This window comes from Hymenobacter cavernae (assembly GCF_014641455.1).
GTDB classification, from domain to species: domain Bacteria; phylum Bacteroidota; class Bacteroidia; order Cytophagales; family Hymenobacteraceae; genus Hymenobacter; species Hymenobacter cavernae.
Window position 1 is genome coordinate 185028 of record NZ_BMHT01000005.1, and the last position, 57671, is coordinate 242698.

Annotated in this window: 49 protein-coding genes (2 of these 49 cut by a window edge); 20 read left to right on the forward strand and 29 right to left on the reverse strand. The window is 55.0% G+C overall.

Annotation, left to right across the window (positions count from 1 at the left end; genetic code table 11):
• The 3 genes from IEX74_RS14400 to nfi all read right to left on the reverse strand — a co-directional run.
• Positions 1–3046, reverse strand: the 5' portion of a protein-coding gene (locus IEX74_RS14400; RefSeq protein WP_188814712.1) for a T9SS type A sorting domain-containing protein. The gene continues 2 nt to the left of window position 1, outside the view; the window shows 3046 of its 3048 coding nt (coding positions 1–3046); the start codon lies at positions 3044–3046; its stop codon straddles the left edge of the window (only 1 of its three bases is visible, at position 1).
• A 399-nt stretch (positions 3047–3445) separates the two neighbouring features.
• Positions 3446–3652, reverse strand: a complete 207-nt coding sequence (locus tag IEX74_RS14405) for a PID-CTERM protein-sorting domain-containing protein (RefSeq protein ID WP_188814713.1) — start codon at positions 3650–3652, stop codon at positions 3446–3448.
• Between the two features lie 330 nt (positions 3653–3982).
• A complete protein-coding gene (nfi, locus tag IEX74_RS14410) occupies positions 3983–4666 on the reverse strand; it encodes a deoxyribonuclease V (RefSeq protein ID WP_188814714.1) in 684 nt (227 codons plus the stop codon).
• 155 nt (positions 4667–4821) lie between these two features.
• On the opposite strand from nfi, the gene IEX74_RS14415 reads away from it, so the two are divergent.
• Together IEX74_RS14415 and IEX74_RS14420 are read left to right on the forward strand one after the other, a co-directional pair.
• Positions 4822–5367, forward strand: coding sequence for a DUF1990 family protein (locus IEX74_RS14415; protein ID WP_188814715.1), 546 nt, complete (start codon positions 4822–4824; stop codon positions 5365–5367).
• The gene (locus IEX74_RS14420; protein WP_188814716.1) at positions 5354–6034 is read left to right on the forward strand and encodes a DUF1990 domain-containing protein; all 681 of its coding nucleotides are present in this window, start codon (positions 5354–5356) and stop codon (positions 6032–6034) included. The genes IEX74_RS14415 and IEX74_RS14420 overlap by 14 nt, the downstream gene beginning before the upstream one ends.
• Positions 6035–6300: 266 nt before the next feature.
• Here the strand turns inward: IEX74_RS14420 and IEX74_RS14425 are convergent, their stop codons facing one another.
• Complete coding sequence (locus IEX74_RS14425; protein ID WP_188814717.1) at positions 6301–7398, reverse strand: glycoside hydrolase 5 family protein; 1098 nt, start codon at positions 7396–7398, stop codon at positions 6301–6303.
• A gap of 117 nt (positions 7399–7515) precedes the next feature.
• Positions 7516–8565 carry a glycoside hydrolase family 43 protein gene (locus tag IEX74_RS14430; RefSeq protein ID WP_188814718.1) on the reverse strand — a complete coding sequence of 350 codons (1050 nt, stop codon included), beginning with the start codon at positions 8563–8565 and terminating at the stop codon, positions 7516–7518.
• Between the two features lie 281 nt (positions 8566–8846).
• Between IEX74_RS14430 and IEX74_RS14435 the strand changes: the two genes are divergently transcribed.
• Positions 8847–9956 (forward strand): glycoside hydrolase family 43 protein, encoded by a 1110-nt coding sequence (locus IEX74_RS14435; RefSeq protein WP_229755305.1) that lies wholly within the window; start codon positions 8847–8849, stop codon positions 9954–9956.
• A gap of 140 nt (positions 9957–10096) precedes the next feature.
• Here IEX74_RS14435 and prmA read toward each other — a convergent pair whose 3' ends face one another.
• The 8 genes from prmA to IEX74_RS14475 form a co-directional block, all read right to left on the reverse strand.
• Positions 10097–10927 carry a 50S ribosomal protein L11 methyltransferase gene (gene prmA, locus IEX74_RS14440; RefSeq protein WP_188814719.1) on the reverse strand — a complete coding sequence of 277 codons (831 nt, stop codon included), beginning with the start codon at positions 10925–10927 and terminating at the stop codon, positions 10097–10099.
• 201 nt (positions 10928–11128) lie between these two features.
• Positions 11129–11518, reverse strand: a complete 390-nt coding sequence (locus IEX74_RS14445) for a 7(1) septoil knot domain-containing protein (RefSeq protein WP_188814720.1) — start codon at positions 11516–11518, stop codon at positions 11129–11131.
• Positions 11519–11629: 111 nt separating this feature from the next.
• Positions 11630–12394 carry a triose-phosphate isomerase gene (gene tpiA / locus IEX74_RS14450; protein ID WP_188814721.1) on the reverse strand — a complete coding sequence of 255 codons (765 nt, stop codon included), beginning with the start codon at positions 12392–12394 and terminating at the stop codon, positions 11630–11632.
• A 49-nt stretch (positions 12395–12443) separates the two neighbouring features.
• The gene (locus IEX74_RS14455) at positions 12444–13250 is read right to left on the reverse strand and encodes a TspO-related membrane protein (RefSeq protein WP_188814722.1); all 807 of its coding nucleotides are present in this window, start codon (positions 13248–13250) and stop codon (positions 12444–12446) included.
• Positions 13251–13313: 63 nt separating this feature from the next.
• The gene (locus IEX74_RS14460) at positions 13314–13733 is read right to left on the reverse strand and encodes a DUF2251 domain-containing protein (protein WP_188814723.1); all 420 of its coding nucleotides are present in this window, start codon (positions 13731–13733) and stop codon (positions 13314–13316) included.
• 67 nt (positions 13734–13800) lie between these two features.
• Positions 13801–16635 (reverse strand): excinuclease ABC subunit UvrA, encoded by a 2835-nt coding sequence (gene uvrA / locus IEX74_RS14465; RefSeq protein ID WP_188814724.1) that lies wholly within the window; start codon positions 16633–16635, stop codon positions 13801–13803.
• A 432-nt stretch (positions 16636–17067) separates the two neighbouring features.
• Positions 17068–18132, reverse strand: coding sequence for an acyltransferase family protein (locus tag IEX74_RS14470; protein ID WP_188814725.1), 1065 nt, complete (start codon positions 18130–18132; stop codon positions 17068–17070).
• Positions 18133–18294: 162 nt separating this feature from the next.
• Complete coding sequence (locus IEX74_RS14475) at positions 18295–19251, reverse strand: amidohydrolase family protein (protein ID WP_188814726.1); 957 nt, start codon at positions 19249–19251, stop codon at positions 18295–18297.
• Between the two features lie 297 nt (positions 19252–19548).
• Between IEX74_RS14475 and IEX74_RS14480 the strand changes: the two genes are divergently transcribed.
• The 4 genes from IEX74_RS14480 to IEX74_RS14495 all read left to right on the forward strand — a co-directional run bounded on the left by IEX74_RS14480 (position 19549) and on the right by IEX74_RS14495 (position 25068).
• The gene (locus IEX74_RS14480; protein WP_188814727.1) at positions 19549–20634 is read left to right on the forward strand and encodes a PKD domain-containing protein; all 1086 of its coding nucleotides are present in this window, start codon (positions 19549–19551) and stop codon (positions 20632–20634) included.
• Between the two features lie 351 nt (positions 20635–20985).
• Complete coding sequence (locus IEX74_RS14485; RefSeq protein WP_229755306.1) at positions 20986–21684, forward strand: hypothetical protein; 699 nt, start codon at positions 20986–20988, stop codon at positions 21682–21684.
• 249 nt (positions 21685–21933) lie between these two features.
• A complete protein-coding gene (locus IEX74_RS14490; RefSeq protein ID WP_188814728.1) occupies positions 21934–23367 on the forward strand; it encodes an alpha/beta hydrolase family protein in 1434 nt (477 codons plus the stop codon).
• A gap of 216 nt (positions 23368–23583) precedes the next feature.
• Positions 23584–25068 carry an alpha/beta hydrolase family protein gene (locus tag IEX74_RS14495; protein WP_188814729.1) on the forward strand — a complete coding sequence of 495 codons (1485 nt, stop codon included), beginning with the start codon at positions 23584–23586 and terminating at the stop codon, positions 25066–25068.
• A gap of 40 nt (positions 25069–25108) precedes the next feature.
• On the opposite strand, the gene IEX74_RS14500 is transcribed toward IEX74_RS14495, so the two are convergent.
• The gene (locus IEX74_RS14500) at positions 25109–26398 is read right to left on the reverse strand and encodes an MFS transporter (RefSeq protein WP_188814730.1); all 1290 of its coding nucleotides are present in this window, start codon (positions 26396–26398) and stop codon (positions 25109–25111) included.
• A 544-nt stretch (positions 26399–26942) separates the two neighbouring features.
• Between IEX74_RS14500 and IEX74_RS14505 the strand changes: the two genes are divergently transcribed.
• Positions 26943–27578, forward strand: coding sequence for an RNA polymerase sigma factor (locus IEX74_RS14505; protein WP_188814731.1), 636 nt, complete (start codon positions 26943–26945; stop codon positions 27576–27578).
• A gap of 262 nt (positions 27579–27840) precedes the next feature.
• A complete protein-coding gene (gene nth / locus IEX74_RS14510; RefSeq protein WP_188814732.1) occupies positions 27841–28533 on the forward strand; it encodes an endonuclease III in 693 nt (230 codons plus the stop codon).
• Positions 28534–28586: 53 nt separating this feature from the next.
• Here nth and IEX74_RS14515 read toward each other — a convergent pair whose 3' ends face one another.
• Together IEX74_RS14515 and gldB are read right to left on the reverse strand one after the other, a co-directional pair.
• Positions 28587–29807 (reverse strand): glycosyltransferase family 4 protein, encoded by a 1221-nt coding sequence (locus IEX74_RS14515; RefSeq protein WP_188814733.1) that lies wholly within the window; start codon positions 29805–29807, stop codon positions 28587–28589.
• A 90-nt stretch (positions 29808–29897) separates the two neighbouring features.
• Positions 29898–30899 (reverse strand): gliding motility lipoprotein GldB, encoded by a 1002-nt coding sequence (gene gldB, locus IEX74_RS14520; RefSeq protein ID WP_188814734.1) that lies wholly within the window; start codon positions 30897–30899, stop codon positions 29898–29900.
• 119 nt (positions 30900–31018) lie between these two features.
• Here gldB and IEX74_RS14525 point away from each other — a divergent pair, with 119 nt between their 5' ends.
• Positions 31019–31708 (forward strand): porin family protein, encoded by a 690-nt coding sequence (locus IEX74_RS14525; RefSeq protein ID WP_188814735.1) that lies wholly within the window; start codon positions 31019–31021, stop codon positions 31706–31708.
• Positions 31709–31816: 108 nt separating this feature from the next.
• Here the strand turns inward: IEX74_RS14525 and IEX74_RS14530 are convergent, their stop codons facing one another.
• The 3 genes from IEX74_RS14530 to IEX74_RS14540 all read right to left on the reverse strand — a co-directional run bounded on the left by IEX74_RS14530 (position 31817) and on the right by IEX74_RS14540 (position 35153).
• Positions 31817–33424 (reverse strand): Rne/Rng family ribonuclease, encoded by a 1608-nt coding sequence (locus IEX74_RS14530; RefSeq protein WP_188814736.1) that lies wholly within the window; start codon positions 33422–33424, stop codon positions 31817–31819.
• A gap of 437 nt (positions 33425–33861) precedes the next feature.
• Positions 33862–34770, reverse strand: a complete 909-nt coding sequence (locus IEX74_RS14535) for a tetratricopeptide repeat protein (RefSeq protein ID WP_188814737.1) — start codon at positions 34768–34770, stop codon at positions 33862–33864.
• Between the two features lie 77 nt (positions 34771–34847).
• The gene (locus tag IEX74_RS14540; RefSeq protein ID WP_188814738.1) at positions 34848–35153 is read right to left on the reverse strand and encodes an HU family DNA-binding protein; all 306 of its coding nucleotides are present in this window, start codon (positions 35151–35153) and stop codon (positions 34848–34850) included.
• 244 nt (positions 35154–35397) lie between these two features.
• Here IEX74_RS14540 and mutY point away from each other — a divergent pair, with 244 nt between their 5' ends.
• The 5 genes from mutY to IEX74_RS14565 all read left to right on the forward strand — a co-directional run bounded on the left by mutY (position 35398) and on the right by IEX74_RS14565 (position 42043).
• Complete coding sequence (gene mutY, locus IEX74_RS14545; RefSeq protein ID WP_229755307.1) at positions 35398–36441, forward strand: A/G-specific adenine glycosylase; 1044 nt, start codon at positions 35398–35400, stop codon at positions 36439–36441.
• Between the two features lie 92 nt (positions 36442–36533).
• A complete protein-coding gene (locus tag IEX74_RS14550; protein WP_188814740.1) occupies positions 36534–36968 on the forward strand; it encodes a single-stranded DNA-binding protein in 435 nt (144 codons plus the stop codon).
• A gap of 129 nt (positions 36969–37097) precedes the next feature.
• Entirely contained in the window at positions 37098–37694 is a 597-nt protein-coding gene (gldD, locus tag IEX74_RS14555; protein ID WP_188814741.1) for a gliding motility lipoprotein GldD, read from the forward strand.
• A 126-nt stretch (positions 37695–37820) separates the two neighbouring features.
• Positions 37821–39914, forward strand: coding sequence for an ATP-dependent DNA helicase RecG (gene recG, locus IEX74_RS14560; protein WP_188814742.1), 2094 nt, complete (start codon positions 37821–37823; stop codon positions 39912–39914).
• Positions 39915–40645: 731 nt separating this feature from the next.
• The gene (locus IEX74_RS14565) at positions 40646–42043 is read left to right on the forward strand and encodes a TolB-like translocation protein (RefSeq protein ID WP_229755308.1); all 1398 of its coding nucleotides are present in this window, start codon (positions 40646–40648) and stop codon (positions 42041–42043) included.
• A gap of 198 nt (positions 42044–42241) precedes the next feature.
• Here IEX74_RS14565 and IEX74_RS14570 read toward each other — a convergent pair whose 3' ends face one another.
• The 5 genes from IEX74_RS14570 to IEX74_RS14590 form a co-directional block, all read right to left on the reverse strand.
• Positions 42242–44029 (reverse strand): acyl-CoA dehydrogenase FadE, encoded by a 1788-nt coding sequence (locus IEX74_RS14570; RefSeq protein WP_188814744.1) that lies wholly within the window; start codon positions 44027–44029, stop codon positions 42242–42244.
• 158 nt (positions 44030–44187) lie between these two features.
• Entirely contained in the window at positions 44188–45366 is a 1179-nt protein-coding gene (locus tag IEX74_RS14575) for an acetyl-CoA C-acyltransferase (protein WP_188814745.1), read from the reverse strand.
• A 171-nt stretch (positions 45367–45537) separates the two neighbouring features.
• Positions 45538–47946, reverse strand: coding sequence for a 3-hydroxyacyl-CoA dehydrogenase/enoyl-CoA hydratase family protein (locus tag IEX74_RS14580; RefSeq protein WP_188814746.1), 2409 nt, complete (start codon positions 47944–47946; stop codon positions 45538–45540).
• A gap of 61 nt (positions 47947–48007) precedes the next feature.
• On the reverse strand, positions 48008–48487 hold the full coding sequence (locus IEX74_RS14585) for a MarR family winged helix-turn-helix transcriptional regulator (protein WP_188814747.1): 480 nt from the start codon (positions 48485–48487) through the stop codon (positions 48008–48010).
• Between the two features lie 210 nt (positions 48488–48697).
• Positions 48698–50476: an AMP-dependent synthetase/ligase gene (locus IEX74_RS14590; protein WP_188814748.1), complete on the reverse strand. Its 1779-nt coding sequence runs from the start codon at positions 50474–50476 to the stop codon at positions 48698–48700.
• 152 nt (positions 50477–50628) lie between these two features.
• Between IEX74_RS14590 and IEX74_RS14595 the strand changes: the two genes are divergently transcribed.
• The 4 genes from IEX74_RS14595 to IEX74_RS14610 all read left to right on the forward strand — a co-directional run bounded on the left by IEX74_RS14595 (position 50629) and on the right by IEX74_RS14610 (position 53686).
• Positions 50629–51777 carry a formimidoylglutamase gene (locus IEX74_RS14595; protein ID WP_188814749.1) on the forward strand — a complete coding sequence of 383 codons (1149 nt, stop codon included), beginning with the start codon at positions 50629–50631 and terminating at the stop codon, positions 51775–51777.
• Between the two features lie 135 nt (positions 51778–51912).
• Positions 51913–52179: a cytochrome b5 domain-containing protein gene (locus IEX74_RS14600; RefSeq protein ID WP_188814750.1), complete on the forward strand. Its 267-nt coding sequence runs from the start codon at positions 51913–51915 to the stop codon at positions 52177–52179.
• Positions 52180–52230: 51 nt separating this feature from the next.
• Entirely contained in the window at positions 52231–53037 is an 807-nt protein-coding gene (murQ, locus tag IEX74_RS14605; RefSeq protein WP_188814751.1) for an N-acetylmuramic acid 6-phosphate etherase, read from the forward strand.
• An 82-nt stretch (positions 53038–53119) separates the two neighbouring features.
• Positions 53120–53686, forward strand: coding sequence for a hypothetical protein (locus IEX74_RS14610; RefSeq protein WP_188814752.1), 567 nt, complete (start codon positions 53120–53122; stop codon positions 53684–53686).
• A gap of 139 nt (positions 53687–53825) precedes the next feature.
• Here IEX74_RS14610 and IEX74_RS14615 read toward each other — a convergent pair whose 3' ends face one another.
• From IEX74_RS14615 to IEX74_RS14635, 5 genes are all read right to left on the reverse strand, one after another.
• Entirely contained in the window at positions 53826–54122 is a 297-nt protein-coding gene (locus IEX74_RS14615) for a hypothetical protein (protein ID WP_229755309.1), read from the reverse strand.
• A 139-nt stretch (positions 54123–54261) separates the two neighbouring features.
• Positions 54262–55584 carry a ribosome biogenesis GTPase Der gene (der, locus tag IEX74_RS14620; RefSeq protein ID WP_188814754.1) on the reverse strand — a complete coding sequence of 441 codons (1323 nt, stop codon included), beginning with the start codon at positions 55582–55584 and terminating at the stop codon, positions 54262–54264.
• A 186-nt stretch (positions 55585–55770) separates the two neighbouring features.
• Positions 55771–56664 carry a GTPase Era gene (era, locus tag IEX74_RS14625; protein ID WP_188814755.1) on the reverse strand — a complete coding sequence of 298 codons (894 nt, stop codon included), beginning with the start codon at positions 56662–56664 and terminating at the stop codon, positions 55771–55773.
• 162 nt (positions 56665–56826) lie between these two features.
• Positions 56827–57018: a helix-turn-helix domain-containing protein gene (locus tag IEX74_RS14630; protein WP_262892041.1), complete on the reverse strand. Its 192-nt coding sequence runs from the start codon at positions 57016–57018 to the stop codon at positions 56827–56829.
• 95 nt (positions 57019–57113) lie between these two features.
• The gene (locus IEX74_RS14635; protein WP_229755310.1) at positions 57114–57338 is read right to left on the reverse strand and encodes a hypothetical protein; all 225 of its coding nucleotides are present in this window, start codon (positions 57336–57338) and stop codon (positions 57114–57116) included.
• Between the two features lie 161 nt (positions 57339–57499).
• On the opposite strand from IEX74_RS14635, the gene hemH reads away from it, so the two are divergent.
• Positions 57500–57671, forward strand: partial view of a ferrochelatase gene (gene hemH / locus IEX74_RS14640; protein ID WP_188814758.1) — the start only. 872 nt of this gene lie beyond the right edge of the window; only the first 172 of its 1044 coding nucleotides appear in the window; its start codon is at positions 57500–57502; the stop codon falls past the right edge of the window.

The following is a 57671-nucleotide window of genomic DNA, read 5'->3' on the forward strand; positions in this document are numbered from 1 at the left end:
ACTGTTTGCTAAAGCGGTAGACCTGGGAGTACCCGGCATCAAACTGCACCCGCAGCAGGTAGACCCCTGATGCCAGGGTTTGCACATTCAGGCTTGCGGTTGTGCCGGCAATGTAGGTCGTTTGCAGCCGCTGACCGCTAGTCGAGTAGATGGTGCAATGCGCGCCCCGGATCGGCAACTGAAGCGCAAGCACCGTCGAGGTGGGGTTAGGCGCTAGTTGTACTTGGGCGGCTGCTGGCGCAAATTCCAGGGTGCGTGTCGGCGTATACTGGGTTGTCCCATCTCCATCCACCTGGCGGAGACGGTAGTATATTACCCTTTGCGGTTGCTGCCCTACACCTAGGTCCGTAAACTGGTACGTGTAGCCGCTCGTGGTATTGCCCTTGCCTGCTACTTTTCCTAGGCTGTAGAAGGTCGTGCCATCGACGCTGCGCTCCACCACAAAGTAGGCATTATTCACTTCCGTGGCGGTTGTCCACGTCAGGGCTGCATCGCTCCCAGTCGCCACGACTACAAAGCGGACCAGCGTAACGGGCAGCGGGCCGACTACGGGCACGCTAAAGGTCGCCACCGAACTCTCTAGTCCTTGGTTATCGGTGGCCGTATACGTGAAGGACGTCGCGCCAATGGTGCTGGGACGATACGTCAGCAAGTTCGCCTGATTAGCCAGGATCTGAGTGCCCGCCGCTGCCAGCGCCCCATTGAAATACAGCGTGCCCGTGCTGGGCAACGTCTTGACGGTGAAGCCTGCCACTGTGCCATCTGGGTCCGTGCCACTCATAGCTGAGATAGACGTACTCCCCGCATTCACCGGCACCGAAGCAGTGGTTTTCGAATCAGCCACCGGGGCCTTGTTCGTGCCACTGATTACCCCTGTCCCCACGGGAATCGTATAGGTTGCTGCGGCACTAACCCCGCTTTGATCATCAGTTGCCGTATACTGGAAGCTAGCTTGTCCATTATAGCCGGCCGCTGGATCGAACAATAATTGTCCGGCCCGCGCAAAAGTGATAGTCGTAGAACCTGCCACGACGGCTACCGTGCTGGTCCCGTTGTTGTAGTACAGCACGCCGGCGGCGGTGGCCGGTAGCGCCGTAACGGTGAAGGAGACGAGGACCCCATCCGAATCGGTGCCACTCAAAGGGCTGAGTGCCGTTTGCGCATTCGTATTCGGAATGCCGCCGCCGCTCATGTTGAGCGTGTTGGCAACCTGGTTCGCTACGGGCGGGGCATTGACCGGAATGGTCAGCGTGGCGTTACCGTCACTGACTTTGCCGGCATTATCCGTGGCCGTGTAACCTAGGATGGCTTGCCCGGAAAAGCCAGCAGCGGGGTCAAAGGATAAGTTGCTTCGGCTGGCATACGGAATGCGCAGCCCTACTTGTACCGGAATTACGTTGGTGCCATTGTCGAAGTAGAGTGCCCCAGCAGCGACGGCCGGCAACGCGACAATCGTAAATGTGGTAATGGTGCCGTTCAGCGTGGTTGTGGTGGCGGCCAGAGAAACGCTCAGGTTCGTGCGGCCGGCCGTATTCTGCAACACGGTATTCGTTAGGTCCGTTGCCACGGGCGGGTTGGTTGGAGCAACGGTTATCAGATTAGAAGCTTCAGACGTGCCTTTCGCGCTCAGCCAGGCAGTCCCGGCGAGCAAGTTGCCGGCCGCCAGATTGCTCACAGTAAGCGAACCGGAGAAGCTGCCCGTGGCACCCACGGTCAGGGAACCTAGGTAGTTTTGCAACTCACCATGCGGCACGCTTTGCCCATCTCCGCTAATCACCGCCCCGTTGTTATTGCCGTCGTTGATTGCTTCAAACAGCTCGACCGTAGCCCCGGCGAAGGTGGCCTGATTGGCGGCGGTTCCAACGTAACCAGCAACCCGCAGCGTGTTGCCGTCCAATTGGGCCGTGGTGAAAATAGGATAATCAATGCCCCCGTTCGGCGAGCTGGCCGTGACAGAGGTGTTGTTGTTTCGGTTAGCCGTTACCCCATCCCCATTGCCATACATCGTCGCTCCGCTACCGGGAATAGCGGTGCTGTTATCCGTTAAATCCAGGCTGAGTAGACCATTGCTGAAAATCTGGTTTTGCGTAATACGCACGGCTTTCTGCCCATAGCCAACCACAATGCCCGAAGCTTCCGAATTCTGAATAACGTTCTTGCGGATTATGTCGGGGTTGCTCCCAACTCGGGTACCGTTGCGCTGCAAATAGCAAATGGCGGAGCCTTCCAGCGAGCTGATGTTCGTGCCGCCACCTAGGCCGCAGGAGAGCAGGGTGTTGTTTTCAATGGTAGTAATGCCCGTCGCGCCGATTTCCAGCTGCACCCCGCTGGAGTTGGGCGCCGTAATCAGGTTGCCGCTGATGGTGACGGGACCAGAAGTAACAGCCGTAGAGCTGCCCAGGGTAATTGCATCGCCGCCGCTGACATTGTACCCGTTCTGGTTGAATTGACAACCGGACACCGTAATCGGCGTGGTTCCCCCATTGATGATATACAGCCCCGAGCTACCATTGAAGCCAATCAGCGAGTTGGCGATGGTTCCCCCGCCGGCACCGTTGGCAATACTAATGGCGTACGTACCACACTGCGTTCCGTCATTAGGATAGCTATAGGAGAGGGCCGTGCTGCCAATGATACACTCCCTAATGGAAAAGCCCGTCGCCCCACTGTTAATTAGAATACCGGCACTGCTGCCCCCGTGAATAGCTAGGTTCTTCACGGTACAGCCGCTTGCCTGCAAAGTGAGCAGCGTGGTAAGCCCGGTGGTATTGCCCAGGCTAAGCTCCACTTCGGGTCTGGCTACTGGCACAATGGCCAGGCCATCTACTCCCACGGACGTTGTGGTACCTAGGGTACCGGTGTTGGTGTCGCCTACGTTGGTGGTCTGCGTGGCGCCATCTATAGTAACGTTAGCGGCTGTAATGGCCGGCAGATTGGAGGCTAAAACGATCAACGCGCGGTTGCTGGCAAATGAACCACTCAGGGAACCACTGGCAATGTTAAAAGCAATGGTATGAGGGCCGGCACCGGCAGCATTCGCGTCCAAGATGGCTTGCCGTAAAGACCCCGCGCCAGTATCACTGGTGGTAGTTACGGTGAAGGTAGCTGCGTGTGTACTGGAAGTAAAAATGAGAAATAAGCTAACAAGAAGTAATAGCTTCTGCATAAAACAAACTGGCCTGATGTAGAAAATCCAGCTAGTTTATGCAAAGATGATTCCCACAATAGGTTGATTTTCTAGATTATGGAATGCAAATAGTGTACTCTGGCAAGGAAATACGACGGCTGGGAAAGCCAAGTACCTAAAAATCGGCAAACTACTACCACCGCGGATGTGCTGCTGGCCATGCAAGTGAATCACTTGAGCAAGCAGCACGAGCACGTCCATAAAGCACGTAGGGGCCGATGCTGATGCATCGGCCCCTACGTGGATAGCGTGTGCCGCTTAGGCGCGGCGACGGCGCAGTTTGCGCAGGCCGTAGGCGGCACCACTGGCTAGCAGCAACGAGGCGCCGCCATCTAGGGGCACAGCCGTGGGCTCGGCCGGAGCACCGGGGGTGGGACCACCCGAGCCCGGACCCTGCGCCGGCTGGCTCGTAAGCGCGAGCACCAGCAGGGCACTCGCCAGGGAGTAGGAGAAGAACTGTTTCATAGGGTACCTGTCGTTTTCGATGGAGTACCAGCACCAACTCAAGTGCAGCTGGGGCCGCAGGTGCGCATGTTTGAGGCCGTGCAGCAGGTATGGCGCCTTGCACACGCTGCTAGTTGATCGACCACCATACAAGCGCATCAGCACGCTTCGGCACAAGCAAAAACGGCCTGCCTAGCCTGAACCTGCTCGTAACCACGCTGGCTGCCCGCAGCACCTGCGCCATGGTTCTCGGCACAAGCATAGATCCTTTTACTCCCCTCTTTTCTTGCTATGCAACTCCATTTACAACGCATAAGTGAACACAGGAGCACACTAAACACAGCCAGCGAGCTATTTCCTCAGCTCCTTCTTGAACTCTTCCGCCCAATAGTCAGCCAGGCGGGTGGGCTCGGGGAGCTTGTAGCCGCGCAGGCAGGCCAGGGTGAGGCGCGTGGCCGTAGCCTGGTCGCACAGGTGGCCGGGGCTGACGAACAGCGGATTGACTTTGTCTTTGCTGCGCAGCACTTCCCCTAGCAGCTCGCCGCTGCGGTCGGTGAGGGGCGTGAGGCTGCCGCGCGTGATAGCCGGCTCGGTGTAGTTGCCGGTGAGCTTTTGCTTGGCAACGCCGAAGGTCGGGCGGTCGAGCAGCACACCTAGGTGCGCGGCAATGCCCATGCGGCGCGGGTGCGCGATGCCGTGCCCATCCACCATAATGATGTCGGGCTTCTGGGTGAGCTTTTCGTAGGTCTGGAGCAGGTTGGGGGCTTCGCGAAAAGCCAGAAAACCCGGCACATACGGCACCGTGACGGGCGCCGCGTTCCACACTTTCTCGACCAGCTCCAACGAGGGAAACCGCAGCAGCACAAACACCGACAGGATGGTATCGGGCGTCGGGAACGATGAATCGCAGCCGGCAATAAAGCTAGGTTCCTGGGGCAAAGGCAACAGGCGCACGCGCGTACGCATGGCTTCCTGCTCCTGGGTGAGCTCGCGCACAACCACCGGATCGGCAGGCGGATGATAGGGACGGTACATGTGGTGAGTGGTGAGTGGTGAGGTGGTGAGTATGCCTAGTAGACGTATACCTATCCTTTCATGCAAAATGTTCGTTCTCTCTTTGCCTGGACCACCTCACCACTCACCACTCACCACCTCACCACTCACCACTCACCACCTCACCACCTCACCTTATGAACGAACCCGAACAGCCCGCCGATACCGGCGCCGGCCCCTTATTTGAGCGGCGCTACGCCATTGATATTGCCCGTCCTCGGCAGTCGGCTAAGCAACTGATGGAAGCCATCCGGTGCAACATCGAGCAGTTTTCCCCCGACCTACTGGCCGAGTTTGAAAAGGTGAAAGGCCACCCGCACCAGCTGGAAGTAGGCGACGAATTCAAGATCAAAATTCTGGGCCCCTGGAACGGCGGCGTGCGCGTAACCGAGGTCGGCGAAACGTTCTTTGAGTTTATCACGCTTGAAGGCCACCCCGAGGCCGGGCGCATCCGGTTTTCGGCTGGGTCGCACCCCGATAAGCCGGGCGTGCTGCACTTCGAAATTCACTCCTGGGCCAGCTCCCGCGACGGACTCGTGGCGTTCCTCTACGACACCGTGGGGGCAGGGCAGCGCGTGCAGGAACAGACGTGGCGCACGTTCTGTGAGCGGGTCGCCGAAGCCAGCGGCGGCCAGGCCTTGGGTCCGGTCAGCATTGAAACCGCGAAGCATGAACAGCCCTAAGAACCCCTCCCCGACCGCTGTACCCAGCCCGCCCGCGCTGTGGCAACAGCAGCAGGCGCGCCTGGCCACCTACGCCAAGGCCAACTACAACTTCGACCTCGACCATATCAGCGAGTATAACGCTGCTAACGGCTGGCGCATTGATGATTATGAAACCACACTGCCCACCGAAGCGCCTGGTCCGCCCGCGCCGCATGGCTCGTGGCAGGCGGCCCAACAGGTGCTGCGCAACTACACGTTTCCGCCGCCCGGCCTTATCACCGGCATCTTCGCCCCCGACGCGCCCCTGGAAAACCGCACGATGATCCTGCGGGGTCAGTTCCTGGTTTTTACGTTCTGGTTTGGGGTGCGCATCGGCAAGGTCACGGATGAAACCCGCGACACGCCCGCCGGCCCCGAGCAGGTGTGGGGCTACAGCTACAGCACGCTGGAAGGGCACTTCGAGCGCGGCCGCATCGAATTCACTATTCACAAGCAGCTCACGACGGGGCAGGTCACGTTTCGCATTCATGCCGTGTCGCAGGTCGGGCGCATCCGCAACCCGTTCTACTGGCTGGGCTTCAAGTTATTTGGCCGCATGCTACAGCGACGTTTCGCCCGCGAGTCGCTGCGGCGGATGCAGGACCAGGTAGCGGCGGCGCTACGGGAACCAGCGGCCGCAGGTTAGCTTTTGGTTGGTTGCAAACCTAGGTTGTAGCCCAAGAACGTCATGCTTCATCTGGCGGCCACTTGTCGAAGCATCTCGCGTGCAGTGGTAGTACGATGTAGAGACGCAACATTTTGCGTCTCCTCGTTGCTGACGTTGTTGACCTAGGCTGTTCCAGGGAAGTCGTTCAACGAGAAGACGCAAAATGTTGCGTCTCTACATCGTGCTGACACTGCACGCCAGATGCTTTGCCGCTGCTCGGAATGACGTTCTGATAAAGCTAGCTTCTACGGCCTAGGTGCGTCGTTTAGCCGTTTAATCAAATCCGTTTCATCGCGCCGATAAGGCGTGCCATCCTGGCGGAACACTTCGTGAAACCACTCAATTGGCTCGCTGCCGTCGGGCAGGGGCGTTTCCCAAGCATACTTGGTGTTGGTTTTGCCTTCCACTAGGCCCCAATTAATAGCCCCCACGTTTTCCCGCTTCAACATAGGCAGAATGGTGGCAAAGCGGCTATTACGCGGGCGGGCCATGTACTCGGTGCAGATTAGCGGGCGTCCCGATACTTTCAGCAGCTGAATGACGCGCTGGTGCCAGGCCGGCTCGTCGTAGTTGTGGTAGGTGATAATGTCGGAGTTAACGACTTGCAGGGCGTTGAGCTTTTCAAAATCCCAGGCCCATAAGCCGATGCTCACCGGCTGGTCGATAGTCACGGCCCGCGCCCACCGAAACACGTTGCGCACCAGCGGAATCGACGACTCACGCTTCTCGTTGTTGCCGGGCTCATTGTATAAATCCCACAGCAGCACGCGCTTATCGTGGCCGAATTGGGTGAGCACATCCTTCACGTAGGTTTCGAGAATGGGAAACTGCGTGGAATCGCGCGAGGCGGGGTCGCCGGGGTCCTGCACCCAGCCCGAGTTGTGGATGCCGAGCTTGGGCGCGGGCTGCTCCCCTACTTTCGGCGACTTATTCCAGCAGTCATCGAAGAACACAAAGATGGTCTGGATGTGGTGCTTATCGGCAATGCGCAGGTACTGCTCCAGGCGCTGCTTGAAGCCCTGCTGATCCTGCTGCCAGGCCAGGTGGTGCAGAAAAACGCGCATGGTATTAAAGCCAATTCCTTCGGCCCAACCTAGCTCCTTGTCAATGGTTTGCGGGTCGAAGGTGCTGGCTTGCCACATTTCCAACTGGTTGATGGCCGTGCTGGGGATAAAGTTGGCGCCCGTCATCCACTTGTGCTGCTTATACCAGTCATTGGCCTTTTGCAACGACCAAACGGCGGCCGGCGCGGCTTTTGGCTTTGCTTTGCGGCTTTGTGCCTCGCTGATCGTAGGTGCCAGCAACAGCAGCCACGCAAAAAGGAATAGTTGTTTTAGACGCATGGGCGGGAGGTGGTGAGATGGTGAGATGGTGAGGTGGTGAGGTGGTGAGGTGGTGAGGGGTGACATGATGAAGGGTGGACAAGACAACACTATATATTTCCTCACCATCTCACCATCTCACCTTTCCCCCGAAGGGCGCGGCAGGCGCGTTTGGGTTGAAACGGGCTTGCCGAAGTTGGGGGTACCGTCGGGGTTCCAGGTGAAGGGTTGGGCGCGTGGCGAGCGAAGCGAGCCGCAGCCCTGGTCGCGTTGGCTGTTGGCGTGGTACAAAATCCAGTCTTCCTTGCCGTCCGGCGATTTAAAGAAGGAATTATGACCGGGCGCAAAGACTTCATTCTCCGGCGACTGCCTAAACACTGGCTCCGGCGACTTCCGCCAGGAGCTAGGTTTCAGCAAGTTGCTGTTCGCGTTGGCCGTGAGCATACCTAAGGCGTAAGAATCAGTCCAGCAAGCACTTGCCGAGTAAATCAGAAACAGCTTGTTGCCGTGCCCCAGCACCTCCGGGCCTTCGTTCACATCGACGTGCGGCGGATCGTTCTTGGGGTCCAGGTCGCCGTCCCGCTCCCAAGGGTAGGTTGGTGTCGAGAGTCGCACACGGGGTCCTTTGATGGTCCACGGGTTTTTCAGCCGGGCAATGTAGATATCCTGCTTCCCGTTTAAGTCGCCTTCCCACCCCGACCATACAAGGTAAAGCTTGTTTTTGTGCTTGAATACCGAGCCATCAATAGCCCATTTATCCTCCACGCCGCTCAGCTTGCCCTTCATCTCCCAGGTTCCTTGCAGCGGGTCGGGCGACGGATTTTCCAGCACCCACAGGCGGTGGTTGCTATTGTTACCGTCGTCGGCCGCGAAGTAGAGGTACCACTTGCCACCCAGAAAGTGCAGCTCCGGCGCCCACACATCATGCGAGTTAGGCCCGGCGGCCGGGGCCGTCCAGACGACGCGGGAAGGCGCGTTTTTCAGCTGATCGATGCTGGTCGTTTTCCACAGCGTGATGTTTTTGCCGGTGGTGTGGGTGTAGTAATAATACCCGTCTTTGTAGATGCTCCACGGATCGGCCCCAACCGGCAGCAGCGGATTGGTAAAGGTGTCAACTTGCTGACCGTAGCCGGGCAAGCTCAGCAGCAACGCGCTTAGCAGAAGAAGCCGAAAGAACGGTTCGCGCATAGGAATCAGGAGTAAAAGCAAAGCCTGGCTCTTTACTACAATCAAAGCACCTAGCTTCGCCCAGAACAACAAAGACTTAGCTCATCTTGGAAAGCACCTAGCTTTTGGGAAGAGGTGCAAGCTAAAAGCTAGCTTTCGCTCCCGCAAACGATTGCATAATATAGCAGAACAAGGCCGTTGTTCTTCGCGGAAGTTTGCAGTTTAACAAACGAAACCTAGGTATTTCCGCGACTAAAATCCATTCTACAAAGTATACATCCTCACCACCCTAGCCTACTCCGATGTCCGATCTTGCTTCCTCCACTCCTTCGCCATCGCGCCGAACGTTCGTCAAACAAGCCGCGGCCAGCCTGGGTCTGCTGCCTTTTCTGCCCCAAATAACCACTGGTATGCTGCCGCTTGGTCGTGCTACGTACACGAATCCAGTCTACGCGGGTCTTTTCCCCGATCCGTTTGTACTTCAGCATCAAGGCGTTTACTACGCGTTTGGCACTACGGGGAATTTACGTGCTAAGGATGGCCGCATCTTCACGCTGCTCACGTCCAAAGACCTTGTGCACTGGAAGCCAATTGGTGGCGCGCTCACGCCGCCCAAGGGCGCGGAAGATGCGGAATTCTGGGCGCCGGAAGTGGTGCACCACAAGGGCACGTTCTACATGTACTATTCGCGGGGCGGCGGGGCCATTGGGGCGAGCGTGGGGCACCGCCTGCACGTAGCAACCAGCCAGAAACCAGAAGGGCCCTACCAAGAGCAAGGGCTGCTGGACGTGCCGGAAAGCAAGTTTACCATCGATGCACACCCGTTTCAGGATACTGATGGCCAATGGTATCTGTTCTACGCCCGCGACTTCATCGACTCCGATAATGGCTACTTTCCCGGCACCGGCCTGGCCGTCGATCGGCTCATAAATATGACGAAGCTGGCCGGCGAAAGCCGCACCGTGATGCGAGCCAAACATGCCTGGACGATCTTTGAGGCCAACCGCACTATGCCGCTTTATGGTAATAAGACCTTCGCGCAGTGGCACACGCTGGAAGGCCCGTTTGTGCGCAAGCACGCCGGCAAGTATTACTGCTTCTACAGCGGCGCCAACTTCCTGACGCCGCGCTACGGCGTCGATTACTGCGTCGCCGATTCCATCCTAGGTCCGTACTCCGATATTGGCGCTGAAAACGGAGCGCGGGTACTGTACGCGGTACCCGACCACGTGCGCGGCCCAGGGCACCACTCTCATGTGATGGCGCCGGATGGCAAAACCGAATACCTCGTGTATCACGCCTGGAATGCCGGCATGAAGGAGCGCCAGCTTTGCATCGACAAGCTAGCCTGGACGGCTCAAGGCCCGCGTTGCGAAGGCCCGACGTACACGCCGCAGCCGATGCCTAGCTAGGCTTAGAAGCAATCAACCCTCAGAAGAACGTCATTCCGACGAGAGGAAGAATCTCGCGTGCTGATGTTGTGGTGCTAATACCAGCCGATTGGATCACCATTGCACGCGAGATTCCTCCTCTCGTCGGAATGACGTTCTTGCTACTGCTTAATAAAAATAGCTGACACCCAGTTGTTTTTCGTGCGCTGCGACTGGAACACCAGGCCGTGCTTCTGCGCCTCAGCGTCGATTTTGGCTAGGTCTTCCTGGTAGAAGCCGCTGAACAAAATGGGGTGACCAACGGGCAGCAGCGCGGCGTAGGCGTGCATGTCTTCCAGCAACACGTTGCGGTTGATATTCGCTAGAATAATATCGAAAGGCGGCTCGCCGGCTAACACTTCTACACCACCCAAGCGGCATTCGATGTTGGTGCAGCCATTTTCGGCGGCGTTGTCGGCGGCGTTTTCAACGGTCCAGGGCTCCACATCCACGGCCAGCACCTCGCGGGCACCAAGCTGAGCGGCCATGATGGCCAGGATGCCCGTGCCGCAACCCATGTCGAGTACGCGCTTGTCTTGGTGGTCGATAGTGAGCTGATTTTCAATCATCAGCGCGGTCGTTTCGTGGTGACCGGTGCCGAACGACATGCGCGGCATAATCACGATGTCGTACTCGATTGGCTCGGGCTTGGGGTGAAACGGCGCCCGCACCGACACCCGGTCGGCAATGACGAGCGGCTGGAAGTTTTTCTCCCACTCTGCGTTCCAGTTCTGGCGCGTGATAACGCGGTGCTCATACTCAATCTCGCCGATACCTTCGTAGCGGGCCACAATTTCGGCCACGTTATCAAGGTTAAAATCGCCTTCGCCGATGTAGGCGCAAAAACCTGTGTCGTTGTCCTCGAACGTATCGTAGCCGACTTCGGCCAGCTCAGCTACCAGTATATCAGCCAGTTCGCGCGGCGCCTGCACCCGCACTTCTACAAAATCCATGTTAAATTCTTTATCAATGATTCGGAGCAACAAAGGTAGTCTGAACCACGGATTCGGTCGGACTATTCGGATTTTGTGAACGGCACGAATGCAAAGAGGCATCCTAGGTTAGGATGCCTCTTTCATTGTATTATGGTCTAAACAAAGACGCTAGCGTACGTTCACAAAATCCGAATAATCCGACCGAATCCGTGGTTCAGACTACTGCCTTTGCACGCCGGCGTAGGAGCGCACCTTTGTGTAGTGAATCGAGAAATCAGCCTGGCCCCGGTCTTTGGTCACGAACAGCACGTAGTCGGCGAAGTCGCGGGTGGGTGTGAAGTACCAGACGCCGGATTTATCGGCGAAAAGCTTGCTTTCCTCCTTGAACACCAGCACATCGGCAAAAGCCTGCTCGGGCTCCTCATAGATGGTCGCAAAACAGTAGCTTCTGCGGTGCGGATCGGTTTCCAGGTAAATGGAGCCAAAGATTTTGCTCGCATCAACCGAACCAAAGGGCGCCGCTACCGCCAACTTCGGGCTGATGGGTGCCGGTGCCGCAGGCGCCGTAGCCACGCCCAACAAACTCACGAGGATAAACGAGTAAAACATGCGCAGTAGATAAAGGCTTCCGCTTCCGGACAATTTTGCACCTAGGTTTGGTTCAGAAATCAAACCTAGGTAGCCGTAGCGCGGAAATCCGTTCCGCGCTACAGTTTTTTGTTAAAACGACTTGATGATCTCGGTAAAGTCGCGCGACTTGAGCGAAGCGCCGCCGATCAGGCCACCATCCACGTCGGGTTGCGAGAACAACTCTTTGGCATTCTTCGCGTTGGCCGAGCCGCCGTACAGAATGGTCGTGTTTTCGGCGGTAGCGGCGTCGTAGGTTTTGGCAATTTGCTCGCGGATGAAGGCGTGCACTTCCTGGGCCTGCTCGCTGGTAGCGGTTTTGCCGGTACCAATGGCCCAGATGGGTTCGTAGGCAATAACCACCTTGGCGAAATCTTCCTTCGACAGGTGAAACACCCCATCCTGAAGCTGCTTGCCGATAAAGTTGAAAGTTTCGTCGGCTTCGCGGGTTTCGAGGCTTTCGCCCACGCAGAAAATCGGCTTCAGGCCAACCGCCAAAGCAGCATTTAGCTTCTGGCTGAGCCACTGGTCATCTTCGCGGAAATGCTCGCGGCGTTCCGAGTGACCTAAGATTACATACTCCACGCCCACCGATTTCAGCATCTGCGCCGATACTTCGCCGGTGTAGGCACCGCTTTCTTTGTGATGATAATTCTGGGCACCTAGGTGGAACCGGCCGCCTTCCGGCAACAACTTCCCAACCGAAGTCAGGAATGGGAAAGGCGGGCAGATGACAACCTGAACGTTGGAATCAGTAACCTCGTCGGCTACCATGTTGGTGATTTCGGAAACCAAAGCCTGTGCATCCTGGAGGTTGGTGTTCATTTTCCAGTTGCCGGCAACGATGTGTTGGCGCATAACGAAAGAAGTGTGTGGGCGAAATGTCAGTGCAAAGTAAGCACACTAATTAGACTCCGGCCGTCACTCGCGCTTGCCGGCGCCAAGCTAACCCGATACCGCCCACAAAAGCTACCGCTGCCCCCACTAATGCAGCATCGGCTAGCTCGGGGTAGGCGCCGCGCCGCGCCACCCATACCGCCACCAGTGCCCACGTAATTACGAAGGCGACCGTGGCATCACTAAACGCCCGACTTATCCATAAGCCCAGCGCCGTAACGACTGCCAGCAAACCCAGGGTTAGCACAACCGTCACATTGGTAGGCGTTTCCCAACCTAGCGCCCGAAGGCCAATGGTCACGTTTACGGTTGAGGCCACCGAAATCCAGCCGAGATAAAGCGCGAAGGGCAGGCTTGTCCACCTAGGTGCTGCACCGGCAGCTATCAGGCGCCGTGCCCGGCCGTAGGTAAGAATAAGCGCCCCCAGAATGATGAGCATGATGACGGCACACCAAGCAATGTACTCGTAGGCAAATACTACCACCCAAGCAGCGGTAGCTATGTTGGCAAGGATCAGCGGCTTAGCTACGGCGTCGGGCAGCGGGTTGGTGCGTTGGGCCGGCAGCAGCTGCCACACGGCATAAATACCTAAGGCTAGGAATATTATCCCCCAAATGCTGAACGCGTAGCCGGCGGGCGTGAGCAGCGACGGGTACTTGCCCGATACGTATCCCATACTTTGCCCATTAAAAGGCTGAATACGTGACCAATAGGTGAGGACAATGTTGCCGAACACGGCCGCAGCCGCTACCCAGCGGCGCTGGCGAAATACAGTCGTGCCAACCTCAGATGATGCAGTAGTAAAGAGGGTTGTCATAGGTTCGTGAGAGTTGAGGCCAATTTTGTGCCGGCGCTCCTGCCCCACCAAAAAGCTAGGTCATTACGCGGCGAAGTACTGCTGCACGAGCTCATCCGTGAGTTCTCGCGGCTCGGCTTGCCCGTTTTGTGCCGGCGGAAAAGCATTTCGGCAGAAACCAGCCCGGCGCTGAAAGTCATACAAGGCATGGCACTGACCGTTGAGAATGAGCGCCACCGCGTTTTCCTCTTCATTCCAGAAAATTTGCGCGGTGACGGGCAGCACTTTGTCGGCTACATCGGCCACATCGTACACGTGCAGCGCGTCCAGCATTTCCAGGTCCTCGCCACCCTGATCGACGGCGTAGAAGTAGCCCGTCGTGCCATCGTCTTCAAACACGGCACCTAGCCCTTTGTTAGCGGGCGGAAAGCTGCCAATCACGGTCTCTGTTTCGTTGGCGGGCGGCTGGCCCACTAAGAATTGTTCTTCGGCACCTAGCTTCATGGTACTAGTATAAAGAAAGAACCGCAACAGTGCGGTTCTTTCTTCTACGACAAACGTTTCTGCGCAGCTACAGCTTCTCGGCCAGGAAGCGCGCCGTGTGGTTCGTGTCTTTGAGCTTCACCATGTCTTCAGGCGTGCCCTCAAACAGCAAGTGTCCACCGTTGATACCACCTTCCGGACCTAGGTCAATGAGCCAGTCGGCGCACTTGATGATGTCCATGTTGTGTTCGATGATGAGCACCGAGTTGCCTTGCTCAATCAGGGCATTAAGCGCCGTCATGAGCTTGTTAATATCGTGGAAGTGCAGACCCGTGCTTGGCTCGTCGAAGATGAACAGGATCTTATCGTTCTGAAGTGTAGCACCTTTGGTCAGGAAAGAAGCTAGCTTCACGCGCTGTGCTTCCCCACCCGAAAGCGTGCTAGCCGACTGCCCCAGACGGATGTAACCTAGCCCTACATCATCCAGTGGCTTCAAGCGCTCCACGATTTTCGGCTGCTCCTGGAAGAACTCCAGGCTATCGGCAATGGTCATGTCCAGCACCTCGTCGATGCCTTTGTCCTTGTACTTCACCTCCAGAATGTCCTGCTTGAACTTGCGCCCACCGCAGGCCTCACAGGTCAGGAAGATGTCGGCCATGAACTGCATTTCGATCTTCACCTGGCCTTCGCCCTGGCACACTTCGCAGCGGCCCCCGTCGATGTTGAAGGAGAAATGCGAAGGCTTCAAGCCGCGGGCTTTAGCTAGCTGTTGGTCAGCGAACAAGGAGCGAATGGCATCGTAAGCCTTCACGTAGGTCACCGGGTTGGAGCGCGACGACTTGCCAATCGGGTTCTGGTCCACGAACTCGACGTGCGACACTTGGCCTTGCACACCCATCAGGCGGTCGAACTTACCCGTAGCTTCCCCGGCTCCGCCACCGAGCTGCTTGGCCACGGCCGGCGCCAGAATGCGCTTCACCAGCGTCGACTTGCCCGAGCCGGAAACGCCCGTCACCACCGTCATGACGCCTAGCGGGAACTTCACACTTACGTTCTTCAGGTTGTTTTCGCGGGCGCCGGTTACTTCCAGTGCATTGCGCCAGGGCCGCCGTGTCGTGGGCACTTTCACCTCCGTTTTACCACTCAGGTACTGGCCAGTGTAGGTCGTTTCGTCTTTCAGAATCTCCTCATACGTGCCCTGAAACATAAGGCGTCCGCCGCCCGAGCCAGCTTCCGGCCCGATATCAATAATCTGGTCGGCCTCTTCCATCATCTTCTCCTCGTGCTCCACCACAATCACGGTGTTACCTAGCTTCTGCAAGGAGCGCAACACCCCAATCAATTGCTCGGCATCCTTGGGGTGCAGCCCAATGCTAGGTTCGTCCAGAATGTACATGGAGCCCACCAGCGCCGAACCCAACGACGTAGCCAGGGAAATCCGCTGCGACTCCCCACCCGAGAGCGTGCTGCTCAGGCGGTTCAGCGTCAGATAACCTAGGCCCACGCGGTTCAGATATTCCAGACGGTTCGTGACCTCCGTCACGAGGCGCTCAGCCACTTTCGCATCGTGCTCATCGAGGCTCATGTTCTGGAAAAATTCCAGCCCTTTGCTCACCGGTAGCAACACGAGGTCGGTAATGCTGTGGCCGTCAATCTTGACGTACTGCGCATCCTTCCGCAGACGCGAGCCGCGGCAATCGGGGCAGGTGGTGCGGCCCCGGTAGCGGCTTTGCAGCACGCGGTACTGAATTTTGTGCGTCTGCTCGGCCACCCACTTGAAGTAGTCGTCGAGGCCCTGGAAGTACTTGTTGCCCTTCCACAGCAGCTGGCGCTCGGCTTCGCTCAGCTCGTTGTAAGGCCGGTGAATCGGGAAGTCGAAACGGATGCCGTTTTTTAGCAGCGGCTTCAGCCACTCGCTCTGCTTCTCGGTGCGCCACGGGGCAATGGCCCCTTCATACACCGTCAGGCTTTTGTCGGGAATGACCAGATCTTCGTCAATACCTAGCACCGAGCCAAACCCTTCGCAAGTCTGACAAGCGCCGTACGGGTTATTGAAGGAGAAGAAGTTAACGTTTGGTTCTTCGAAGACGATACCATCCAGCTCGAAGCGGTCGGAGAAGGTGCGCGTTTCCTCGTCAAGCTTCACCAAGCAAGTGCCGTGGCCTTCAAAGAAGGCAGTCTGCACGGAGTCGGAAAGGCGGAACATCAAGTCTTCGTCGCCGGGGCGAATCACGGCCCGGTCGATCATAATGTAAAACTCACCTTTCGGCTCCGGCTTGCCTTCCCCAATCAGGTCTTCGATGAACGAGGTTTCGCCATCAACCACCACGCGGGAGTAGCCTTTCTGCAACAGCAGATCTAGCTCCTTGCTCATGGGCCGACCATCTTCGCTCGGCAGCAGCGGTGCCAAGATCATGGCGCGGGTGCCATCGGGCAGGCGGAAGAGATAATCGACTACATCGGCCACGTTATCCTTGCGCACCTGCTCCCCGCTAATGGGCGAAAATGTACGGCCCACACGGGCGTAAAGCAGCTTCAGGTAGTCGTAAATCTCGGTGCTGGTACCGACCGTGGAGCGGTTGTTCTTAATGCTAACCTTCTGCTCGATGGCAATGGCCGGCGAAATGCCACGGATGTAGTCAACATCAGGCTTGTCCATGCGGCCCAGAAACTGGCGCGCGTAGCTGCTTAAGCTCTCCACGTACATGCGCTGCCCTTCGGCATACAGCGTATCGAACGCCAGGCTCGACTTGCCCGAGCCCGACAGACCCGTGACAACGATAAACTTGTTGCGCGGCAGCGCCACGCTGAGATTCTTGAGGTTATGAACCCGCGCGTTTTTGATAAGGATAAAGTCGCGTGGGTCTAGCTGGTCAATCGGATCTGCCGCGGGGGCAGCCACTTGTAAAGATTCTTCGGCCATAGAGCAGTAAACAGCCTTTCCCTAGGGTTTGGTTTCCGACAGTGGGAAAGGAGTTTACGAAGGTACGATAGAAGGTGTAGAGATATGAACCTGAGCAGTATTAAGCTAATTGTGTCTTACCGTGAAGCTGCTTGCTACGCACAGGCTACTTGCCAGACAGGAGCAGATTGCTGAGGTTACCGACTTTCACACAGCTAAACAACCTAGCTATTGAGCATATGCTTCTTTACTTCAAACGCTTCTGGCATGAAACCACTTTGTGAATGGCAATCACAAACCTCCAACTCCTTAATCGGATTGCAGACCAGACCGAACTGAAGGTAGTTGAAGGTCATAAACTTTCAACATCTTATAATACTGCACTACTTCAATTAAATACAAAGGCGTCAGACACAATGTGTTTGACGCCTTTGTATTTTAAAAGTTAAGCAATTACAACTTCAATCTTCTTGCAAGTTGCAGAAAAGGCTTTTCAACCATACTGTAATAAATATAAGCTCCCACACAAGACATAAGGACACAAACAACTATTCCTATTATATTTTGTAATTCTGTCGCTGGAACAAACACTCTCGATAGTACAAACTCAATTGTAGAGCCAACTAAGAAATGGGTTAAATATATTGAGTACGATATTTTACCCAAGAACTTGAATATGGAGTGCTCACCTCTTATAAAAGCAATAGTTAATGACGTAAACAAACCAAATACTGCTGCTACCAGGCTTATACCAAACCAAGCCAAGCCAAATAAAATAGCCATTGTTGAAAAATATTTCAACGTATCAATTTGCTTTTTTTGAAAAAGCAACGTTAATCCACCCATAGCAAACAGCGAGCTGAAAGAGAAGAAATTCTCTCCGCCAAGTCCTGGAATATAATGAATAAGGCCCAACAAAAGATTTACACCAACAAATACAGCTATCCTTGATTTGGTGAACATTACATTAAATAAAATACCTAAAACAATATAATACTGAAACTCTATAGCAAGCGTCCAAAATACACCATTAAACCATTTGTAATGAGTAGCTGGCACTATGAGCAGTATGTTACTTACTACCTGCCCAAGAGAAACCGTATCTAATCGCTCGCTATTATGATGCAGGAAGTAATCAACAACAAACCATTGAATTAGCACCAGTAAAATACTAATATAGGCCGGCGGACAAATTCGCACGATACGCTTCCATAGGTAGCTTCCAAAATCCCGGATCTGATAATTGGTATTCCACAGGCTATATGGAATAATAAACCCTGAAATCACGAAGAACACTTCGACTCCCAGGTACCCCCAGGAGAACGAATCACGCATCCTAGGTGAGAAGAATTTTACGAGCGCTCCACCAGTAGTAGCATCTCCGGTAAAGTGAAACAAGACAACACTGAGGGCGGCAAACCCACGTAAAAAGTCCAGAATATCTAGATGAACCTTCTTTTGGGTGCTGGTGCTGGTAGGTGAGGAAGAGGTGGGTTGTACAAGTAGTTGTTGGACCATTAACACGAATGATTAAAAAGAATGTACTCTTGGGCACATCGATCAGCTAAATGAGTGCCATGTTGTACAAACAATAATATAAATTAAGTTTCCTATCCTTAATAAATAGACCTATATACTCTGCTTCCTAAGAGCAGCAGAGCTAGGGCTAAGGCCAGGACTTTACCTCAACCCTAGCACTCGCCCTGTATTCTTATAACAAACCTTTTCCCGCACCGCCTCGCTAAGCGGCGCCTGCTCAATCCAGTTGCCGGCTTCTTTCGATTCTTCGAACGGGTAATCGACGGAGAACAGCACGTTGTCTTCACCTAGGGCTGCTAGCGCGCATTGTAGTGATTCATCGGCGCACACGCCGGTGGTAGTTATCACGATATTATCCTTGATGTACTGCGAAGGCAGCTTGGTCAGGCCATTGGGCAAGCCGGCGAGGCGCGAGCGGCTATCGAGGCGCCAGAGCACGTAGGGCAAGGTTTCGCCCATATGCCCTAGGATCAGCTTCACGTTGGGGAAGCGCTCGAACGTGCCGCCGAACACCAGCCGCAAGGCGTGCGTCGCCGTCTCGACGGTCCAACTCCAGGTGGCACCCAGCAGCTCGTCGTGGCCTTCCAACAGCTGAAGCTTCTGGTAGGAATTGGCGGGATGCAGGTACACTGGCACCCCTAGGTCTTGCACCCGCTCCCAAAAGGGAAAGTACTGTTCCTCATCGAGATAGTGGCCATTGGTGTGGCTGTTGATCATGGCGCCGCGAAAGCTGAGCTGGCGCACGCAACGCTCCAGTTCATCGGCGGCAGCTTGCGGGTCTTGCAAAGCTAAGTGAGCTAAGCCGCCATAGCGGGTAGGTTGCTTCTGAATTTCGGCGGCCAAGAAGTCGTTGGTTTCCTGGGCTAGCTTCACGGCGCGAGCGGCATCAGGCTCGATCTGCACGCCGGGGCTGGTGAGCGACAGGAACGCCATATCGATGCCGGCCGCGTCCATGGCAGCCAGGCGCTGCTCGCCAAAATCCTGCAAGCGCGTCAGGATGTTCTGCATGGCCTCGTCGGGGAGGCTGCGCATGCCTTTCTTGAATTCTTCGACAAAAGCCGGGGTCAGGAAATGTTCTTCCAGAGCAATCTTTTTCATAGCGGAGGGGACGCACTTGAAGGTCGTTCCCTTCTGCCTATGGCATTTATAGGCAACAAGTTACACCCGAGCAGTTGGACTAGGGTAAAAGCCTGAATTTTGTTCTAATAGCTTTGCTGCTGGTGCGGGGCTCTGCCCCGTGCCTACTATGCATCCGGCTTCCAGCCGGGTTGGCGGGTACAGCCAGACAATGTCTTCAACCACAAACACCCACAACGTGGCATAGAAGCCCACCGCTTAGTAAGCACGGGGCAGAGCCCCGCGCCAACAAGGGGTTTGTTTGCTACCTTAACGCGCATGCTCCGTCGATGCCTCTCTCCTCTTTTTCTTCTGCTTAGCCTGCTGAACCTAGGTCGCCCGACCTTGGCGCAGGAAACCCGCAGCTACAAGGTTTTTCAGTTTCCCGCCAACATGATTCCGCGGGTCGATGGCGACGCCGACGACTGGAAAATGGTGCCCGACAGCTACACCGTCGGTATGGACCAGCTCGTGAACGACAAGAACCTCAGCGCCAAGCCGGACCCCAAAAACATGGATGTGAAGGTGAAAGTGGGCTGGGTGAAAGGCTTGAACCGCCTGTACTTTCTCTACGAAGCCTACGACAACTACTGGGATTTCACGCACCCCGATCTGCACAACGACATCTTCGAGGTGGTAGTCGACGGCGACCGTTCGGGTGGGCCGCTCATTGCCGAGCAGCACCCGAACAAGGACCTGAGCTGGTCGGAGGCATACTTTTCCTTCCACGGCGTGCACGCCCAGAACTACCATATTTTCACACCAGCCGAGGGCAAAGATTGGGCGCTGGCCTGGGGTAGTCAGCCGTGGATCAAGGATTTACCGTATGCCAACGCCGCGTATCACTACAACTTCCGCCCCGGCAAAGCGGGCAAGCTCACGCTCGAATTCTGGATTACGCCCTTCGACTACGCCGGCCCGGAAGGCCCTGCCCGTGCCGTAGAAACGAAGCTGGAGGAGAACAAGAAAATCGGGCTGTGCTGGGCCGTGCTCGACTACGACGACGTGAACGACGTAAAGAAGCAGGACTTCTGGAATCTGTCGCGCGAGCACAAGATGTACGGCAACGCGTCGTTCCTGCTGCCCTTCACGCTCATGCCGCTGGAACCTAGCTTTCGGAGGCCACTTGCCGCGCAGTGGTCGTTTCAGATGGTCGATCCGAAGCGGCGTCTCGTGGCATTCACAGATAAATCGGAAGGCAAAATAACCGCGTGGCAGTGGGATTTTGGTGACGGCACCACCTCCACCGAGCAGCACCCGATGCACACCTACAAAGAAGCCGGCAAGTACGTGGTGGTGCTGTGGGTGGAAGGCCCGGCGGGCAAAGCTAGAATGGCAAAGGTGTGGGATGTGGCTGTGCCGTGAGGCGTAGCGCAGACGCTGTAATTTTAGTTACAGAGTAAGAGGGGGCACCCCTAGCGGGCAGCATGGCGGTAGTTGTGACATCATAAAAACGACCTAGCCCCAGCGGGGCGGCACCACGCTTCAACGATGGATGCCGCGCCGCTGGGGCTAGGTCGTTCTACGACGTTGCTTTCTGCCGCCATGCTGCCTCACATGTATATGTGATGCATCGAATGCAATAAATGTGTAAGCCGGGCTTCGCGGCTAAATTCAATCACATGATCATGTCGGCGCAAAATGCTGCTAATGAGGAAGGAGCGAAATAATTTTGCTTCATCAAACAACCACTACTTCCTCTAACCAACCCATACGATGAACCACTTCCGCTTCGCTCGCCGCCAACCCTCAACCCCTAACCTGCTCAAGCGTCTCGGCTTTCTGCTGGTGCTGCTGCTCGGCACCAACCTAGCTTTTGCGCAAGGCTTCGAGAGTGCCAAGCAGATCTTCGAAAGCCCCAAGCTGAAAACCGCCATCAACGCGCACCACACGGTTGCCATTCTGCCCTTCGACGCCAAAATCACCTATCGCAAGCAGCCCAAAGGCTTCAACGCCGAAGCCAACCGCGACCAGGAAGAAACCATGTCGAAGTCGATTCAGGCCAGCTTGTACACCTTCCTGCTGCGCAAAGCCGACAACTACAGCGTTAGCTTTCAAGATGTTGACAAGACCAACATTCTGCTCAAGAAGGCCGGCCTCTACGGCAAGCTCGACCAAGCCACGCGCGACGAAGTAGCCAAGGCCCTCGGCGTGGATGCCGTGCTGGGTGGCCGCTTCGAAACCGAGCAAACCAAAACGGAAGGCGCGGCTATTGCCTCGGCGGTTTTGCTAGGTGGCTGGGGTGGCAAAACCGGCACCGGCTCCCTGTTTCTGACCCTGAACAACGGCAACGATGGCGAGCTGCTGTGGCGCTTCTTCAAAACCATGGACGACGGCATCACCTCCTCCACCGATGACCTGGTGGAGCGCATGATGCGCAAAGTGTCGCGCAATTTTCCTTATGCAAAGAACTAAGCACCCGCAAACCTAGGTTTCCGGCATAAGCTAATCCAATCAGTCAGCAGAAAGCCGGCCGAATCAGAAATAAACCTTCTGATTCGGCCGGCTTTCTGCTGACTGATTGGATTAGCTTATGACCAGACATTACTTTTCCTTAACGAATGTACGGTAGCGCCTACTTACGTCGTTATACCATGTGATATAGTACTTTGCTAATGGCAGAGGTTTTGCGTCTGGGCTAGCTCCGCCTTCTCTTTTTTTATTATGCGTCTTTCATTTTCGGGTCTGTCTTCCCTGTTTCTTGCCTTTCTTACCAGCACCTCCCTGCTTGGCGCGCCCCTGGCCGGCCCTAATGTAGGCGGACGCTGGGCTGGTACGCTCCGCCTGCCGAGCGGCAACAACCTGACGTTTATTATTAACATAAAGGACAACGGCGGGCGCCGGACGGCCACGCTGGATGTGCCGAGCCAAGGCGCTCAGAGTGTGCCCATCGATCAGGTGGAACTACGGGCCGATAGCTTGCTGATGACGTCCACCCAAATCAAGGCCTCGTATGCCGGCCGCCTGACCGGCGATGGGCAGCAGATTGACGGCCGGTGGCAGCAGAACGGCAAGAAGCTGCCGCTGGTACTTCAGCGGGCCACCTCCACCACGACTTCAGGGCCCAAGCGCCCCCAGGAGCCTGCGCCCCCGTTTCCGTATCGCGAAGAGCAGGTGCGCTTCACTAGCAAAGACCCCGGCGTGCAGCTAGCCGGAACGCTTACTGTGCCGGCCGGCACGGGGCCTTTTCCGGCCGTGGTGCTGCTCTCCGGCTCGGGCGCGCAGGACCGGGATGAAAGCGTTTTCGGCCATCATCCGTTCCGCGTTATTGCCGATTACCTGACGCGCCGCGGCATTGCCGTCCTGCGCTTCGACGACCGGGGCGTGGGGCAATCCGGTGGCAACTCCACCACCGCCACCGCCGCCGATTACGCCAAGGATGCCCAAGGCGCCCTGGCCTTTCTGCGCAGCCGCCCCGGTCTCAACCCCAGGCAGCTAGGTCTGATGGGCCATAGCGAAGGCGGCACGGCGGCTATTACGGCCGCTAGTCAGGCGCAAGGCGGCCCGGCGTTTCTGGTGTTGCTCGCTACGCCCGGCGTGCCCGGTATCGACGTGCTTTCGCGCCAAGCCATGGACTTGGCCCGCCTCAAAACCCAGGACCCCAAGGTACTGGCTTCTACTGAGCAACGCCAGCGCAACATGCTTACGATTGTGCAGCAAACCCAGGACAATGTGCGGGCACAACAGCAGATCATTAAGGTATTAACGCCTGCGGTAGCGCTGCCACCCGACATGGCCGAGCAGATTCACAAAGCCGCCGAAGCGCAGGCCGTGATGGTCACGTCTCCCGCTTTCCGGCACATGCTGGCCGATAATCCGCAGAAAACCCTGCCCACTGTGAAGTGCCCCGTACTGGCCCTGAACGGCTCCAAGGATTTGCAGGTAGCCGCCTCCGTCAACCTGCCCGCCATCGAGAAAGCACTGAAAGGCGCCGGCAACCGCGACGTGACCACCCAGGAGCTACCCGGCCTCAACCACTTGTTCCAAACTGCCAAAACCGGCGCCCAGTCGGAATACAGCCAGATTGAGGAAACCTTCTCCCCAATTGCGCTCCAAAGCATCGGCGATTGGCTAGTGCAGCGCACAACGAAGCGGTAACCTAGGTTTTCTGTTACACTAAGGGATTTTGAGCCCACCATGCTGCTACGGCAGCCTGGTGGGCTCGTCGTTTTTAGACCAGTTAGTTGCCAACTTTTCAGCCAGCATCGCCTGTCAGAAGAAACACTAGTAAATTCTAATTTAACTATATATCTGGTACTTTTTTTGGATGCTTTTACTTTTTCAAAGTCGCGCACGTAGTTCTGCTTCCATTTCATGAAGAGTATCCCACCCCTATTTGTCAATCTGTTACTCATTATCTACTTAGTCTGTAGCCTGCCAGTGCAAGCCGGTGATTCGCCAACGCTGAGTGGCCAGTGGAAAGGCCCGCTAAAGGTGCCCGGCGGAACATTAGACCTGATTATCACTCTCGTACCGCTCAGCAACGGCACATACTACGCAGCCCTCGACGTGCCCCAGCAACGCATCAGCCGCATGCCCGTGGAAGCCGAAACGAAAGGCGATGAGATTACCTTAAAGATTGAGCAGGCTGGTAGTAGCTTCGCGGGTAAAATATCGGACGGCGGCGCCCGCTTCACCGGCACCTGGAAACAGCCTGGCCTCACGGCTCCGCTTGTGATGCAGCGCGCTACTTCTTCGGCCGCCACGGCCAGCAAAATTCGCCTGACGCCCCCGTACCGGGAGGAAGACGTGTCGTTTACAAACGCGAAGAACAAGTTCCGGCTAGGTGGTACGCTCACCGTGCCAGCCGGCCCTGGTCCCTTTCCGGCCGTGGTGCTGGTATCGGATACCGGACCGCAGGACCGCGACGTAACGGTGCAGGAATACCGCATGTTCGGCATCCTGGCCGATTACCTGACCCGCCGCGGCATTGCCGTATTGCGCTTCGATGACCGGGGCGTGGGCAAGTCGGCCGGCAATTACCCCAGTGCCACCACCGCCGACCTGATGACGGACGCCCAGGCCGGGCTAGCCTTTTTGCGCAGCCGCCCGCTCATCGACCCGCAACACATCGGCTACATTGGTCACGGGGAAGGCGCTAATGTGGCGTTGCTGGCCGCTGCTCAGGCCCAGGCGCCAGCCTTCGTAGTGACGCTGGCGGGCTACGGCTTGCCGGGGCGCGAGGTGCTGCTCCGCCAACAAGGTGAGATTATGCGCCTGATTGGGGCCGACGCAGCGCAGGTGAAAGCCGCCCTCGCCCTGAACGAACACATGGTGGACATCATCCGTCAAACGCCGAACGATGCCCAGGCTCGTGGCAAGGTAGCCGCATTTATTCGTCAGAATAACAGCAACATCGACCCCACAATGGCGCGGGCGCGGGCGGCGCACCTCACCTCGCCGTGGTCGCGCTACTACCTCGATTTCGACCCCAAGCGCAAGCTCCCCGACGTAAAATGCCCCGTGTTAGCCCTGAATGGCACCGACGATTTGCAGGTAGCCGCCAGCACCAACCTAGGTATCTTGCAAAAAGGCCTCAAAGGCAATCGTGATGTAACCGTGCAGAAACTAAGTGGCGTCAATCACCTCTTCCAGCCCGAAGAGCAGGACTGGCCGCTCGTGAATGGTCAGCAGCAGCCCAACTTCTCGCCTAAAGCCTTGGAAAACATTCGAGAATGGATTGTTAAGCGTACAGGCCAGCCCACGCCGGTGCCGGTTACGGTTAAGCGTGCTGCGCCGGCAAAACCAACCGCTAAAAAGCCCACTAGAACCGCGTTTCAGAAGACCGCCAGTAAATAGTTAACAGACCTAGCTCACAGCTAATTAGCAGATACAGCACCTAGGCTCCGGCGGTGGCCTTTTCAGGCGTTAGGTCCAGGCGGCGCAACCGGTCAGCGCGCCAGGCCGTGATGAGCACAACCACGATGGTCATTATCCCGCCAAACACCACCGAGGGTACCGTGCCGAGCAGCTTGGCCATACCTCCCGACTCAAACGAACCGATTTCGTTGCTGGAGCCGATGAAGATGTTGTTCACGGCCGCCACTCGCCCCTTCATGTACTCGGGAGTAAACGTATGAATCAGCGTCTGCCGAACAATTACCGATACTGCGTCGAATACACCCGTCAGGAACAACAGGAACAACGACAGCCAGATATTCGTGGATAAGGCAAAGAAAATAGTTGCCACGCCAAAGCCTGCTACTGCCCACAGCAACTTCCGTCCGGCCCAGCGGTGCAGCGGGAAATACGTGAGCAAGGCCGCCATCAATACCGAACCGACTGCCGGCGCAGTTTCCAAGTGACCTAGGCCTGCGGCACCCACTTTCAGGATATCGGCCGCAAAAACGGGCAACAGCGCCACCGCTCCACCAAACAGCACCGCAAACAAATCCAAGGACAAGGCAGCGAGCACCAGTTGATTTTGCCAGATAAATCGCAGTCCACTGAGCACACTGTCCTTTAGGTTCAGTTTTTCCCCCTCAATTGGCGGCAGCGGGCGCGAGGCAATAGCAAAGAATTGCAGCAAAGCCACCACCAGCAGAACCGTTGCCACGGCATAGGAATTGGCAACACCTAGGTGGGCTATCAGATAGCCACCAATGGCAGGCCCTATCACCGAAGCCGCTTGATAAGTAGTACTGTTCCAGGTAATTGCATTCGACAGCCGCTCGCGGCTGGGCAAGAGCTGCGGCATAAAGGAAAAGAGCGCCGGCCCGAGAAAGCCCCGCGCAATGCCGCTCACGAAAATCACCCCATACAGCGGCAACGTGTAAAACGAGCCCCGCGCCAGGAAACCGATACCTAGCGGCGAGGAGAAAAACCAGAGCGCCGCCGCGCAGAGCAGCAGCACCGCCACACCGGCCACAATGATGTTCTTACGACGAATCGTATCAGCAACGTGCCCGGCGTAGAGCGACACGGCAATGCTGGGAATGGCCTCCGATAAGCCAATCAGGCCGAGCGCCAGCGGGTCATTCGTTAACTTAAAAATTTGCCAGCTCACGGCCAGCCCCTGGATGCGAGTAGCAATAGTGTAGAATACGCGGGCAGAAATTAGTCGGCGAAATTCAGGTAGGCGCAGCGCGGCGTACGGGTCGTGAAGCGGCGCGTCGATAGAAGAGTTCATGCTTCGAAAAAGCGGGTAATAAATAACGAAGGTAGCCCAAACCCTCACGAATGAGGATGAAAGCACCTTGTACGTAATAGCAGCTATTCGGAGGATTTAGTTTGCCCCGCTTCTGGTTTTATGAAGAAGGGTGTTCTGCGGTTGTACCTAGGTCACACAGCTGTAATTCGCTACATAGCCCGAAATTGCATTAAAAAGAGCGTTTCCGGGCGCGGATACCTAACTTATTGCCCCAACCAGATTATAGCACTGCGCGCTTATTCACAAAATATTTTACAACTGCTACTGATGGCTTTATAATTTTCTTTTATCTTAAAGGTGCCATAATACACGCGTAAATCATTGATAGATAATATACAATACACTGTTTCTATTTTTTTGTTATTTTTTTACTTCTGACGCTAAGGGGCATTGTGTTTGAGGCTACTGTTTTCTACATTTGATTTTCACCTTCGCTTTCTTCCTTACCAGATTTTTTCTGTTCCTCCCCGGCAAACTGCACTCTATGGCCTAAAGCTCTACGTTCTCTTAACCCGTAGCTTTTATGGAAACCATGCAGCCGAGCGATTCCGCTTTGATATCGCTATATATTGCCGGCAAGGAAGAAGCTTTCGAGCTCCTGCTGGAGCGGCATAAAAGCCGCGTTTTTACCACAATCATGTTGATTGTGCGCGATGAAGCCGTAGCGGAAGATTTGCTGCAGGACACCTTCATCAAGGCTATCCACACGATGAAAGGCGGCCGCTATAATGAGGAAGGAAAATTCTCTTCCTGGATCTGCCGCATCGCTCATAATCTGGCCATTGACTTCTTCCGCCGCGAAAAACGCAATCCTTTGTTGAATCTCGATACAACAAGCCACGCGTTTAATTCGTTGTCATTGGCAGAAGAGGGTGCGGAGGCTACCATCACCCGTGAGGAAACCCACGCCCGTCTTCGAGAGCTGATCCAGGACCTGCCCGCGGCACAGAAGGAAGTGCTCATCATGCGCCACTACGGCGAGATGAGTTTCCAGGAAATCGCCGATGCAACCGGGGTGAGCATCAATACGGCGTTAGGGCGGATGCGCTATGCGCTGATCAACCTGCGGAAGAAAATGGCCGCGCAACCTATTTTCTATGATCAAAACATTTACCCACGAGAAACTGATCCGGTACCTATACAACGAATTGCCGGCTAATGAACAACAGGAGATAGAGCAGGCGCTGCTCCATGACCCCAAACTAGCTAGCACGTGTGCCGATCTGCTATTGGCCCAGCGCTGTCTGAACGACTTGCGCACGACACCTAGAAAGGAAGTCACGGATTCTATCCTGCGCTACTCCCGCACTTTTCTCGTTCCGTAAAGGCAAAATGGTGAGGTGATGAAATAGTGAGTGAAAAAAGATTGCTTCAGTGGCATCTTTGTACTCGCTGTTTCATCACCTCACCATTTCGTTTTTATGCGTAAGCCCGAACGGTTTCGCCGCTTCCTGGATTACTTCACCACCAACTTTCCGGAGCCCAAAACCGAGCTGCACTACGGCAACCCGTACGAGCTTATCGTGGCCGTGGTGCTGAGCGCCCAATGCACGGATAAGCGCGTGAACATGGTTATGCCCGCTTTGCTGGAGCAATTTCCAACGCCTTACCAGCTGGCTGCCGCTTCGCCGGAGGAGATTTTCCCCTTTATCCGCAGCGTTTCTTACCCTAATAACAAAGCCAAGCACCTAGCAGGCCTAGGTCGCATGCTGGTGAATGACTTTGGCGGGGAAGTTCCGAGCACCATTGAGGAGCTACAACGTCTGCCCGGCGTAGGCCGCAAGACGGCTAACGTCGTTGTATCCGTCATCTACAACCAGCCCGCAATGGCCGTGGACACGCACGTATTTCGGGTGTCGCACCGGCTAGGTTTGGTCAATCGCACAGCTACTACACCGCTGGCCGTCGAAAAAGAATTGCTACGCTACACGCCGGAAGACCTAGTAGCCAAAGCGCATCATTGGCTCATCTTGCACGGGCGCTACATCTGCGTGGCCCGACAGCCTAAATGCGGCATTTGCCCACTCACTGATTGCTGCCGCTACTACGAAACAAACTTCGCGGTAGCACCCAGCAAGCCGCTGCCAGCGCCAGAATCAGGTGATATTCTGTAATTTACCTAGTATTTAGCACAACTTAGTATAAATCTAGCTTTCTCTGGTACAAACTAGCGTGCGGTTTGCTCCAGAACGGTTTGCACCGCGGCGGCTATTCTCATCCGGTCGAATTGCTCGATAGCAACGGCGTGGCCGTTCTCACCGGCTTCACGCAACATTGCCGGTGCAGCCAACAGCTGCTCCAAGCGCTGCGACAGGGCCGTGGGGTTGCCCGCGGGCACATACCAGCCGCACACGTGTTGCTCCACGAAGCTCTTGGTCCAGCCGTCATTGGTCACAATCACAGGCGTCCCGACGGCTAGGCTATCGTAGAATTTGGCGGGCGAATTTGTACCTAAAACCGGCAAATCCAGGAAAGACACCAGCGACACATCGGCCAGCCGAAACCAGCTGAATACCGCATGGCGCGGCTGCGGCGCTACCAAACGAATAGCCGAACAACGCTCAGCCGCCGCCCGGATAAGCGGCTCATCGAAGCCATGCCCCATAAAAAGCCACACGACGCCGGGTGAAGTAGCAGCAAGTTGCTCAGCCGCTTGCACCAGCGTCGGAATATCATTGGCCCGGCCGAAGGTACCGGCGTATAAAATAACGTGTTGCTCACCCAAACCTAGCTCCTGCCGCAGCCCGGCCACGGCCGCATCGGTAGCTAAAGCTGCCAGACCTAGGTCTGTGCCGTTGAGAGAAGTTTGTGCTTTTTCAGGATTGAAATGCCAAGGGTTTTTAGCCATCCGTCCTATCAACTGCACGTAGTCCGTCATGTCCGGCGACAGTGTTAGAATGGCTTTGGCTTGCTGATACAGCTTCCTTTCCATCTTGTACAACGTTTGCCAGGTGAAGCTAGGTACTGCTCCCATCTCAATCGGGAAGGTGGGCCACAGATCCTGCACTTCAAACACCCACGGCACCCGTCGCCAGCGGGCTACCCGCGCAGCCGCCCAAGCGGCCGTGAGCGGCGTGCTGATGCCCCAGATTACATCCGGCTTGTCGATGCGTAGTCCTTCGCGCACAGCGTAGGCGGCGTACTGGGCAAAAGCTAGCCCGCGCCGCACCACTCCCATCCTGTTCTGATACGGCACGTCAGCCGCGCGCATTTCCACGCCTTCGGGCAGCCACGGATACTGCTGGGTCAGGCGCTGCGCTTCCCAGGTGCGCGTCGTGATGAGCGTAACACGGTGTGTGCGAGCAATATGCGCCAACAGCGAGTAATGCCGACTAGTCGCCGGACAGTCGGGGTTTGTGTGATACTGGCTGAAAACGGCAATATGCACTTCAGGAATGTTGAGTGTTGAAGGTTGAGTGTTGAATTACCCAGGAGTGCATTGACCATTCAACACTCAACCTTCAACACTCAACATTTCTTATTTCCGGCGTTTTGGTCGGTAGCGCGATTCGGTCAGAATATGCTGGGCGTTTTTATCAGCCATCAGCTGTGCCAGAGTTACGTTAGGATGCTCGGCCATGTACTTGCGCACAATTTGCCAACCCACCCAGGCACCTATTCTTCCTGGGGCCGTTTTGTCGATTTCGGGCACATCGGGCCGCTCACCTACGTATTTCTGAATCGTGAATGGGCTGGTGTTATAGAGCAGGTTTTTCTCGATAAAATGCGCCCACACCTTGCCTTCGTTGAACTCGACGCTGGCTAGTTCTTTGGCCGTAAAACCAATTATGGTTGAATCCGGTGTGCAGGGCAGCACCTTTTCGGCAAAGTAAAGCGACTTGCCAAACTGCACCATTTCGCTGAGCATCGTTTGGTTGGTTAGCTGATGCTGGTTGTATTTGCTCGATACCGCCAGCGCAATTGTCGGCAACAAGTGCTCCGGCGTGTAGCGCCGCAGAATATAGGCCGGCACGTTGGGGCGGTAGCTAGCTTTAGGCCCCACAAAATAGTCTATCCCGATAACCATCAGACTATCATTTACGAACAGATCCTGACTCAGTCCGCTCACAAACGTCTGCACAGGCGGCACCCGAAACGACGGGAAATAGTAGCGGACGTGCTGAAACAGCTGTTTCAGCTGGCCTTGCAGCTTGTTGGTATCCTTAAACTCCGTCTCCGCCTCCCGACCTAGCTTCTGCAAACCTGAATTGGTCGCCAGCCGTACCAGCGTATTAGCTAGTATTTCCTGCGAAGGATATTGGCGCTGCTGCAAATACTGCCTAGCAAATAGCGGATGCTGTTGCAGAAACTGCTTCGCATCTGCCTCGTTGCGAATGCGGAAGAAAGGTCCTTCCAGACGCTCAATCTGGACCGGAGCCGCCACTTTGGCTACCTCCGGGTTAAGCTCACACGTATCAGATCGTTTACAACCAGCTAGCAATAGGCCAGAACTCAACAACGTAATTAGCAGTAGACGCATTAGGATATGATTGTAGTGCACGCTTCTATCTTTGGGGCGAAAATAGCCAAAACCCAATGCCTATCCGCAGACCTTTGTATTCAATGTCCGCTGACGGCTACTTTCCCGTTAATTCTATTATGAAAAAAACCCTTTTTACTCTTTTACTGGTAGGCGCTTCGGCCAGTGTTGCCTCGGCCCAGGTTGAAATCGGCCTGAAGGTTTCGCCCTCCATTACCTACCTCCGCACTGAGTCGCGCTCGGAGCAGAACTTCCAGAACGACAAGAGCAAGCTCAGCATCGGCGGCGGCTTGATCGTTGACTATTTCTTTGGTGAGAACTACGCGTTTAGCACTGGCTTTCTGCTGGCTGGTAAGGGCGGCACCATTAGCTACCGCGACGTTGCCTCAGATACCAACACTGATCTGGTTACGCGCACTCAAAAAATAGGCCTTCAGTATTTAGAAGTGCCTGTCACGGTCAAACTCTACACCAACGATGTCGCCACCGACACTAAAATTTATTTTCAGGTAGGCGGTTCGGCTAACGTAGCTATTGCTTCCAAGATCAACGGTAATAAGTTTTACAACGACCCCGCTACTTCGGAAGGCGAAACCAAAGCCCTCAAGCACTTCATCTTCCCCGACGCAGCCTTGCTGCTTGGCGCGGGTGTGGAGTACCAAGTAGGCCAAAGCACGAAGCTGCTGGCTGGCATTTCCTACCACCGCGGCCTAGTGAATCTTGACCGCTATTTCGACAAGACGCGTGGCTTTGATGGCGTTACCATCAAAAACAATGAAATAGCGCTGGACCTAGGTATCAAGTTCTAACGCTTATCTCGATTTTTCGAACCAACCTAGGTTTCACGAAAAAGCCCGTGCTGCTCATCCAGAGTAACACGGGCTTTCTTCTTCAGGAAGGTTTTCGCAGAAAAACCGTTAATCTGTAATCTCTATTTCGCGGTCTTGCAGGCGAGCCATAGCAGCGGCCGGTGAGTGCAACTCTATTTCTTCGCCACGCTCATCCTCAATTCGGTAATCGGTAAGACCTAGGCTGGTGTCTTTCACCACCTTCACCCACTTGTAATATTTCAGATACCATTTCATCTGCTTCGATACCAAGCCTTTGGTATAGTAAGCGTGGAGAAATGGGTGTACGTAAAGTGTGATGCCCGACTGATTTTGCGTCACCAGCAAATCTTCGATGCTGTTGTCGATTTCGTCGGTCACTAGGATAGAAGCCGAAATTTTTCCCGTGCCGCCGCACGTAGGGCACACCTCGCCGGTCACGATGTTTTCGGCCGGGCGCACCCGCTGCCGGGTAATTTGCAGCAAGCCAAACTTGGTAATCGGCAGAATCGTGAAGCGCGCCTTGTCGGATTTCATAATATCCTTCACAGCGTCCTCTACTTTCTTCCGGCTATCCGGCGACTTCATGTCAATAAAGTCGACCACGATGATGCCGCCCATATCGCGCAAACGCAGCTGCCGCGCAACTTCCTTAGCCGCAGACAGGTTCACGGCCAGGGCCGTGGCTTCTTGGTCGCTTTCCTGGTTGCTCTTGTTGCCCGAGTTGACGTCGATTACGTGCAAGGCCTCCGTGTGCTCAATCACGAGGTATCCCCCGCCGGGCACCGTCACAGTCTTGCCAAAAAGCGTTTTGAGCTGCTTTTCGATATTGGCCTGCTCAAACAGCTTCACCTTGCCGGTGTAGTGCTTCAGCAAGTTGACCTTATCCGGGGCAATTTTCTCCAGATACCCGTGCATTTCCTCGTACATCGCCGTCGAGTCGACGGTGATGGCATCGAACGACTCGTTGAGCATGTCGCGGAGCATAGAGCTGGTGCGGCCCAGCTCTCCCAGTATTTTGTCGCGCTCTTTGGCCGTGCGCAGAGTCTGGAAGAGTTGTTCCCAGTTGGCTACCATGCTCTGCATGTCCTTGTCGAGTTCCGCCACTTCGCGCCCTTCGGCTACGGTCCGGATGATGACGCCAAAGTTGTCGGGCTTGATCGAAGCAATGAGCCGCTTAAGCCGCTCCCGCTCCGTCTTGCTGACAATCTTCTTGGAAATGCTGATAGTATTGGAGAACGGAACGAGCACGAGGTAGCGGCCCGCCATCGAAATATCAGTCGAAAGGCGCGGGCCTTTCGTCGAAATTGGCTCTTTTACAATCTGAACCAGCAGCTGCTGGCCCTTTTTGAAGATATCGGCGGCCTTGCCTACTTTGTCCAGAGGCCCTTCAAGCTGAAAGTTCTTGAGAGCTCCGACGGTAATTTTCTGCGACTGAACGCCTTTCACCCATTTGCTCAACGACGGGAATTGCTCCCCTAGGTCGCCGTAGTGTAGAAACGCGTCCTTTTGGTACCCGATATCGATGAACGCAGCGTTCAGACCGGGCATAACTTTCTTGACCGTGCCCAGGAAAATGTCACCAACGGAATAGTTGGTATCGTTGCGGTCGAAGTGGTATTCGATCAACCGCTTATCCTGAAGCAGAGCAATTCGTTCTCCTTCCTGAGTAGAATTAATGACTAATTCGTTACTCAATGTGTCGGTAGTTACAGCATCCCGCTCCTGAATAGCACCGCTGCCACCCGAAACCCACAAAGGGAAGCCAGCGCAAGGCGCCAGCTTCCCTTTCAAGCCACGGGGAAAGCAAACTTATAGCCACTCTCGGGATACTAAATGAGAGATACACGGGACGCTAACTAAACGCCAAAAGCCCCGCCAGCACACCCCAGAGGGCTTACTTCTTCTTGTGACGGTTCTTGCGCAGACGCTTCTTCCGCTTGTGGGTGGCAATCTTATGACGCTTTCTCTTTTTACCGCAGGGCATGTGTCTTGAAGGTTAAATGGTTGATTGTTAAATGACTTAATTGCCAGGTGGCTAAATTGTTGGTTCAGCTTTTAGACAAATGTATTTCGAATAAAGAAACAAACCTGCAAATCAACTGATTAACAACAAAACCACCGAACAACATTTTTTACTGTAGCTTTTGAAGCTGCTCGTCTACCGAAGCAGCTAGGCTAGGATCGGTACTCAAGCTTTTTGCTTTCAGGAAAGCCGCTTTCGCCTCTTCCTTGGCACCCGTCTGCGCCAGCGCGACACCTAGGTAGAACTGGCCGTTTACGTTTTCAGGATTTACTTTAACTAATTCCTGGAAACGATCTACGGCCCGGTCGTACTGATTACTTTGGATAGACAGCACGCCCAGGTTATACAAGGCTTTCTCGTTGCGAGGGTCGGTAGCCAGCACTTCGCGTAGCAACGTAACTCCCTGCACCGGGTTGTCGCTGGCCATGTAGGCCATACCTAGGTTGGTCTTCGCGTCGAGGTTATCGGGGTTGTTTTTCAACACCCGATCATACAGCTCACGCGCTTTGGTACTCAGAAGCTTAGCGCGCTCCTCAGTCGCAGCGAAGCTGAAGGCTTCGAAGTATTCGTCAGCGGCGCGTTTCCAGGCCTGCTCCCCAGGACGAGCCTGAGCAACCTGCTCGTAGTAGTAGCCCGCACTGTCGAACTTTTCTACGGCTTTATACTTCACAGCCAGATCAGTTGCCAAGCGCAGCTTAGCAGTCTGATCGTTTTCCGCGTTGTACTTACCTAGGAGTCTGTTCAGCTCCTGCCGCTGGCTGGCGCCTATTGCCATGTGAGGCTGCTCAGGTGTTGCGCCCGCTGGCATCGTGGGCTGGTCGCCGGATGAAGCCACGGCTTTCGAGCCATTTGTAACAGGACCGCCCCCGTCGCGGTTGGCAGTGCGGGCGGCATCCTGCGCAAGTTCTCCTTTTCCTTCCTTAGGCTTAACAATTACCTTCGGCAGCAGAAACAAACCAGCCACTAGTGTTATAGCGACGGCCAGGATTATAAATTGATGCGAAGAAGGACGAGCCATGAGGAAAAAGCAGGCCGCCGGGCTCCCAATTTTGGAATGCCCGGCGGCTCGGCCGGCAATGTTACAAAGAAACGATCTTAGGCTTGCGCTTCTTCTTTAATCTTCTTGCTGTTCTTGATCTTGCTGATGAAGGTCTTCGAAGGCTTGAAGCTTGGGATAAAGTGCTCGTCGATGATGATCGACGTGTTTTTCGAGATGTTACGAGCGACTTTCTTTGCCCGTTTCTTGTTTACGAAGCTTCCAAAGCCGCGCACGTAGATGTTGCTGCCCTCGGCCATCGAATCCTTCACAACTTTGAAGAAGGCCTCTACGGTAGCCGAAACATCTGTTTTCTCAATGCCGGTCTTGTCGGCAATTTCGGCGATTACTTCTGCTTTAGTCACGCTGGTAAGTGTACTATGGAGTGAAAAAAATGTGTTGGGCAAAAAATATCAAAAACAAACGTAAGCCCTTGCCCGGTAGGCTGTTCGGTTTGGAATTAGGGCCACAAAGGTAGCCCCCTTTTTTGGTTTTGCAATACTTCTACTATAAACCCATTCTGGCTGTTGTGTTTACGACAAGCCTTTCTTATTCAAAAACTTGACCACGAATCAATCCGTTCCCGCTCATTCATATTTCGCGCCAGTTTTGCTGGATTGGTACCCGCGTCATCGCCGCGACCTGCCCTGGCGCCACACCCGCGACCCGTATGCCATCTGGCTTTCCGAAGTTATTTTGCAGCAAACGCGCGTCCGGCAGGGTTTGCCTTATTACTATGATTTTATAACCACTTATCCGACGGTGCACGATTTAGCTGCGGCATCGGAGGATGAGGTATTGCGTCATTGGCAGGGCCTGGGCTATTACTCCCGGGCCCGCAACATGCACCACACGGCTCAGCAGGTAGTGCAGGAGTACGGCGGCCACTTCCCGGCTACCTACGCGGAGTTGCTCAAGCTACGTGGCGTGGGGCAGTATACGGCCGCCGCCATTGCCTCTTTCGCCTTCGGCGAACAAGTAGCGGTGTTAGATGGCAACGTGTTTCGGGTGCTGGCGCGGGTGTTTGGCATTACGGCTGATATTGCGGCTCCGGCCACGCGCAAGCAGTTTCAGCAGCTCGCCGATTCGCTGATTCCGGCTGATACGCCTGATCAGTTCAATCAGGGCATTATGGAGTTTGGCGCCATTCAGTGCACGCCCGTCAACCCGGATTGTCTGTTTTGCCCGTTGCAAAGTCAATGCTTTGCCTTTCAGCACGGTATGGTGAACGAGCTACCCGTAAAGAGCAAGGCCAAAGCCGGACGCACACGCTACTTTCACTACTTGGTGCTACGCTATGGTGATACCGTGTATTTGCGTAAGCGGGTCGAAAAAGACATTTGGCAAGGTCTGTATGATTTTGCCCTGACGGAAACGGATGCTCCTACGCTGCCCGCGCTTGAAGTGCTCAATGCCGTAGAAAAGCTAGGTGGCACTGTAGCCACCGACCGCGTAGCCGAACCCTCCAGCGCTTACCGTCATGTTCTCAGTCACCAGAAGGTTGAGGCTAGGTTTCACCCTGTTTGGCTCAGCGAACCGCTACCCGCTACGACTCTAGCTACGTCGGGGCTAGCCCCCTTCACGGCCGCCGAAACAGAGCAGCTACCTAAAGCCATTCTCATTGCTAATTACCTGCAAAAAACCGTTTTTTAGGCGGTTTCTGCTTGGATAAGCGGTCCTATTTTGGTATCTTTAAAGGAAATAAGTCTCCCTAATTTTCCCTTTTTGAAGCATTTTAAGCAAGTATGGCAGCAGGAGTTAACAAAGTAATTTTGGTGGGAAACCTAGGTAAAGATCCAGAGGTGCGGCACCTGGAAGGCGGCACCGCTGTAGCCCGCTTTACTCTGGCCACCAACGATTATTACAAGGATAAAAGCGGTAACCGCGTCGAGCGAACAGAATGGCACAACATCGCGCTGTGGCGTGATCTGGCGGAAGTTGCGGAGAAGTATCTGCGCAAAGGCCAGCAAGTGTACATCGAAGGCCGAATTCGCACGCGTCAGTACCAGGACAAGGACAACCAGACGCGCTACATCACGGAGATTGTTGCGGAAGAGCTAACGATGCTAGGTGGCCGTCCGCAGGCGGAAAACCAATCGGAACAAGCCAGCCAGGCGGGAGCTTCGCCGGAGGCGCAAACCTTTCGGCAGGAGCCGGAGCTGGATCAATTGCCGTTCTAAGTGCCGCAAGCGAAAGGGCACGAACTTTTCTTTTGTAAAGCCTCGGCACGTAGCCGAGGCTTTTTCTGTTGCCGCTACGGGAGCCGCTTGTTTCAGGCTACCTTTGAGCAGTAAATCCGCATTTCCCGAATGCCAACGTTTCCATCTTTGCGTCGCGTGTGTTTCGCGCTGAGCCTTCCGCTGCTTACGGCAGCTTGCACTTCTACCCCCGACTATACTCCCAAGCCCAAAGGCTATAACCGGATTGACCTGCCGCCGCACAGCTACCAGCAGCTCGCGCCGGGGCACCCGTATACGTTCCAGTATTCGCGCTATGCCAAGGTGCTCCGTGACTCTTCGTACCTAGCTCAGCCTCATTGGATTAACCTATACTACCCGCAGTATCATGCCAGCGTACAGATTACCTACACCGACGTAAATCGTAATTCGAAGCTGTTTACGAAGCTGCTGGAAGATGCGCGCAAACTCACCAGCAAGCACCAGATCAAGGCATCGGCCATTGATGAGACGGTGCTCCAAACCCCGCACGGCATGCGGGTAGCCGTATTCGAGCTGTCGGGTGAGGTACCTAGCCAGTTCCAGTTTTACACGACGGATAGCACGCGCCATTTCTTTCGCGGCGCGCTGTACTTTCGGACGGCTACAGCCAACGATTCACTTGCGCCTGTTATCAGCTACGTCAAGCAAGACATAGTGCAGATGCTGAATACCTTACAGTACAAATAACCATTTACATTTAACAGTTATCAATTAACATTTGACATTCCCTTTGGGCTCAGCGCTTTGTTTTGATGAGCTGTTTAAGATGAGCAGGGCTGTTACCTGAATAACGGTTGACTGTTAACTGAACACATGAGTTTTTTTAATACCAAGATTGAGAACCTGCGGGGCGTGGGCACGCAGCGGGCCCAGCTGCTACAAAAGGAGCTAGGTATCTTCACCTACGGCGACCTGATTCAGCGCTACCCTTTCCGCTACCTCGACCGCACGCAGTTTTATAACATTGTTGACCTGCACGACGACCTGCCGTATGTGCAGGTGAAGGGCATTCTGCGTGGTCGTGAGGTTTTGGGAGAAGGGCCAAAGCAGCGCTTGGTTGCGAAAGTGGCTGACGCCAGCGGCGAGCTGGAGCTGGTGTGGTTCAAGGGCTTGAAGTGGATGCAAAACATCGTCAAGAACCACCAGGAATACATCGTTTTTGGCAAGCCAACCTTCTTCAACGGCAAAGCGCAGATGTCGCACCCGGAGCTGGAAGAAGTGACCGAAGCTAAAGCCGGGCAGAGTTTTTTGCAGCCCGTATACAACACCACGGAGAAGCTCAAGAACTACCATCGCATTGACAGCAAAGCAATTATGCGCATGGTGGTTGATCTGCTCAAGATTGCCGCGCCGCATATTCAGGAGTCGTTGTCGCCGGAGCTGGTGCGCCATTATGCGCTGATGAGCAAAGCGGATGCCTTGCAGCAGATTCACTTCCCGCAGAGCACGGAGCTTTTGCAGGCAGCTAGGTTTCGGCTCAAGTTTGAAGAGCTGTTTTACGTGCAGCTCAAGCTGCTACGCCAGAAAACGCAGCGCAAAGTGACGCTCGCCGGGCAGATTTTCAAAGAAGTACCGTCGTTGGTCGACTTCTACAAGAATCACCTGACATTTGACCTAACCGGCGCGCAAAAGCGCGTTATCCACGATATCTACAAAGATTTTTGCTCGGGCAAGCAGATGAACCGCTTGTTGCAGGGCGACGTGGGCTCCGGCAAAACCATCGTGGCGTTCATCTCCATGCTCATGGCCGCCGACAATGGCGCGCAAAGCTGCCTGATGGCCCCCACCGAGATTTTAGCTGATCAGCACTACGTTGGCCTAAAGCAATACGCCGATCAGCTGGGCATCAATCTAGGTAAGCTCACGGGCTCTTCCCGCACGAGCGAGCGGCGGGTGCTGCACGAGCAGCTCCGTAGCGGCGAAATGCACATGCTGGTGGGCACGCACGCGCTGCTCGAGGATGTGGTGCAGTTCCGCAACCTAGGTCTGACCATCATGGACGAGCAGCACCGCTTCGGTGTAGCGCAACGCTCGAAGCTGTGGCAGAAGAACCCGGATATCATTCCACATGTGTTGGTAATGACGGCTACGCCCATCCCACGGACGCTGGCCATGACGCTCTACGGCGACCTCGACGTATCGGTGATTGATGAGCTGCCAGCCGGCCGCAAGCCTATCGTGACGGTGCACCGCTACGATACTAACCGCCTGAAGGTGTTTCAGTTCCTGCGCGACCAGATCAACCTAGGCCGGCAGGTTTACATCGTTTATCCGCTTATCGAGGAAAGCGAAACGATGGACTACAAGGACCTTACTGATGGCTACGAAAGCGTAGCACGCGCCTTCCCCGAGTTCCAGATCAGTGTGGTGCACGGGCGCATGAAGGCGGAAGAAAAAGACTTTGAAATGCAGCGTTTTCTGAAGCGTGAAACGCAGATCATGGTCGCTACCACGGTAATCGAAGTTGGCGTAAACGTGCCAAATGCCTCCGTAATGGTGATTGAAAGCGCCGAGCGGTTTGGCCTCTCTCAGCTGCACCAGCTGCGCGGCCGCGTGGGGCGGGGTGCCGAGCAGAGCTATTGCATTCTGATGACGGGCTACAAGCTGAGCAAAGACAGCCGCACCCGCCTCGAAACGATGGTGCGCACCAACAATGGCTTTGAAATCGCCGATATCGACCTGAAGCTGCGCGGCCCCGGCGACCTGATGGGCACGCAGCAAAGCGGCGTGCTGGACCTGTTGATTGCCGACTTGGCCAAGGATGGACGCATCCTGACCGAATCACGGGCGGCGGCTCAGCAACTGCTCGACGAGGATGCTGACTTAACCAAGCCCGAGAACCTGAACATCCGGCGGCATATCGAGTCATTGCCCGCCACGGCCGTCAACTGGAGCCGGATCAGCTAGGTTCGGCGCTACCAGTCGGCCATAAAAAAAGCGACTAGAGAAGTCGCTTACTGCTGAATACCTTATTCAAACTGTACCTGCTGTTCTTGCTTACTGTTTGTCTGCCAGAATCGCCTGGACCCTACTACAGTAGTAGGCGATGATACCTGCCGCGTGAAGAAGGAAGTAGCGGAAGTCGGTAAGGAGTTAGAATGGAGCATCTTAACTGTACTCCGGGCAGTGGTGGCTTGCTTAGTGAGCTTACCTACCACAATAAGGGCAAAAAGTAGCGCGAAACGTAGAGAAGACTTCATAATACTTAAACACTTGGATTATGCCTATAGTGGCACAAAGTTAAGGCCAAAGTGTAGAATTACACAATCAGATGCAGAAGCAATGAGACCAGCTATTCACATCTACACATAAGCTCCTGACTCTGAACCACAAATCAATCCATAAAAGTCGCCAGATTCAAATTTTACAACATTCCAGGTAATGTCCATTACCTTGCCGTCTATTCTCAAAGTAACAACCTCTCCCGTAGAAAAGTACTACCAGCGGGATTAAGGAAGTATGAACAAAATAAGTTCATACAGTGTGGTTAGCTAAAGCGTCGCCATTTACGGGAGAAGGAGCTTGTTAGATGCATTTGGCACGAACTTTTTGTCTGTTATTTAAACAGTTTCACTTAACCTATTATTGCTGTGCGCCTTACATTTTCTTTTGCTTTTTACTTCTTACTAATCAGCCTGTTGGCTCGCCCAGTTGAAGCACAGAAAATAAAATCCGTTCCGTTTAGCTACCTCTCTGAGCGCTCGGATGACCGCTACAACCAGCGCGTAACACAAAAAACGTTGCCGTTAGCGGAAGGTGGTTTTCTGATTTTGGCCCACAAATCGGCAACCGAATACGCAGTGGAGCGCTACAGCCCAGATTTGCAGCGCACCTGGTCGGCTTCGATACCAGTTGCGGGCACGGAAAGCATTGATGGCTTTATGCATGGCATCAAGCAGGCACTCGTGATTATTCATAGCAACAGCAATGGTTCTCAGCACCTTTCGGCGCAGGCTATTGACCTAGGTACGGGGCAGAAAGCGCCACTCAAGAAGCTGGTGGAAGCAAGCAGCCGCGACCGGCGGCCCGGCGTTGCCTTCTCACCCGACGGTACCAAACTCGTAGCGTGGAGCTACGCCATGCGCGACGAGCAGATCCGCGCAATTGCGGCGAGCATCTACGATGAGCAGCTAACGAAACTGAAAGACCGCACCTACGACTTCCACGACCTAGGTGCTTTCTTCTCCCCTACCGTTTACATCGGCAACGACGGCACGCAGTACGTAACGCTCATTAGTGAGGAAATGAAGAAGCTGAGCGTGAGGCGCTACCGCAACAATAACCCGGATGTGAAAGTAATGTCGGTGGCTGTGGGCGGCAGCTTTGGCGGTAAAGCAGTTACGGTGTTCGATACCAAGTTTACGATCCGGCCCGACAATACCTTGTATGCTGCTGCCATTTGCACCGAGCGGCAAACGGGACAATACTACAGCCTGAAACTGGTGAAATTCGACTTCAACGGGGAGGGTACTATGAAGTTTGCGGACGAGTTTCGGTTTACGCCTGAGTACCTGGCTGACGTAAACAAGGCTACACAAGGCACCAGCAAACGCCTGGAAGACGTGTACTTATCTGATCTACTCGTTACGGAGGAAAAGCATCTGGTCGTAATTGCGGAGAAGAAATACGAGGAAGGCGGCGACGAGTCGCCGGTGCGCACGAAAGAATTGCACCTGTTTGGCTACAACGAGTTTGAAGCGCCTACCTGGCATTCGATTATCGCTAAGGACCAGGTGGCGCCCCCAGCTGAATCTTTCACCGGTATCGGCTACAAGGCAACGGTTTTTGGTTCTACCGTTCAGATCCTGACGCAGGAAAAGATTAAGAACAAATCGGACCTGTACGTGCGGTTGATCAACGCGCAGACTGGCGTCGTGCAGCCCGCGAAAGGCCTAGGTCTGAACGTAGCCAACGACCAGCAACTCGCTTACGTGAAAGACTTTACAGCGTGGCTAAACGCCAAAACGCTTATTGGTGTGAGTCGGCCCAGCAAAAAGTCGTCAGCTTTGATGCTGAATAAGATTGTAGTGAAGTAAAGGCTTGTCTGAGCCGCGGATTTTTCGGATCTCGCAAATTTTGTGGACGACTCGTTTCTGCTCTTTTCCGCTCTCTTCCTCAATACAGCTTAAAAATAGAAAAGCCTTCCCACTGCTGGGAAGGCTTTTCTGTTGAGTAAAACCTAGGTTATCAATCGTCTACAAAATCCGTCGAATCCATGGTTCAGACAACCTAGCTTAATACACGTATTCGTTTGCTTCAATCATGGCAGCCGCAATGCGACGACGAGCGTCTTTTGCGTTGAACAAATCGGCTTTGGTGAAGCGCTTCAGACCTAGGGCAAGCAGGCGCTGCTCATCGCCTTCGGTCATGGAGGCAATGGCGTCCTTGCCGAACTTGTTCACGAGGTCCACAGCATCGGAGAGGTACACGCGGGCAATGTCGATCTGGTTCGCCAGTGCTTCTTCGCCTTTTTCAGCGGCTTCTTTCTCTACGCGCAACACGGTGCTTTCGGCCGTGTACACCTTAATGGCCATATCGGCAATATTCATCAACACCTCCTGCTCTTTGGCGAGCGAGTTCATGTACTTCTGCACGGCCGTGCCGGCAACCATCAGGATGGCTTTTTTCAGGTTCTTGATAATCTTGTGCTCGGCGGCAAACAAGCCGGTAGGCTCTTCCGCGCCGAAATCAGGAATAGCCATCAGCTCTTGCTGAACGGCTTGCGCCGGGCCCATCAGGTCCAGCTCGCCCTTCAGACCCTTTTTCAGGATCATGTCAACGGCCAGCATGCGGTTGATTTCGTTCGTGCCTTCGAAGATGCGGTTGATGCGGGAGTCGCGGTAAGCGCGGTCCATCGGGTAGTCGGCCGAGAAGCCGTAGCCACCGAAGATCTGCACGCCTTCATCCACCACGTAGTCAAGCACTTCAGAACCTTCCACCTTCAGCATGGCGCACTCCACGGCAAACTCGCGGGCAGCACCTAGCAGCGCCTCGCTGTAGCTCTTGCCCTGGGCCAGTAGCTCTTGCTCAGTGCGGTGAATGTCCATACCAGCCCGATAGATGGCCGACTCCACGGCGTACGTGCGAATAGCTTGCTGGGCCAGCTTGTAGCGGATGGCGCCGAACTTAGAAATCGGCAGCTTAAACTGCACCCGCTCGTTGGCGTACTTCACGCTGGTCGTTACCACGCGCTTGGTGGCACCCAGGCAAGCGGCGGCGAGTTTAATGCGGCCAATATTCAAAATGTTGAAGGCAATCAGGTGGCCTTTGCCAATCTCACCCAGCACGTTCTCCTTGGGCACTTTCACGTCGGAAAGGAACACTTGGCGCGTTGACGAGCCGCGGATACCCATCTTGTGCTCTTCGTTGCCGAAACTCAGGCCGGGCGTATCCCGCTCCACGATGAAGCCCGTGAACTTGTCGCCATCAACCTGCGCAAACACGATGAAGACGTGCGCAAAGCCGGCGTTGGTAATCCACATTTTCTGGCCGTTCAGCACGTAGCTCTGACCGTCTTCACTTAGTATGGCTTTGCTGCGTGCACCTAAAGCATCGGAGCCGGAACCGGGCTCGGTGAGGCAGTACGCGCCAGCCCACTCGCCGGTCGTCAGCTTCGGAATGTACTTCTGCTTCTGCTCTTCGGTGCCGAAGTACAGAATTGGCAACATACCAATACCAGTGTGGGCCGCAAAAGCTACCGGGAACGAGTGGCCGCCGCCCACGCCTTCCGTCACGAGCAGGGCCGTGTTGAAGTCCATGTCGAAGCCGCCGTGCTCGGCCGGGATGCTCACGCCAAACAGACCTAGCTCACCGGCTTTCTTCATCAAGCCTTCCAGCAACCCTTCTTCGTGGTTGTCGAGGCGCTCCAAGAGAGGGTCCACTTCAGTAGTCACGAACTCCAGACACGTCTGGTACATCATGCGCTGTTCTTCCGAAAACTCGGCGGGGGTGAAAACGTCTTGGGCGTCGGTTTCTTTGATGATGAACTCGCCGCCTTTGATGGCTTTATTTGATACTTCCATAGCTGGGTGAGCGTTGAAGATGAAAGGGAAGGAGGTTCTAATTTACGAAAATTTGTTAGGCTTGCAGCCTATTTTCTCCAAAGAAAACCCCAATGCTGGGGCTCCCTTTATTTTTATACTAAACTGTGTAGAACGGCAAATTCAGCTTTAACAAGTTACTATTTAAGCAGCTCGTAGATACCCGCCACGCCTTGGCCGCCGCCTACGCAGGCCGTGACCATGCCGAACTTCTGGCCTCGCTCGCGTAGTTCATCAAAAAGCTGAATGCTCAGCTTCGCGCCCGAGCAGCCCAGCGGGTGACCTAGGGCAATAGCGCCACCGTTCACGTTAAGCTTATCGGGGTCAATACCTAGCTCGCGCGTTACGGCAATCGACTGAGAGGCAAAAGCTTCGTTCAGCTCGATCAAGTCGATTTCGTCGAGCTTCATACCGGCTTGCTTCAGCACCTTTGGCACGGCTTTAATCGGGCCCATGCCCATAATGCGTGGGTCGATGCCTTCGGAGGCATAGTTCACCAAGCGCGCAATGGGCTCCAGGTTCAGCTCCTTCACAATGCGCTCCGACATCACCAGCACGAAGGCGGCACCGTCGGAGGTCTGGGAAGAGTTGCCGGCCGTGACGGTGCCATTGGCGGCAAACACCGGACGCAGCTTTGCCAGCGCCTCCAGCGACGTATCAGCGCGCGGCCCCTCGTCGGTATCGACTACATAGGAGCGGGTCTGCTTCTTGCCAGAGGCCGGATCGAGGAAGGTTTCCTCCACCGTAATCGGCACAATTTGCTTCTTGAACTTGCCTTCCTTGATGGCTTTGATGGCCTTCTGGTGCGAGCTGTACGCAAACTGATCCTGGTCTTCGCGGCTGATATGGTAGTTGTTGGCTACGGCTTCCGCGGTGAGACCCATACCTAGGTAGTAGTCGGGGTGCTCCTGCGCCAGCTTGTAGTTGGGCACCGTTTTCCAACCAACCGTTGGCACCATGCTCATGCTTTCGGTGCCGCCGGCAATAATTACATCAGCCATACCCGCTGCAATTTTACCTACGGCCATGGCAATTGTTTCCACGCCCGAACCGCAGTAGCGGTTTACGATAAGGCCGGGCACGTTGGTTGGCAAAGCCAGCAACGAAATCAAGCGACCCATCTGCAAGCCTTGTTCAGCCTCTGGTACGGCATTTCCTACCAGAACATCATCCACACGGGCCGGGTCAAGTTGAGGCACCGAGGCTAGCAGGTGCTTGATTACCTCGGCAGCTAGGTCGTCGGGGCGTGTAAAGCGGAAACCACCGCGTGGTGCTTTGGCCACTGCGGTGCGATAACCGGCTACGATATATGCTTCCATTTTAGTTACGTCTTAGAATATGGTGGGTATCACTGCTATCTAGAGCTAGCTTCTTCGAGTCGGCCAAGAGCCAGAATTCAGTTGGTTTTCTTTTAGTAGAACAACTTGAATTCACAGTTAATTCTAACCGAAACTGCTCTTGGCTTTTCTTCACCTAAGCTAGTTTGTCGCCTAATTCCGCAGCGGTTTACCAGTGGTCAGAATGCTTTGAATCCGCTCCAGCGTTTTCCGCTCGCCGCAGAGGCTCAGGAAAGCTTCGCGCTCTAAGTCGAGCAGATACTGCTCGCTCACATCCGTAGGGGCCGACAAGTCGCCGCCGCACATCACGTAGGCTAGTTTGTTGGCAATCTTCTGGTCGTGGGCCGAGATGTAGTTGCCTTCTTTCATAGCGTACACGCCCGTTTGGAACATGGCGAGGGCGCCGCGGCCGTGCACTTTGATGTTGGTCTTCTGCGTGGGCTGGGTGTAGCCGGCGTCGGCCAGCTCCAGCGCGGCGGCTTTGGCTTGCGCAATGACACGGTTGCTGTTCACCACCACTTCGTCGCCGCGGCGCATGAAGCCTAGGTCGAATGCTTCCGCTGCCGACGTCGAAACTTTGGCCGTGCTGATGGTCATGTAGGTGTTGCGCAGCAGATTGAACTCCGGCTCACCTTCCTCATATTTAGCGGCCGTGCGCAAGGTCATTTCCTTGGTGCCACCACCGCCGGGAATCAAGCCCACGCCAAACTCCACGAGGCCCATGTAGGTTTCGGCAGCAGCTACAACCCGGTCGCAATGCAGGTTCAATTCACAACCGCCACCTAGGCTCAAGCCATGCGGCGCGCCCACTACCGGAATGCTGCTGTAGCGCATGCGCATCATGGCCTGCTGGAACTGCCGGATCATCAGGTTCAGCTCGTCGTAGTCCTGCTCCAGTGCAAACATGTACACCAGACCTAGGTTGGCCCCCGCCGAGAAGTTCGGCGCGTCGTTGCCGACCACCAAGCCACGGTAGCCTTGCTCGGCCATGTCCACGCCTTTCATCAGGCCCTGAATCACATCCGAGCCCATAGCGTTCATCTTGCTGTGGAACTCCACGTTCAGAATGCCGTCACCTAGGTCGATGACGCTGGCGCCGGAGTTCTTCCACAGCACTTTGCCCGCCGAGCGCAGGTTGTCGAGAATGATGAAGTTCTCGACGCCCGGAATAGCCTGGTAGCTCTTGGTTTCGGGGTCGTAGAACTGCTTTGTGCCTTGCTCCGATACTTTATAGAAGGTCGAGTTGCCGGCAGCCAGCATTTCCTCCACCCACGGCGCTACCGTTTTGCCTTCGGCTTGAGCTAGCTCAAGACCTTTCTGCACACCTAGGGCATCCCAGGTTTCAAAAGGCCCTTGCTCCCAACCGAAACCAGCACGTAGCGCGTCGTCAATCTTGTACAGGGCATCGGTGATTTCGGGAATGCGGTTGCTGACGTAGGCAAACAACCCCGCGAATAGCTTGCGGTAAAACTCGCCCGCTTTGTCCTTGCCGCCCACCAGCACCTTGTAGCGGTCCGACAGCTTTTCGATGAGCTTAGTTGCCTCCAGCGTGGGAAATTTCACCTTCTGGCTCGGCTTGTACTCCATCGTAGCTAGGTCGAGGGCATAGATTTCAGACTTGCCGCCCTCCCCTTTCACTTTCTTATAGAAGCCCTGGCCGGTTTTATCACCGAGCCATTTGTTCTCGCCCATCTTCTTCACGAAGTCGGGCAGTTGGAATACGTCTTTGGCTTCGTCGTTCGGTAAGCCTTGTGCAAGGCCGTTGGTCACGTTGATGGTCGTGTCCAGACCTACCACATCAGAAGTGCGCAGCGTAGCCGACTTCGCGTGACCGATTACCGGGCCCGTCAGCTTATCAACTTCCTCCACCGTCAGACCTAGCTTTTGCATGTTCTGCATCACGTCGAGCATGGCAAACACGCCCACGCGGTTGGCGATAAATCCCTGAGTATCTTTGGCCAGCACGGTGGTCTTACCTAGGTATAGGTCGCCGTAGTGCATCAGGAAATCGACCACGGCCGGATCGGTGTCCGGCGTCGGGATAATTTCGAGCAGCTTCAGGTAGCGCGGCGGGTTGAAGAAGTGCGTGCCGCAGAAGTTCTTCTTGAAGTCGTCGGAGCGGCCTTCCGCCAACAAATGAATCGGAATGCCCGAGGTGTTCGAGGTGATGAGCGTACCGGGCTTGCGTACTTTCTCGACCTTCTCGTACAAGCTCTGCTTGATATCGAGGCGTTCCACAACGACCTCAATGGCCCAGTCGCAGGAGGCAATATCCTTGAGGTTGTCGTCGAAGTTGCCGGTCTTAATGCGGGCAGCGTCGGCTTTGCGGTAAAGCGGCGAGGGGTTGCTGGCTACAGCGGCTTGCAAGGAGCTGTTCACGATGCGGTTGCGCACGGCAGGCGTTTCCAGCGTCAGTCCTTTAGCTTGTTCGTCGGCCGTTAGCTCGCGGGGCACAATGTCGAGCAGCAATACCTGCACGCCGATGTTGGCGAAGTGGCAAGCGATGCGCGAGCCCATAACGCCGGAGCCGAGCACGGCAACTTTCTTGATAGTTCGGTTCATTCCAGAAAGGAAGTGGGTGAGAGAATGAGCGAATAAATAGCTGAGCAGCTGCTACCTAGGTCTAGGCAGAAGTCTTCTCAGGGTGGAGAGGCTTGAGGGTAAAATCTTCAAACAGCGTCTTGCCTTCAATCATGCTGTTGATCTGGCCAACAACCTTAAAGAACACGTCGAGCTGACTTTGGGAGACTTTCTCCCGAATCTTCTGGTTGAAGTGTCGTACCGTCTGGCGCGAGATTTCCTTTTTCTGCAAACCTTCGGCCGTCAGGAAAATGCGCACCGAGCGCTTGTCCTGCTGGTCGGCTTGTTTGTAGATCAGGCCTTTCTCTTCCATGCTGCGCAAAATGCGCGTCAGGCTGCGCGTTTCCAGCCCAAGCAGGGGCGCAATCTTGGTAGCCGGCGTGCCGTTTTCCTGATCGATATTCAGCAGCACAAAGCCGATGCTGGTGGTAATATCGTACTTGGCAGCCTGCGCATTATACATGCGCGAAATGGCGTGCCAGGCAACTTTAATATTATAATCGACGGTTTCTTCCGGTTTCATAAGCGGGGCGAAGTCCGGTAAATCTACAAAGAAATATAGTATGCAAGCATACTAGTTTAAAAGAAAAAAGTTGGGGCCAAAGACAGCTTCTAGACTTTTCTCTGACCCCAACTAATGAAACCTAGCTTCCCGCACGATGTAGCGGTTTACGTAGCCCGGTCTGCTCCTACCTAGGTCCGGACTACTAAACTCATGCAACTCAAATCCGCTTTAATGGTGCACGCCCTGGTGATATAAGGTCTCGATCAGCTCCTTATTATTCTCCGTTATTATTTTGCGCTTCAGCTTCATCGTGGGCGTCATTTCGCCGCTTTCCACGGTCCAGTGGTGAGGCAGCAGCACAATTTTCTTGATCTGCTCCCAGTGCGCGAAGTTCTGGTTGTACTTCTTCACCAGGTCTTCGTAGAGCTTCACCACTTTTTCGTTTTTCACCAGCTCTTCTGCCACGCCGCTGCACTCCACGTTGTTGCGCTTGCACCAGCCGCGCAGGTCGTCGAAAGAAGGAATGACCAAGGCGGCCGGAAACTTCTGATCGGCGCCCACCACCATCACCTGCTCCACCAACGGCGACTCTTTCAGCTTACCCTCAATGACTTGCGGGGCAATGTACTTACCACCCGAAGTCTTGAACATCTCCTTCTTGCGGTCGGTGATCTTGAGGAAACGTCCGTTTACAAACTCACCGATGTCGCCGGTGTGGAACCAGCCGTCGGCGTCGATGGCTTCGGCCGTGAGGTCGGGGCGGTTGTAGTAGCCTTTCATCACGGAAGCCGAGCGGGTCAGGATTTCGCCATCGGGCGCGATTTTCACCTCCATGTTGTCGATCAGCGGCCCTACGGTACCGATCATGTTATTTTCGGGCTCGGCGCCGCCAACGGCAATAACAGGGGAAGTTTCGGTCAGACCGTAGCCTTCCATCACCCGAATGCCGGCCGCCCAGAACACCCGCGCCAACCTAGGTTGCAAGGCCCCGCCCCCCGACACAATGCAGCGCAGTTCGCCGCCCAGTGCTTCGCGCCACTTATTGAAGATGAGCTTATTAGCTAAAGCCAGTTGCGTGTTATAGAAGAAGCCCTGATTTTGCTGCGTATCGTATTTCAAACCTAGGTTCAGAGCCCAGAAAAACAAGTTTTTCTTCACGCCTTCCAGCTCGTGGCCTTTCGCCACAATCTTATCATACACTTTTTCCAGCAGGCGCGGCACCGTGGTGAAGATCTGGGGCTTTACTTCGCGCAGATTTTCGGCAATGCTTTCCATGCTCTCGGCGTAGTAAATGCTGACACCGTTGATCATGTAGATGTAGGTCACCATGCGCTCAAAAATGTGGCAGAGCGGCAAAAAGCTCAGGGCCTTATCGGTGCTCGTGACGGGCACATAGCGCTGAGAGTTACGGCAGTTGCTCAGAATGTTATCGTGCGTGAGCATCACGCCTTTCGGGCTGCCCGTGGTGCCGCTCGTGTAGATAATCGTGAGCAGATCATCGGGCTGCACGGCGGCACGCAGCGGCTCCAGCGTTTGCGCGTCGGCCTGCTTACCTAGGTTTAGCAGCTCGCTGAAATGCCGGGCATTTGCCAGCTTGTCGAAGGTGAAGATGTGCTCTACCTCCTGCAGTTCGGCCGTGGCTTCCTGCACTTTATCGTACAGTTTTTGATCGGCGACGAACACGACCTTCACCCCGGCATCGCGGAAGATGTATTTATAATCTTCTACCGTAATGCTCGGGTACATGGGCACACTCACGGCGCCAATCTGCGAAATGCCGAAATCGGCCAGCATCCACTCCGGGCGGTTCATCGAGATGATGGCAACTTTATCATCTTTCTGCACACCCAGCTGGAGCAGCCCCAGGCTCAGCTGATTAGCCAAGTCGCTGGCCTGCTGGGTGCTTGTGGGCTGCCATTCGTTGTTCAGCTTCGCCGTAAGGCAATCCGACTTCGGGAACTTGGCAAGCTGATTCGGGAGAATATCAAATGCGCGGCGAACTTCCATAAAAAGGGCAAATGGGTGGAATTGTAGCTTAAATTAATAGATTTTTTACTGGAAAGAGCACTATTGAAGCGCAGCTATTACGCTGGTGCTATCAGGCGCGCAGGCGCTGCCAGCTTTTGCGTAGCTTTGCTGACCTGTTTTGCTCGCGCCCGATGAATCTGGCTCTCTTTTTCGATCCGCTCCGTGAGGAGCTAATAACCTCTGGCTCTACGCTTTCCACGTTGGCCATTTGTGCGTCGCCATTTGTGGATAATTTCCCGGACTGGCGCAATGCCGACCTGGCTATCATTGGCTTGGATGAATGGCGCGGCAGCGCGGCCAGCTCGCCTGCCACGCACGGCGCCGATGAAGTGCGCCGCCGCTTCTACCAGCTGCAGAAAGGCACTGGCTCGGTCCGCCTCGTCGACCTAGGTAACCTGCGCCCCGGCCTGACGCTGGAAGACACCTACCTGCGGCTGCGCGAAATCGTGGCAATGCTGCTGGAACACAATACGGTACCGATTCTGCTGGGCGGCAGCCCTGACCTAGATTATGGTCAATTCTTGGCCTACGAGACGTTGGAGCGCCCGGTCAGCTTTGCCGCCATCGATTCGCGCGTGGATATGGCCGAGCACGACTCGGCGCCGCCGGAAGAAGCGCATTTGCGGCGCATACTCATGTACGAGCCCAATTTCCTGTTCAACTTCGTTCAGCTCGCTTATCAGCAATATTTGGTGGCGCCCGAAGTGCTAGTAGCGCTGGAAAAGCTGCACTTCGAGAAACTGCGTCTGGGCGATATTCACGCTGATGTACGCCAGGCCGAGCTGCTGCTGCGCCAAGCCGATTTTGTGAGCTTCGATGTAGCCGCCATTCGCTGGCCGAGCGCCCCGGCTTACGAGCCCGTCAACCCCTTTGGCCTGACCGGCGAGGAAGCCGCGCAGCTCGCCTGGTACGCCGGCCACAGCGACCACCTGAGCAGCTTCGGTCTCTACGGCTACCGCCCCGACCACGACACGCACGGCCTGGCAGCTTCTACCCTCGCCACCATGCTCTGGTATTTCATCGAAGGCTATTACCACCGCAGCGGCAAAACTGATTTTCAGAGCCATAACTTCACGCGCTACCTCGTCAGCTTCGCCGACACGCCCGAAAGCGTTGTGTTTTACAAGGCTAACTACGGTGAAAAGTGGTGGGTGGAAGTGGAAAGCATGGGCAACAGCACGCTCAAACGCATCGTGCCCTGCACCTACGAGGAGTACCTGCACGCCATCCACGGCACCCTTCCCGACCGTTGGTATGTCACGCAGGCTTTACTAGGCTAGGGTCATTTGGCATTTAACATTTACCATTTAACAGTTAGTATCTGTCGGGTGCTGGCTTTGCCTGTATTGCTTCCGCTTCTTTTTCATACTCTAATTTCCAAGGCGTCCTTCATTAGCTGCACTCAAGCTTGGTAAATGGTAAATGAAATGTTGCCTGAATACACGCGGGCGCAGCTGGCGCTACGAAATGGGCAGGATCGGGATGAAATCTGGGTGGCGTACCTAGGTTTGGTATATGACGTGAGCCGCTCCCGGCTCTGGCGGCGCGGTAATCATTATGAGCACTGGGCCGGTCAGGATCTTACCAAAGAATTGCAGCACGATGCGCCGCATACCGAGCATGTATTTGATAATTTTCCGGTTATTGGTCGGCTGAAAGATCCTTTGCTGTCTGGTTGTTGAAGCACAGGCAGGTTTCACAACTCACCATTTCACCACTTCACCACCTCTCCGTTGAGCACCACCGAAAGTCCTTCCCTCTTCAACAACCTCGAAACGCTTTCCACCCGCGAGCTGCTCACGGGCATCAACAGCGTCGACCAGACGGTGCCGCTGGCAGTAGCCAAAGCGCTGCCACAGATCGAAGCGCTGGTAGAAGCTACCGTGGCCCGGCTCCGCGACGGTGGCCGCTTGTTCTATATCGGGGCGGGCACCAGCGGGAGGCTAGGTATTCTGGATGCCTCGGAGTGCCCGCCCACCTTTGGCGTGCCGCAGGGCTTGGTGATTGGTCTCATTGCCGGCGGCGACACCGCTATTCGCAAAGCCGTCGAGAATGCCGAAGACGACACCGAGCAGGCGTGGCGCGATTTGCAGGCGTATGATATCAGCGAGAAGGATATTCTGGTCGGAATTGCCGCATCGGGGCGCACGCCATACGTAATCGGCGGCTTGCAACAAGCTCGGCAACAAGGCATTGCTACCGGCTGCATTGTGTGCAACGCGGGTTCAGCCGTAGCCGCCGCCGCCGAGTTTCCGGTGGAAGTCGTGACAGGGCCGGAGTTCCTGACGGGCAGTACGCGCATGAAAGCTGGCACCGCCCAGAAGCTCGTGCTCAACATGCTCACCACCGCCACCATGATTAGGCTAGGTCGGGTGAAAGGCAACAAGATGGTGGATATGCAGCTCTCCAACCACAAGCTCGTCGACCGCGGCGAGCGGATGCTGATGGATGAGCTAGGTATTGCGCAACCCGAAGCAGCGGCATTATTGAAGCAGCACGGCTCAGTGCGAGCGGCTTTGGAAGCCCGACAGAACTCGTAAAACAGCAGTACTTTTTTGAAGCTAGGTGGAACAGAACGCCGCATGGTGCGTTTTTACCAATACAACCAACAGCCTTCTTCTCGTGCATACCATCGAGCCGCACTATAACTGGATTGAGCAGTATTCTGCTTCAGAAGATCCCCGCTCGCCCCTCTTCGAAGCCGAAAACAGCCTCGATACGTTTACCAATACCATCTACGGCTACTACATTCACCCTCAGTGGGATAGTCTGGAGTCGGATACGCTGTTCCTGAAAATTCTCTTTGTCGACTACGACCTAGGTCTTGGCGTTATCGAGTTTATCGGCGAGTGGAACGACGCCATCGAAAACGACATCATGCAACTCAAGCGCAACATCATCGATCTGATGACGCACGAGGGCATCCGTAAGTTTATCCTGATCGGTGAAAACGTGTTCAACTTCCACGGCTCCGACGACAGCTACTACGAAGAGTGGTTTGAAGACGTGGAAGATGGCTGGATTGCGGGCGTGAACTTTCAGGAGCACGTTATCCGCGAAATGCACCAGTACAATGTGGATAATTACATCAACTTCGGCGGCCAGCTCAATGAGCTGCCTTGGCGCACGTACGCGCCCCGCAAGCTGTTCGACGTGGTAGACGGCTTGATTCAGCGGCGCCTAGGCTAGCTGTCATTCCGAGTGAAGCGAGGAATCTGGTAACGAACCTAGGTAGATAACTCAGATTCCTCGCTTCACTCGGAATGACAAACAAAAAGGGCTGCTCCGGTTAGGAGCAGCCCTTTTTGTTTGCGCTTAGCGCGAAAGCTTACTTGGTAGCAGTCGTATCAGCACCTTCTTCCATTTGGTCAGCAGCATTCGCCGTTGAGTCACGCACTTCGTCTGCCTTCTCTTCCATAGCGTCAGCTTTGGCTTCGCCAGAAGCTTCTACGTTTTCAGCAGCTTGCTCAGTAGCTTCTTCTTTTTTGCTTTCGCAAGAAGCGAGCGAGAACGAAGCGGCAGCCAGGGCGAGGAACAGTACTTTTTTCATGGGTAAGGGCTTTTGAGAGGGTTGAATTTCTAATCCGACAGATTCGCCAGCAGCGAAATCTGAGGCTTTATACACTCAACCGTAGAAGGTAACCCTAGCCCAAGAAAATATTTTGAGACTTGTTTCTTTCTAAAAAATTATGGCTGGCTTATACCCTAGGTTTATTTCGGGCCGAGCCAGCCATAATTTGCTTTAACTTCCTAATAATCAAGCCTTATTTCTTCCGGAAGATGATACCGATCGGCACGCCCGTGAAGTCAAAATTCTCGCGCAGGCGGTTTTCCAGGAAGCGCGTGTAGCTTTCCTTCACGTACTGCGGCAGGTTGCAGAAGAAAGCAAAAACCGGATTGTGCGTCGGCAATTGCGTGGCGTATTTGATGCGCACCAGCTTGCCCTTGGTGGCGGGCGGCGGGTACTTCTCGATTTCGGCCAGCATCACTTCGTTCAGCTGCGAAGTCGGTACCTTCTTCATCTTGTTGTGGTACACTTCGATGGCCGTTTCGATGGCCTTGTGCACGCGCTGCTTGTTCAGCACCGAGATGAATACGATGGGCGGGTAGCTGATCGGCGCAATCTTCTCCCGGATTTTCTCTTCGAACTCCTTGGCCGTGTTGGTCTGCTTGTCCTCGATCAGGTCCCACTTGTTCACCAGAATCACGATGCCCTTGCGGTTTTTGTCGGCCAGGCTGATGATGTTCACGTCCTGGGCCTCAATGCCGCGGGTCGCATCCAGCATCACCACGCACACATCCGATTCTTCCATGGCCCGGATGGCCCGGAGCACAGAGTAAAACTCAATGTCTTCGTTGACCTTGCTTTTGCGGCGCAGTCCGGCCGTATCCACCAGGATAAATTCGTTGCCAAACGCGTTGTAGCGCGCCTGAATCGAGTCGCGGGTGGTGCCGGCGATATCCGTTACGATGCTGCGGTCGGTGCCGAGCAGCAGGTTCACGAACGACGATTTACCCGCGTTCGGACGGCCCACCACGGCAATTTTCGGTACACCAGCATCGGGTTCTTCTACGCCTTCTTCCTCAAAGTGACTCACTACGGCATCCAGCAGGTCGCCGGTGCCGGAGCCGCTTTGGCTGCTGATGCTGAAAATATCGCCTTCGCCCAAACCTAGGGCGTAGAACTCGCCGGCCGCGTGGACGCGGGCGTTGGTGTCGGCTTTGTTGGCTACCAGGTAGATAGGCTTCTGGCCTTCGTAGCGGCGCAGCACGTTGGCAAACTCCTCATCAAGCGGGTGCAAGCCAGCGTCTACGTCGACCATGAACAGGACCACATCGGCTTCCTCAATAGCTAGCTTTACCTGCTTGTTGATTTCGCCTTCAAAGATATCTTCGGAATTGTGCACGTAGCCACCCGTGTCAATCACGGTGTAGTACTTGCCCGTCCAGTCGCCGTAGCCGTAGTGCCGGTCGCGGGTGACGCCGCTCTGGTTGTCCATAATGGCCTTGCGCTGGCCAACTAAGCGGTTAAAAAGGGTGGATTTGCCCACGTTGGGGCGGCCCACAATTGCAATCGTATTGCTCATGATGTCGACTCCAGCCGCCGGCCCGACCATGTTCGGCAGTGCCCGGAGTAGTTAAGTGAAGATGAGGTCGGAAAATGGTGAAATAGTGAGGTGGTGAAATAGTGATGCCGTGGACTCTGTCGAATAGCGTGTTTGCGCAAATTGAACAGCAAACTCACCATTTCACCACCTCACTATCTCACCTTATTACTGATACCCAAAACGGTTCAATGCTTTCGGGTCGGTGCGCCAGTTTTCGTTGACTTTGACGTGGATTTCGAGGAAGACTTTTTTCAGGAAGAACTTCTCCATCTCCTCGCGCGACCAGGTGCCTACTTTCTTCAGCGCCTCGCCTTTCTGCCCGATGATGATGCCTTTCTGGCTGCTGCGCTCCACGTAGATGATGGCGCGCATCCGGATGATGTCTTCCTCTTCCTTGAACTCTTCAACGGACACCTCGCAGCTGTACGGAACCTCTTTTTTGTACAGCTTGAAGATCTTCTCGCGAATCATTTCCGCAGCAAAAAAACGCTCCGGCTTGTCCGTTAGTTCATCTTTCGGATAATAGGGCGGATGCACCGGCAGACGCTCCAGCACCATTTGCAGCACCTGCTCAGTATTAAACTTTTCGAGGGCCGAAATGGGCAGCACTTCGGCGGCGTTGGGCAAATGATGCTTCCAGTAAGCTAGCTTTTCTTCTACCTCCGCCTGCTCGGCCTGATCCACTTTGTTGACCAGCAGAATAATCGGCACATCCGTTTTGCGCAGGCGCTCCACGATGGGCTCCTCGTCGTGCTTTTCGTAGATATCCGTCACGAACAGAATCACGTCGGCATCTTCCAAGGACGAATACACGAAGCTCATCATGGCGTTGTGCAGCTCGTATTTGGGCTGAATAATGCCGGGCGTGTCGGAGTACACGAGCTGGAAATCATCGCCGTTGAGGATGCCCAGGATGCGGTGGCGCGTAGTCTGAGCCTTGCTGGTGACGATGCTGAGCCGCTCGCCCACCAGCGCATTCATCAGCGTCGACTTGCCCACGTTGGGTTTGCCGATAATGCTCACAAAGCCAGCGCGGTGCGGATTAGGTTCGGGATTCACGGGTTTTCAAAATTAGCCTGCAAAGGTACGGTTATTCTGGCCGAAAAGGAAGCTGCCCGCCGATTTGCGCGTTCGGTCAATTTCTTCTGCGGAAATGGTCAACAATGCCGCGGCCCAAACGGCCGAATTTTGCTCACATCAAGTCAGGCATCTTTTCAAAACCTAGCCTTTTAGGCTCTTAACGTAAACTCCCGCCCATCGTTTGAAGGAGCGCACGAACACGCTGAGTTCGAAGTAGCCGAGCAGAAAGGCAATATCCGTTGTGCTCAGAAACGGGTCGCGCAGGTGGCGCTGGGCCAGCTCCTGCCGCATCTCATCGAGCAGCTGCTGGTAGGGGAGGTTGGCAGTCTTCAGGTGCTACTGCATGGAGCGCACCCCTAGGTTTAGCTGATCGGCTACGGCGCTCAGGGCAGGCTCGGCCCCTTTCAATAGCTGCATGATTTCGCGCTTTACGCGCTCAGCTCAGCTAAGTTAGCGCAGCTGACCAGCAGCGCATTGGCATGCTGCTCGAAGAAAGGAAACAGCGTCGCGTTGGCGTTGAACACAGGCAAGTCCAGCACCGATGCATCAAACGCAATACTGGTTTTGGTTGCCCCAAAATGCAGGCGAGCGGGCGCAAATATCCGCTCGTGCTCCCGAGTATCCTTGGCATAGCAGCGCACGGTCGGCGCCACGTTAGGTAGCTGCCCACAATATCAGGTTAAAGAAGCCAACAGCCAGCGTGTCGTTCGTGGTCAGGTGTTTTAAGGAAGAGTGCATGACGAAAAATACTGCCTTCTTCGCAAACCCAGGAGGCCGTACCTTTGTCTACTGACGGACAGCTCGTCTCTTACTTATGCCAACTCCCACTTCCGCTAAGCGCCGCATTGGCGTGTTGCTAGTAAACCTAGGTACGCCCGACTCGCCCCAAACGCCCGACGTGCGCCGCTACCTCAATGAGTTTCTCACCGACGCCCGCGTGATTGACATGCCCGCGGCCGTGCGTTATCCGCTGTTTCAAGGCATTG

What these genes read in the sequence shown, in the direction of transcription:
- IEX74_RS14445 (WP_188814720.1), bottom strand. Translation starts at nt 11,518, where the DNA reads ATGTTTTACTCGTTTATCCTCGTGAGTTTGTTGGGCGTGGCTACGGCG.
- IEX74_RS14460 (WP_188814723.1), bottom strand. Translation starts at nt 13,733, where the DNA reads ATGAAGCTAGGTGCCGAAGAACAATTCTTAGTGGGCCAGCCGCCCGCC.
- IEX74_RS14550 (WP_188814740.1), top strand. Translation starts at nt 36,534, where the DNA reads ATGGCAGCAGGAGTTAACAAAGTAATTTTGGTGGGAAACCTAGGTAAA.
- IEX74_RS14480 (WP_188814727.1), top strand. Translation starts at nt 19,549, where the DNA reads ATGCTCCGTCGATGCCTCTCTCCTCTTTTTCTTCTGCTTAGCCTGCTG.
- nfi (WP_188814714.1), bottom strand. Translation starts at nt 4,666, where the DNA reads ATGTACCGTCCCTATCATCCGCCTGCCGATCCGGTGGTTGTGCGCGAG.
- IEX74_RS14595 (WP_188814749.1), top strand. Translation starts at nt 50,629, where the DNA reads ATGAATCTGGCTCTCTTTTTCGATCCGCTCCGTGAGGAGCTAATAACC.
- uvrA (WP_188814724.1), bottom strand. Translation starts at nt 16,635, where the DNA reads ATGGCCGAAGAATCTTTACAAGTGGCTGCCCCCGCGGCAGATCCGATT.
- recG (WP_188814742.1), top strand. Translation starts at nt 37,821, where the DNA reads ATGAGTTTTTTTAATACCAAGATTGAGAACCTGCGGGGCGTGGGCACG.
- IEX74_RS14405 (WP_188814713.1), bottom strand. Translation starts at nt 3,652, where the DNA reads ATGAAACAGTTCTTCTCCTACTCCCTGGCGAGTGCCCTGCTGGTGCTC.
- IEX74_RS14580 (WP_188814746.1), bottom strand. Translation starts at nt 47,946, where the DNA reads ATGAACCGAACTATCAAGAAAGTTGCCGTGCTCGGCTCCGGCGTTATG.
- gldD (WP_188814741.1), top strand. Translation starts at nt 37,098, where the DNA reads ATGCCAACGTTTCCATCTTTGCGTCGCGTGTGTTTCGCGCTGAGCCTT.
- IEX74_RS14570 (WP_188814744.1), bottom strand. Translation starts at nt 44,029, where the DNA reads ATGGAAGTATCAAATAAAGCCATCAAAGGCGGCGAGTTCATCATCAAA.
- IEX74_RS14485 (WP_229755306.1), top strand. Translation starts at nt 20,986, where the DNA reads ATGAACCACTTCCGCTTCGCTCGCCGCCAACCCTCAACCCCTAACCTG.
- IEX74_RS14575 (WP_188814745.1), bottom strand. Translation starts at nt 45,366, where the DNA reads ATGGAAGCATATATCGTAGCCGGTTATCGCACCGCAGTGGCCAAAGCA.
- IEX74_RS14590 (WP_188814748.1), bottom strand. Translation starts at nt 50,476, where the DNA reads ATGGAAGTTCGCCGCGCATTTGATATTCTCCCGAATCAGCTTGCCAAG.
- nth (WP_188814732.1), top strand. Translation starts at nt 27,841, where the DNA reads ATGCGTAAGCCCGAACGGTTTCGCCGCTTCCTGGATTACTTCACCACC.
- der (WP_188814754.1), bottom strand. Translation starts at nt 55,584, where the DNA reads ATGAGCAATACGATTGCAATTGTGGGCCGCCCCAACGTGGGCAAATCC.
- IEX74_RS14535 (WP_188814737.1), bottom strand. Translation starts at nt 34,770, where the DNA reads ATGGCTCGTCCTTCTTCGCATCAATTTATAATCCTGGCCGTCGCTATA.
- IEX74_RS14420 (WP_188814716.1), top strand. Translation starts at nt 5,354, where the DNA reads ATGAACAGCCCTAAGAACCCCTCCCCGACCGCTGTACCCAGCCCGCCC.
- IEX74_RS14425 (WP_188814717.1), bottom strand. Translation starts at nt 7,398, where the DNA reads ATGCGTCTAAAACAACTATTCCTTTTTGCGTGGCTGCTGTTGCTGGCA.
- IEX74_RS14415 (WP_188814715.1), top strand. Translation starts at nt 4,822, where the DNA reads ATGAACGAACCCGAACAGCCCGCCGATACCGGCGCCGGCCCCTTATTT.
- prmA (WP_188814719.1), bottom strand. Translation starts at nt 10,927, where the DNA reads ATGGATTTTGTAGAAGTGCGGGTGCAGGCGCCGCGCGAACTGGCTGAT.
- IEX74_RS14500 (WP_188814730.1), bottom strand. Translation starts at nt 26,398, where the DNA reads ATGAACTCTTCTATCGACGCGCCGCTTCACGACCCGTACGCCGCGCTG.
- IEX74_RS14470 (WP_188814725.1), bottom strand. Translation starts at nt 18,132, where the DNA reads ATGGTCCAACAACTACTTGTACAACCCACCTCTTCCTCACCTACCAGC.
- IEX74_RS14585 (WP_188814747.1), bottom strand. Translation starts at nt 48,487, where the DNA reads ATGAAACCGGAAGAAACCGTCGATTATAATATTAAAGTTGCCTGGCAC.
- IEX74_RS14505 (WP_188814731.1), top strand. Translation starts at nt 26,943, where the DNA reads ATGGAAACCATGCAGCCGAGCGATTCCGCTTTGATATCGCTATATATT.
- IEX74_RS14495 (WP_188814729.1), top strand. Translation starts at nt 23,584, where the DNA reads ATGAAGAGTATCCCACCCCTATTTGTCAATCTGTTACTCATTATCTAC.
- IEX74_RS14600 (WP_188814750.1), top strand. Translation starts at nt 51,913, where the DNA reads ATGGTAAATGAAATGTTGCCTGAATACACGCGGGCGCAGCTGGCGCTA.
- gldB (WP_188814734.1), bottom strand. Translation starts at nt 30,899, where the DNA reads ATGCGTCTACTGCTAATTACGTTGTTGAGTTCTGGCCTATTGCTAGCT.
- IEX74_RS14490 (WP_188814728.1), top strand. Translation starts at nt 21,934, where the DNA reads ATGCGTCTTTCATTTTCGGGTCTGTCTTCCCTGTTTCTTGCCTTTCTT.
- IEX74_RS14435 (WP_229755305.1), top strand. Translation starts at nt 8,847, where the DNA reads ATGTCCGATCTTGCTTCCTCCACTCCTTCGCCATCGCGCCGAACGTTC.
- tpiA (WP_188814721.1), bottom strand. Translation starts at nt 12,394, where the DNA reads ATGCGCCAACACATCGTTGCCGGCAACTGGAAAATGAACACCAACCTC.
- IEX74_RS14430 (WP_188814718.1), bottom strand. Translation starts at nt 8,565, where the DNA reads ATGCGCGAACCGTTCTTTCGGCTTCTTCTGCTAAGCGCGTTGCTGCTG.
- IEX74_RS14475 (WP_188814726.1), bottom strand. Translation starts at nt 19,251, where the DNA reads ATGAAAAAGATTGCTCTGGAAGAACATTTCCTGACCCCGGCTTTTGTC.
- IEX74_RS14525 (WP_188814735.1), top strand. Translation starts at nt 31,019, where the DNA reads ATGAAAAAAACCCTTTTTACTCTTTTACTGGTAGGCGCTTCGGCCAGT.
- IEX74_RS14455 (WP_188814722.1), bottom strand. Translation starts at nt 13,250, where the DNA reads ATGACAACCCTCTTTACTACTGCATCATCTGAGGTTGGCACGACTGTA.